Here is a 57,671-nt window from a genome sequence, read left to right on the forward strand (position 1 = left end):
TCTCCCCGTCGGGCATCGGGCATCGTGATTTCAACACTATCACTTCTCCATTGTTTCTCGATCTCACCCGATATCTGTACGGATTCCTGTTTACACCCCAACAAAACGAACAAGAATCCGAAATACACTAATCTCCCCATAACAAATTGATTTGATTTATTCAAAAAGGAGTGTCCATAAGGCCAGTAGCAAACTCTGACCTTACAGACTTTTGACTATCCTCCTAAATATACATATACTAAAACAATTTACGGCACATTCGTGAAGCCGTAACCATCTTGTTGCTTGTAAATGTTAGTTTCCGGGTATAACTTTTTCCACACGGCAGATGATAAAACCCCGGCGGGAATTTCTCCCGTCATCCTGTTATTTATCAATTTCAATCCGCCGTATCCCAAGTTCATCTTCGCCAATTCAACAGGAATCGTTCCGGTGATATTATTGTCATTTAACATCAAATAACTCAATGCGGTACAATCTCCCAACTCGGCGGGTAATGTTCCGGACAGCAAGTTATTGTTTATATACAAATTCCGTAACTTCGTCATAGTAGAAATACCATTCAAAGTTCCTTCCAACTGATTGTTTGCAAGATAAACATCCGTCAAAGCCGGACTGAACTCGCTCAAATTAATCTCTCCGGACAGTTGATTATTCTCCAATCTCAAAGTCTGTAATTCCGGCAAGTTCCTTAACCAAGAAAGATTACCCGAGAATGAATTATAACTTGCTTCCAGTTTCTTCAACTTCGTCAACCCGAAGAAAACATCAGCAGCTACACCTTGGATACCGGACTTTCCGGACGCTCCCGTTAGATTCAACTCCTCTAAACCGGATAAAGTAGATATCACGGCAGGCAATTGCGTCAACCCCGTATAAGGCATAGTCAGCTTTTTCAAACCTGTCATTTGTCCGATTCCGTCCGGCAAAGAAGTTAATGCCTCACAATGGCTCAAATCAATTGATGTCACCCCGGTTAAACTACCGATACTCTCCGGCAAAGCCTCCAAAGAAGTACATTCATAGAAATTCAACGACGTCAATTTAGTCAGATTGCCAAAACTTTCCGGAATCTCTTTCAATAATTTACAACCTCTTAAAGTCAAGCTACTTATCTGCAGATTCCCGAAATCACTTGACAGGCGCTCCAACCACTCGCAATTGGATAAATCCAATGTTGTCAATTTACTCAAATTACCAAAACCTTCGGGCAGCTCTTTCAATACTTTACAACCGGATAAAGTCAAACTTGTCAAATTCACCAACTTACTAAAACTTGTTCCTAAAGAAGCCAAAGATTGACACCCTCTCAAATCCAACGCGGTAAGATTCTCTGCCAATTCTCCGATATCATCCGGCAAGCTATAAATATTCGTTCCGGCAAGGCTCAACGACTTCAAACTTTTCATCTTGGAAATCCCCGTCGGTAAATCCCCGATCAAATACATCGTGGAAAGATTTAATTCTTCCAATGCCGGCAAAGTATAGAACCCGGCAAACGATTCTATCGGTACTTTCAATGCAGCAGGTTTAAACACCTTTAATGAAAGCATGGAAGACATATCATTCGGCAGGAACCATTCCGTTCCATCGGAAAAATTCACGTCCAGCGTTTCCAATTTCCGCAAATTAATCAAACTGTTCGGGCACTTGTACACTTTTCCCATTCCCCCGACTTTCAAAGACCTCAATTCTCGTAAATTTCCAATCTCGTTAGCCAGATCTCCACTCAATTTAAAATCATTCAACGATAAGCCGACAATCCGTTGTTCTCCTTCTATTTCTTCCAATATCACGCCCGTCCATTCGGTCATCGGTTTTTTCGTATTCCAAGGCTTCATCCAGTCCTCACCCTTCAGCGCTTTATACACGGCAAGCATTGCCAAGCTATCGGTTCTCCGGTTATATTTCGACTCGTAGGTAAACTGTTTCACGTACACGGTGTCAACTTTCCCGGTATTTTCTTGACGAACAATCAGTTTACAAAAACGCTCCTCCATCCCCTCGTTCACTCTCAACGTTACGCCAACAACGGCATTTCCCTCATCGCCTGATTTAGGCTCGTAATCCAACAGCCAAGATGTTTCTTTCTCCGGCTCCACACTCCACTTTCCCCCGATAGCACGCAACTCGAATCCTTGAGCATTCCCGAAAGCGTCTATCAGAATCTCGTTATTCAACAATTTCAACCCGGGAGTCATGTCTTCCGGTACAACCGGGTCGGGAATATCCTTGAAGTTATAATCCTCACAAGATGAAAATATCCAAAGCGACATGATGCCCAATAGCATCCAACTGATAATATATCGTTTCATAATCTCCATTATTAATATTTTCTTACTTAATCTTATAAAGTAATGCCACCGGCTCATCAGAGATCCCCTCGTATTTATTTACCAAGGCTCCCGTATCCGCGTCATAGATATACAACGACCCCTTGTACTCGCCTTCCCGATCCGGATTGTAAGTGGCAATATAGAATTGTTTCTGCCGCGAATAATCTTGATATTCTGCATCACTAACGCTTCGGGAACACTGGTAATGATTCATACAACGCACTTCTTCTCCATCAGGCAAGGTGATAAAAGGATTCGCCTCCAAATCATGTTGGGTATAGAACCATTTGTATACCTTATTCCCATTGGAAACAAAAGCACAAGAGTAATAATCATTCGGTAATATCTGTGAATCTTCCGTAACTATACCTTCCCGGATCGGACGTTCAAAAAGTACCCAAAGACCTCCTCCTCCTGCAAAATTGTACATCATAGCTTTAACACCCGTGATGACAGTTTGCCCTCCCGTGCGATTGATCACGTAGACATCATTACCGTCCGTTGATTCATTCTGAAACAATTTGACTACATACCTGCCTTTAAAATAATCAAAACAGTCCTGATAAGAGAAAAAAGGATCGTACCCGTTCGCACCATTCCAACACACGGCATCCCGGTCTTTACCGATAAATACTCTCGTCATGCTATTCTTCCAGCTCGGACGATCATAAGCATCCGTGTACACGGTTTCTTTCGGAAGACCGGGAAAGGGGAATATCGCCTGTTGATCCGTCTGTACCATCGCAACACCCCCATTTTTGGAAACAACTTCAAACTCTCTGCTAAAATTACCGTCATAAGCCATTAATCTCCCCGGCAGAAAATCCAAAGCGTAATATTTAAAATCATATTCATACACTTTCTTGAATGTTTTAGCATCTATCTGGAGCATTTTTTGTGACGTCCCATGCAAAATATACAAAAACTTTCCCACCTTATCCACGTCCACGGGATCCATAAACAATTCCTCCCCCTCGTTCGCGTAAGCATAAGCATTCTGCATAAACGTCGGTTGCATTCCTTGTTCTATTTCTTCAGGTGTAAGAGTTTTCATGAAAGCAATACTCCCTTTCCCGTCCGGGCGACGTCCTAGAATGGTATATCCCTCTTCAAACTGGGAATTCACAAAAACATGGTAATATTTGATCGTGCTTCCATCCTCGCTAGTTACCACTTGCCGCAGGTGATAGTGTCCCAAATCACGTACCACATAACTCAAGTCTTTTTCTTTAGAGATATTCTTGAAAACTGTCATAGACTCGCCCGTTTGCGAATCCATCGAGTAAAGTCCCATATCCCACTGGTAAGTTAACGCGTCGGTTTCACACTCTATATCTCCTTTAATTTCCAATGTATTATTGAAATAGATATTGATCGAATCTTTTGCCGTTTGATTAATTTTCACCTCGATAATCGGTTGATCCGCCAATTTTGAATTATCATCATAACATGCCTGTAAGCCGCACAAGATGACAATCATGCTCCATATATATTTTATCTTGTTCATAATATCCTATTTTTCAATCATTCATACTCTGTTGTTGCCGGATCCGGTAACTTGTAATGATCATCTCCGGATTGGATATAATACTCGTACATGGGAGTATAAACATGTTGTTTAAAGAAACCCAGATAAACATAGGTCGTCAACAGGTACTCGAATCGATCATGCGCCGTGTTATCCAGATACTCGCCCCATTTGGAAACGATATCATCATAAAGCACGGGGAGTGATTCTTTCGTGGCATGGAAATATTTGATAAACAGAATCAATTTATCCTGATTATATGTTCCTAAACGATCAGGACGCCACCATTCCGGCTGCTCTAAACTGATATCCCCAAAAAACACGACACATCTCGTCCTGTTCGTCGGTATATAATCGTCATTCGCTTCCAAATTCAAGTAGAGCTTGTACTGGATGTCTTTCACTAGATTGTCTCTCTTGAAATCCAATTTAATAGCAGCCGTCACCGAATCTTTCATGAAAACTTGAATCTCGTCCATATCATAATGGACACCCAGTTTAGCAGTCGAATTACGGATATCAGCACTTACTTTGAACTCCACGTCTTGGTCAAAATTCGCCAACCCAATCAAACTAATCGGGACTTCGAGATCGACATCTTTATCTTCTCTTGGTCCATACTGGAAAAAGAAGGAATCCCTATCGAAATAAATCTTATTTGTCAACGACGTGTTATATAATTGATAGTCATCATCCGTGCACGAAAATAATGCCCCGAATAACAATATGGCAATAATATATATCTTTTTCATAACATTCAAATTAATCTCTGTATTCATATTCACTATCAGGCACGGGGAACACGTAAATATCCTTTGAAGGTTGGAAAGTCTGGTCAGTAATCGCCTCATATATAGACATATTATAATGTTTCAATATCTGGAACCACTGTCCCTCACAAACCAATTCTTTCCGCCTGTCATTATTGATATTCATACGAGTCACAACGACCATCCCATCCCCCTTGTTAAAACCATTTAAACCACGGGCACGCACGACCTTATCCAAATAGGTGGCAGCTGTTTCCATGTCGGACTGCAATAAATAGTATTCAGCCACGATATAGTACAATTCCGGCAAACGAATCATATTAATACCGCTCAATTTCGTCACGGGACGCGTATTCAGACGCACCTTGAAACGATCGACCACTTTCATACACCGCAATCCCTCGGCACCATGATCGGACAAGGTCTGAAACCATTTATCCAAGCGATAATCGAACCCGTCCTGATCTATTTCATAAATATCACGATAATCCGGTTTGGGATCATAAGAAAGATTTCCTCCGCTAGAGTAAAGAACATCACGGGTAAAATTCGGAAATTCTTCTGAATACAATCCCCAAATTGTTTCCTTATCGGAAATCACTCCATTCATAATATCCTCGACATCAGTCTTCGCCTCCATAGAGAAATAGGGAGCTTCTATTACCTTCATGGCATAATTTTTAGCCGTTTCCAGATCTCCTTTCTCCCAATACACTCGTGCCAAGAGTGCTTGCACCGCATACAGATTCATGTGAATCACCCGGTCTTTCACGAATCCTCCGGCATTCTCATCCGTCCGGTCAAAATATTCGCCATGTTCCGCTAATAATCTCTCCGCCTCCTTAAAGTCCCGGATAATCTTATTGTACGATTCACTGATCGGGTCAAACGGGGTAACCTGATAAGAATATTTCTCCCGGTACGGAATACCCGTCGCGTTCGGGTTCTGGATAATACTCTCCGAGAACAAGCGCAACAATTCGAAATGCATGAAAGCTCTCAATCCCAAGCCTTCAGCCTTATACACGTTATACAAGGCAAATTCGGAAGGATCACGTTCCGCCAAATTCTCCAGCATGTTATTCACGTAAGAAATCCCCCTGTACATTGATATCCATATCGTATCAATTTCGGGACGCACCTCCATGTGTTTATAATTATACAATCGTAACTCGTTTGACCAGTGTTTATCCCATCTGCCTGAAAAATACTGCCCCACGACATCCACCAACCCGTAAGTCATATTCTTCCCGTACAACGGCTCTCTCGCCAGAAAAGAATAAACACCGTAAATAGCTTCCTCGAAACCTTCGGCGGTTTCAAACAGTTTGTTATTCACAATCTCTCCCGTCGGCTTGACATCCAAGAAATCATCACAGGAAAAGCAAGCGATCAACAGGATAAACAATATATATTTCAATCTTTTCATAACCATATTTATTAGAAAGTCGGACTAATTGAAAAAGTAAATCCGCGACTGAACGGATATGATGTTCCCCGCTCGAATTTAACTGTCGACATACGGAAAGGATCTTTCATCCCGGCGCTCAATCTTAAACGCTTAAAACCTATCTTTTTCAACAAGTTTTGATTAAATTCATAAGAAAGTTCTATACTTCTGCATATTACGTTGTTATCATCCTCCACGAACCGACTGGTATGATAACTGGTGCGCGAATCAGCATTTGCAATGTCCAGATAAGGCGGAACATCGTTCACATTTTTCCAACGTTCTTCAAATGCCCGTCGGTCTACATTATGCCGGGGATTCACGTTCTCTACATTATCGGCACGGGTAGTGTTGTAAATCTGCCCCCCGAAATTGTACTCGAAAGAAAGATTAATCTGCCATCCCCGGTAAGACAACATAGGGAAAAAGGCCCCTTTCAACCATGCATTCTCGTCACCCACGACCACCTTATCATTCGGATCATATTCCAATGTCCATGCCCCATTCCGTTTGATAAATACTTCTTCTCCGGTAGCCGGATTAATTCCCGCGGAACGAACGGCATAAATAGCGGTAGTGGATTCACCTTCTTTATACAATACCTTCGGTGATGAAGAACCATCTGCGTTTGCCTCCTCGTTGTACTTGGCCAAACTATTACTGATACCCAAAATCTCGTTCTTGTTATGGTCACCGTTTACTTTTATACTAAAACGCCAATCTTTGGTCGAGAGTAACAAGGCCGTCACGTCAAACTCGAATCCGACATTGCGCATCTGCCCGAGGTTATTCCGCACGGTACTCTCTCCCACGGAAGGCGGTACAGACATATCTATCAGTACATCATCCGTCGTCTTCCTGTAATAATCAAAAGTTAAATTAATACGTCCATCCCAAAAATCGGCAGTCAACCCGATATTGTGCGCTTTCGTCAAATCCCATTTCAAATCCCTATTACCCATCGTTTTGGGTATAGCACCAATACCGTGCAGATAAAAATTATCCCCATTATAAAAATAAGTTGTCACGGCTTGATAAGGTGCAAAACTCACGTTTCCGGTTACACCGTAAGAATAACGTAAACGGAAAGTATTCACCCATCCGAAACGAGTTGCAAATTCCTCGTTATGAATGTTCCAACCTGCCCCCACTGACCAGAAAGGAGCAAATCTATTCTCATCTCCAAACTTCGAAGAACCGGAACGACGGAATGACCCATCCACGAAATAACGGTTTTTGAGAATAAAGTTAGCATTCACGAACGGACCTATTTTAGTACTGACATCTTCGGAACCATCAGGTCTAGTCCCCGTACCGAATCCGGCTGCAAAATTAGGAGCATGCAAGGACGATTTATAAAAACCATAAGCCGTGTACCCGTCTCTTGTAGTTGTTTCTTTCATAATATCAGCCCCCGCATGAAGCGTCAGAAGTAAATCTTCCCCGAAATTTTGGGCGTAATTCGCGATAATCTTCCCCTCGTATTTCAAATACCTTTCATTTACAATTTCCAATGTTCCCTGCTCCGAACGGTTAGAAACACCGTTAAACACGTTTGACTCCGGAGAATAGAACACTTCCGTCCGATCCTTGGAAGTCACGATAGACCCGCTTCCATTGATAAAAAGACCGGGCAAAACATCCCAACGGAAAGATAAAGTATTCGTGAACGAACGACTATTTCCCTCGTCATAATTCCCGCATTCAGCCTCATACAACGGATTCGCCATTTCCCATGAACCTGTTTTATTCAAACGCCCGTATTCATCGTACGGCGCATCATAAGGATTCATTCTCACGTAATCTGAGAATTTCCCGTAAGGACTTTCTTTCCATTTCAAATCGGAGAAACTGGATTGGAAAGATACCGTCAATTTATTGTCCACGTGATAAGAGAGGAACATTGTCAAGCCTATCGTGTTACGGTAGTCTTTCTTCATGACACCCTTCACGTTTCTCACGTTCGCGTTTACCCGGTACGTCATACCATTACCCCGACCGCTCACACCGATAGAATTGTTTATCGTGAAACCGGAACGCAAAGGCTTGGACATCCAATCCGTATCCAATCCCTTGGATATTAATATCTTCTTCCGGTTATATTCTTCAAAATCATTCAACAACTCGAAATTATACAATCCGGCCAAACGCTCGAATTCCAATTTATCCTTGGCATCCAGATAATCGTAAGATTTCAAATCGGGTACCTCCAGCGCCCCGTCCAAATTATAAGACAAACGCAACCGGTCATTCAACACTCTCTTCCTCTCGATCACGATAACTCCATTGGAGGCTTTCTCTCCATAAAGAGCGGTGGCAGAAGCATCCTTCAACACATCGACACGTTCGATATCATTGATATCAAGGTCATACAAATCACGCATCGTGATTTCCACTCCATCCAGAATAATTACCGGCTGATTGGCACTCTGGTCAGCTTCCGTGGATAAAGACGAAGTACCCCGGATAACAATCTCCGGCATCCGGTTCGGGTTCGACCCGAAAGCATTGTTTTCCACCATTCGCATACCCGGGGTCAACATCGAAATCGCACTCACGAGATTCGTGTTCGACACAGCCTTGAGTTCTTCCACCGTCATCGTCTTCACGGAACCCGTGAAACTATCCTTCTTTTTCGTGAAAAATCCGGTCACGACAACATCCTCCAATGCCTTACTGTCGGACTTCATAACAACATTGTATTCCGTTTTCTTCTTCGAGATGTTCAACTCGTAGGTCTGCATCCCCACGTACGAGAATACCAGTTTCGTGGTATCGGATTCGGGAACCTCCAAGGCAAATTTACCATCGACATCGGTAGCCGTACCGATAGTTGTCCACTTGATTACCACGGTAACACCGGGTAGCGTCAATCCCTCCTCGTCCGTCACGGTCCCTTTAATCTTAATCCCCTTCGGCTTCTCGTCCTTAACGGGAATCGCGGCATAATAAATCACCACGTGATCACTCGTGATGTCATAACGCAAGGGCTTACCTGCAAGGGCGATATCTAATATCTCCTCCACAGACTTGTCATGTACTTTTCCATTTACAGTGTACTTCTGGACATCTTCATGATTAAACACGAACTTTAAATTAGTCTTCTTCTGAAGCTGTTCAAAAAACTGAACCATGTTCATGTTCTCGAACACAAAATCAATTCGCTCCTGTTGCGACCAAACTTTCGCATTCAAACTGGAGAAGCCCAAAATCAACACTAGGAATACCAGCTTGATTTTAATCATAATCCAGATTAGGTTTCTACATAAAAATTTCATAACTTTGTTTTTCAAGTTTAACATTAAAATTCCTTTGGCGAGGAGTTTTATATACATGAGGCATACGGCAAATATGCCTCATGTTTTATTTTTAATTTCTACTATTGTCTTTTACGGTAAGCATTCTTCCTTTTAAATTCAAACTTATCTTTTTCGTTTTTTCAAGAATAGCGATGACTTCGCTTATCGAGGAACTCCGCTTAAACCACGCGGAGAAATGGTAATCTTTCACTTGCTGATTCATGTAGAACACATCAACATCATACCAGCGGGCAAGCTCATCCAGAATATTTTCCAAACGGCATTGCGAGAACGAGAAGTTCCCGTCCCTCCACGCTATCTGGCTCTCCACATCCACTTTCCGCACCTCCACTTGCCCGTCTTTTAATATGGCTTGTTGTCCCGGAACCAACTTGTTCACTGTCTTACCTCTTTCAATTTGCACGCAACCTTCCACCAAAGTCGTGGCTGTCCCTTCGTTGGAATAACTCCGGGCGTTAAATTGAGTCCCCGTCACCCGGATATTATACTCCCTCATCCTCACGACAAAAGGCTTCCCGCCATCTTTCGCGACCTCGAAATATGCCTCCCCCCGCAACTCGACCTGACGCGTATCACCGGAAAACCTCACCGGATAACGGATATAGCTATCGGAATTCAACCAGACAATGGTTCCGTCCGACAGAGCTAATTTATACTCTCCGCCCCGGGGAACCGTTACCGCGTTATAAACGACGCCCGCCGGAACAGAATCCTGCACTTGATTATATACCAACGCCTTTTCCTCCGAATGGGAAATAACGGTACCTTTTTCTTTCAGTTGAGGCAACGTGTCCGTCAACACAATTTGTTCTCCCGTGGACAACGTTAAGGTCGCCATTTTCTTCCCGGGAAGTACCACGGAATGAGTGTAAGTTATTTTTTCATCTTGCTTTTCACGTGAAAGAAGCGCCAAAGCCACCCCCAGAACCGACACGAACATTGCCGCGTATCCCGCCACACGATAAACCAAAGTTCTTCTTCTAGCGGGACGCACCTTACGCCATGCTTTCTCCTTGTTTACCTTTTTCGCCACCAATGAAGCTAAAATCCCGGAGCGAATCTTACGCAAGTCTTCAAAATACTCCTGATGTTCCTCATCCTGACACCACGCTTCAAAGCACGCCCCCTCTTCTTGGGACAAACTCTCTCCCGAGAGCTTTTTCATGATTATATCTTCTATTTCTTCCTGCATTGTTATGGTTATTTTCATACTAAAGACAGGTAAGAATTTAAAACGAGTGGTTCAAAAATGAAAAAAAATCACCTATTCCTTATTTTTTTCTTTTTGCCGATATAACGCGATAAAAAGAACAGAGTAGGAAATACTCTTCCGTGCCTCTTCCCTCAGAAAAGAATATGCCTTTTTTATATGATCCTTCACCGTGTTCAACGATATCCCTAACTCCCCCGCTATTTCCGCATAAGACTTGGAATCGAGCACACTCATCTCCAGCACCCTTCGTCTTTTTTCCGGTAACTTCTCCAACAAACGACTCACCTCCTCGATCAGAACTTCCGGACTTTCATCCGTTTCCGACATCTCCGACATCAAACAATGTTGCCTGTATTTATCCACAACCTGCTGGTGTTCCAAATGATTCAGACATCTATTCTTTACACTGAATGACAAATATCCCTGAATATTCTCAATCCCCCTCAGTTCCTCACGCTTCTCCCACAACCGCACGAAAACCTCCTGCACGACATCTTCCGCCACGTCCGGATCATTCGTATAATAAACGGCTTGTTGCACCATTCCCACGTACGAAGAATCGAACAGACATTTGAATATCTTCTCGTCACCATCTATCAAGCGACCCATATCGATCGGAACAGCCTGCATCATAGATCCATTTTTTACACGTTTTAATTCCCCACATCTTTTATATCCCAAGACGACATAAAATACTCTCCGAATGCACAAATATAAAGAATAATCTTTAAAGCCAAACAATCACACAAATTATCGTAATGACAAAAATACACCAAAGGAGGAAGCCAAGCGACCTCCTCCTTTGTCCTAAAAACTATATAAATATTTCATTCTAAGTTGGAAATATCAAAACCATCACATTGCTTCATTGCTTCCTGCAATATCCGGTATTTCTTTTTCATCAAGGGATATTTCTCCAATAACATATCCCGTTCTCCCGGAGTCACACGGAACACGAACTCCAACCACTGCGAAACATCGATACTTTTATTGGGAGCTTGAATCCACCATCCTCCCAAAATCGGATCATCATCATAACTCGTGTTACCCGGATCGTACGAAATAAATCCCATCTCGTGCCAATCCACATCATCCGGAGTATAAACCACATCCCAGTCCCAATCACTCTGCCCGTAAAACTTCTTACTCACCTCGTAAAAATCATCCGGAATAACAAAAACACCTTTAACAGCAGCCAAATAATCACTCCAGAACTTAGCATTCACTTCTCCTCGAATCTCCCGGATATCGTTATCCGTATAATTGTTCATTTCCGTACGAATCCCGGCAATAGCGACAAAATTGGTACTCGCGTAAGCATGATAAGAAGGTATTTGATCTTCCATCCCGAGGAAAAGAACCGAATCAGCCATAATAATAGAATACGGGAAATATTTCTTTTTAAAATTATCCGGATAAATATCAATAAAGACATCTTTCACCATATCCAACCCCTTTTGTAATAAAACAGCTTCTTGAACAGGCGCTACAATCTTGATATTATTACGTTTTTTAAAATTGTATCGATAATCCTCTACTTCCGGATCTTTAATGATAATCGTCCGGTAATCTTGATAAAACTGATAGATATAATGTTGAACGGGATCGGATGGATCGTCTTCCAAGTTATACCAACTGTCTTCCACCTTGGCGTGAATATCATCTTCATTCGAACACGCGTAAAAGCCAAGCAACAACACGCATATAATCATTAATCTTATTCGTTCCATAACTTCTTCTTTTTAAATTTATCTACTTATCCCGTCGCGGGCGATCGATATTCTCTATTGATAAATTCATCTCCCGTTCTTTCTGTGGTATCGGCAAAGTATAAGCAGGATCATCCTTTTGTAAGACATATTCAATATAATTACTCGGATTCTCCGCTGAAGAAAAACGATGTGTAATCTTCGGACGATCCCACCGGCGTAAATCAAACCAACGGAAACCCTCGAAACAGAACTCCATCCGCCGCTCGTTCTTTACCAGTGTAAAGGCATCCTCAGCCGTCGTCGCCGTGACCTCGTAATTCTCGGAAATTCGCTTCTCCCGAAGAGCATTAATCTCCCGAAGCGCCTCGGTGGTCATCCCTTTTGCCGCATACGCCTCTGCCCGGTTCAGATACACCTCTGCCAAACGGAAAGCATGAGGATACATACCATCTGACGTGGAGCCATAATATTTCATCGGCTTCATTCCTCCTGCACTAAAAAATAGAGTAGAAGTCTTCCGTTCGTCATTTTCCGCATACAAATCCGATAAATCCGTTGACGGAATAAAAGCAGCACGCCTCAAAGAAGAGTACTGAAAAGCAGCCAAACCACCAGAAGGAGCTTCACCATAAGAAAATAATATTTCATGATTCCCGACATTCAAAAAACGAGGGATTGCATAGGTCGCCGTCATATCAAATAACACCTTTTCCGTCGAGAGCAGCACAGAATCGGCATAAGCAATCACTTTGTCATAATCCTTCCGGAAAAGTGCTATTCTGGAAGCCAACAAATAAGAAGTCGGCAAATTCGGACGAAAAATTGTTTTCTCGACTGTCGACACCTTAAAAGCTGCAATTGAAGATATTATATCCGCCTCCATTAAGTCATACACCTCTTTTATCGAAGAACGGGACAATGATTTTTCTTCAATACCTGTAGCCCGATTGATTGGTACACAAAAATCTTTAGCTGCCTGTTTTTCATCGACATACGGCTTGCCATATAAATTAGCCAACATAAAATAAGACCAAGCACGCAAAAAATAAGCCTCACCCGCCAAATCCATTTTCTCCACATGTGTTCCCTCCATTTCATCCAAAGCCTCCAATATAATATTAGCAATCAATATTCTATGGTAATATTCACCCCATGCATTGTCTTCCAACAAAGAATTGTCCTGCTGAATCTCTGGATATTCCTGCCAAGTGTAATAAGACCAAAATTTACGAGCATCCACACTCGTTTCATAAGGTCTTTTTATATTAATAATTTCGTCGGCATCATCTGTCATAATATCCAGATATTCACAAAGGACAACCTTATTGTTCAAACCTTCACCATACAAAAATTCCTTGTAATTCTGCACAGTCTTGGGAATCATCAAATCTTGAGAATTTTCCTCCAGAAAATCGCTACATCCACCCAGTAACATTCCCGTTACGATAATATATATAAGTATCTTCATCACAAACCTATTTAGAATGAAACATTTAATCTCAACGAGTATCCCCTCTGTGGCGGGACTGTACCCGAGCCCATGGTTACTTGTTCCGGATCACGTCCTTTCAAATCCTTGCTTTTAATCACGAAAAGATTGCTCACGTCAAAACTTAAGCTGGCAGCCGAGATATAAAACTTTTGTAACCATTCCGGGGCAACATCATAACGAAGACTCAAAGAACGGCAACGGAGAAAATCCCCCGAAACCACCCTTAAATCGCTTTTATTATACATATCCCAACGATTATTGGCTATCGGATATTTTCTCTCGTAAGTAGTAAATGCCATTGCATCATCCGACAATGCCGGGATAACCGTCTTATCCCCCGGTTCACGCCAACGATGCACAAACTCGCTGGACATATTTTGCTGCGGGAACGGCAATGCCTGTCCCGACTCGTAATAAAGATTATTCAACCGAACTTTATTCCCCAAAGCGAAGGAAAAGTTTGCATTCATCGTCAAACGTTTAAATCTCAAGTTCGTTGAAAAACCACCCGACAGAGTCGGCTCACGCCGTCCCGCGTACACGAATGCCGCATCGAAAGCCTCTTCCTGCGTAACAATAACAACCTCCCCGTCCTCATTCTTTTCCGACTCCCCGTAGAACGTGGGTAATCCCTCGTCATTCAACCCCTTGAAACGATAAGCGTAGAAACTGTTTATTGATTTCCCGTTACGAACCAAAGTCCCGTTCACGTAATCACTCCATGTCACGGACAGCTCTTCTCCGGCATTCTTCACCTTATTATAATTTTTTGCCGTGTTGAACGAAAAACTCCAGTTCCAATCCTTTCCCCGGACAGGATTCACGTTAACACTTAACTCCCACCCGCTGTTATTCACATCACCATCATTGATCGCCACGTAATCAGCACCAGTAGACGGAGCCAACGTTTTTTGCACGACTTGATCCTCGCCTATTTTCTTGTACACTTCTACCGTACCGGACAACAAGGAGCGGAAGAAAGAAAAATCGACACCTAAATTATAAGATTTTGTCTTTTCCCACTTCAAATTGTCATTGGGCAACTTATATAACGTGGATTCATACTCTTTAGAAATATTATCCAAAGCCCCCATCTTGACAATCAGATTCGGCGTTTGATCCGGATGCACATTTCCCTGTATCCCGTAAGACAGACGGAATGCCAGTTCGTCCAGCCATTCTACAGAAGTCATAAATACCTCATTATGCAGATTCCACTTGGCTGAAGCTGACCAAACCGGCAAGAAACGTACACTTTTATCTTGTCCGAATTTATTGGAACCGTCTGTACGAATATTAAAATTTGCGATATAACGATCGCCATAGGAATAAGTGAACGTACCGTACCACGACACGATATTCGTCAGGTTATCCGTAATCACATCCGGAGTCTTAGCCACCTTCTCTGCATATCCTTTCCATGTAGCCAAGTCTATATTCACAAACTTCTTTCCCCGTTCCGGCAAATATCCCCATTGCGTGGATTTCAGCGCATCGTACTTCGAGGAAGTAACCTCATTCCCGACCATAGCGGACAACTGATGTTCTCCCCAAGACTCATGATAAGCAAAACTGTTACGTATCGTGTACCTCGTGTTTCTTGTATCCTCCTTCACCAGCTCTCCTCCCATCGGGATCAAACACTTCGCGGCAAAATCACGGCTTACCTCCGCGGGGAGCGGTGTCCCGTAAGGAGTACCCCGTTGCTGAGAAACATAATAAGACTTCTCGCTTGCCCAATAAGTCTGATAATTATTGTTCGTCGTCAACCCGATAATAGAACTAAATTTCAAGCTGGGCATAATATTCCAATCCAAGGAAATATCAAATCTCAAAGCTTGATTCTTCACGGTCGAACCACTTTCCTTCAACTCGTTTAAAACATTAAAAGGAATATTTTCCGAAATCCCGAAAGCATTGTCATAATAAAACAATTCACCTTCCCCGTCATACACGGGAATCGCTCTTGATGTTTGTGCCGCATACTGGTAGACATCAATGGAATTATGAGGTCGTTTCGTGTTTGTCAACGCCCCACTCATATTCATTCCCACTTTAAAATTAGGAGTAAACCGGGTGTTTACCTTAATCAACGCGTTAAAGCGATCCAGATCCTCTTTTTTGTTTACACTCTGGTCATTCGCGTAACCGACAGAGAAATAGTAATCCGTGTTATCCGTTGCCCCGGATACAGCTATCGCGTGTTGATGACTAACGGACGTCCGGAACAACAAATCATACCAATCCGTGTTTAATTCTTTCAAATCTTTCACTTTATAACGGAACTCATCATACGACAGCTTACCGTTCCACAAATCCATCAATGCACCTTCATACCCCATGCTTGTTGGCTGGAACGTGTAAAACTGTAATCCTTTCCGATGCATCTCCTCCGACAACTCCACCCGTTCTTCCGAATCCATCAAGCGCATCACTTTATAAGAAGGCGGCGTCATAACCGAAATTCCCCCGGCATAATTAATTCTGGGTTTTCCCCTTTTTCCTTTTTTCGTGGTAACCACGATCACGCCGTTTGCTGCCTTCACGCCATAGATAGCCGTAGCACTCGCGTCTTTCAAAATATCAACCCGTTCAATATCATTCGGGTTCAGGCTGGAAATAGCGTTCCCTATCAGATTCACCCGATCCATACTGTTCAATTCCTCCGTAGAAAGTTGTACCGGTTCATCCAGAATAATACCATCCACTACCCACACGGGTTCCCGGTTTCCCGTGATAGAAGAAGATCCCCTAATCCGAATTTTCGGGGCGGCTCCCGGCGTCGATGTTTGATTCAAAACGGCGACTCCTGCCAGACGCCCTTGTAACATCTGATCAATGGAAATAGCATTTCCCCCTATCAAATCCTCCCCCTTGATCGAGGCTATGGAACTGGATAATTTCCGTTTGTCAATCTCTTGATACCCCGTCACCACCACTTCATCCATCTGTTCCACCGACTCCTTCAACACAACCTTCATGAACGCTGTATCCGCTTTTACCTCCTTGCTCTCCATCCCGACAAAAGAAAATACCAAAAAGATATCTTCCCCGGCAGGCACATCCAGTTTAAAAGCACCCTCGACATCGGTCACCGTACCCATTCCCGTTCCCTTGATCACGATACTTACTCCCGGTAATCTAATCCCCTTCTCATCAACCACCATACCCCGCACCTCTTTTTTCTTCGCTTTAGACTCCATTACCGTTTTCGGGCGGGTAATGACCAACACGTACCCTTGTGTCACCTCGTACCCGTAAGGCAAATGTTCAAATATTTTTTCCAACGCTGTTTCCAGCGACACTTGATTCAGTTCGACACTAACCCTCTGCCGAACATCCACTTCCCGGCTATTATACATGAAATAAAAACCGGTCTGCGCTTTGATTTCACGAAACACCTCTTTCAACGTCTGATCCGAAAACTTGGCACTTACAACCTGCTGTGCCACACTTCCGGCAGAAAGATGCAAAGCAAAAACAAGCATTAGTAAACTCGTTAATTTCATAATCCTCATGATTTTATTTGCACATTTCCCTCGTGCAAATTCATACCACTTACTTCTTTTTTTCATAACTTTGTTTTTTACATTTAAATCTATTCCTGTTTAGCCGACAGGATATTTCAAAGGAGTGTTAGCCGCACTCCTTTCATTCTTTATAAATCGTAATCACCTCCTTCCCGAGCTCGAAACGCACCCCCGAAAGTTTCTCTATCATCTCCAAGACGACATTCAACGGACGATGACGATCGGCAGCTCCCGTGAACGTAATCTCTCGCAGTGACGAATCGGTATAAACAAATGACACATCATACCAGCGTTCCAATTGTCCCGTGATCTCTCCAAGACTCATCTCTTCAAACTCAAATATTCCCGAGATCCACGCTATAAAAATACCTGCATCCACCTTCCTTACGTCAATACCGTTCGCCCCGGACAACGATTGTTCCCCCGGATTTAATATCAAGGAATCACCGCTCGCGAACACTTGCACCCGTCCGTTAACCAGTGTCGTGACAACATCTTTCTGCCCGTCATATGCCATGATATTAAACTTCGTTCCCAATACCGAGATCCGAGAATCTCCACATGTTACCCGGAAAGGTTGGCTTTCATTTCCAGTGACTTCAAAATAAGCCTCCCCCTTCAATCGTACATCCCTAAAAATCCCTCCCATAGAAACAGGATAAGTCAACTCGGACTCCGAATTAAGCCATACCTTCGTCCCGTCAGCCAAACACAGGTAATACTCTCCCCCCCGGGGTACACGTATCGTGTTCAACACGCTCTCTCCCGCCGTTTCACTCTCTAAATAATGAATACCCCCTTCCTCTCCTTTCCTTATAACCACCCCGTTTACCTCCTTCAAGGACATCATCGAATCTGCCGATAACCGCACACACCTTCCATCCGACAACTGCAACACGGCCTTGGTTGAGCCGGGCTCCACCGTAATTACATCTCTACCTGAAAACATCCCACCCCTCATGTATAAAAATACGCTTACGACCATGAATAACACCAGCGAGGCCACATACGGGTAATAACGCATAATACGCTTTTTCCTTCCCGTACCCGTTATTCTTCGTGTCAATCGATGCCAAGCCTCTCGCTCGTCCAGAGTATCATAAAACACAGTTTGCCTCACCTTCCGGTACTTTCCCAGATAATCCCGAAAAATCTCCCGATGCCTTTGGTCTTCATCTAACCAGATCTCTAATTCAGAACAATCCGAAGCCGTCAATTCATCCTTACAATATAGAATAACCAACTCAATAATTCTCTTATCATCCATTAGCAGTACTTTTTACTACCTAAAGCCTAAAAAGGCAAAAATGGGTGAACGAAAAAGCAAAAAAAAAAGAAATATTTTACCGAATCATCATCAGAACAATGATACTCAATGAAGTACGCAATTGTTTTATCGCCCTTGCAAGATGTGTTTTTATCGTATTCACGGATAGATTCAACTGTTCGGCGGCTTCTTTATACTTCATATCTTTCAAAACAATCGCTTCAAACACCTTCCGGCATTGCTCCGGCAATTTCTCAATCTCCGCGTACAACCTCTCCTTCTCCTCTTCCATCTCACCGGGAGTACACCTATCTTCAAGCAAATCCTCGTAATTCTCGATACCGTCAAAATGATACCTTCTTCTACTTTTTATTAATTTAATACAATTATGCTGCACGGAAGAAAACAAATACGCCCGCAAAGACCCTTGGAACTCCATCTTTCCCCGCCGCTCCCAAAACTTCACGAAAAGCTCCTGAATCAAATCCTCTGCCTCCTCGTAAGAATCAATAAAATTCAAAGCAAAAACGCACAAGGGCTTATAATACAGAGAAAACAAACCTTCCAATCCGGCTTCATCACCTTGATTGAGCTTTATTAATATTTCCTTCTCATCCGGCATCACCATATATAAATACGTTCTAAACAACCACCGAAGAAACAAAAATAAAGAAAATAGTTTTACTTGGCAAGAAGTAACAGCATCTCCCGCTCCTTTTTTGTCAAACTTTGAACAACAATACGATAAGATTCAGCGACCAATTCCCTTATCTTGTCATCCGGTACATCCTGATTAAAATAAACACTGTTCCAATATTTCTTATTCATGTGCCATCCCGGCTTTATCCCCATATATTGAGCCCTCAACTCACCCGCCTCCCCGGGATCACATTTAATACAACAAAAATCAAACACCTCAATATTCACGAAACAGAACCATTTATCCAGCACGTAGAAGCATAAAACATCACGACTATACCGATCAGCTACATTAGGAAACGGCATTTTTTCATGAACGCCCTTAAATGACAGGCAATATTCTCTAAATTCCTCAATATTCATTGCATCCGGATATAAAGAAGAAAGGGCTGCCGATTACAGACAACCCTTCCCAATTAATAACAACAATCTTAAATATTATAAAACGTAGTGAAAGCTTTTATCACGTAAGCATTATCCTTCACGCCGCCCGTCTCTCGAACGGAGTGCATCGCCCACATCGGATTACCAATATCCACACCGCGCATTTCCATTTGGGAAAGCAAAATATTTCCCAACGTGGAACCTCCTGCCATATCCGAGTGATTGACAAACTCTTGACACGGCACTCCGGCCATTTTACAAATCGTCTTGAACACGGCAGCGGAATCACCATCGGTAATATACTTCTGGTTAGCGTTAATCTTTATCACCGGACCGCCATTCAACACCGGATGATTCGTCGGGTCATGTTTCTCCACATAATTCGGGTGAAGAGCATGAGCCATATCGGCAGAAATCATGAAGGAATTATGAATAGCCCGGTACAAATCTTCCGGCTTACCACCCAACCCGAACACGATACGCTCCACGATAGTACGCAGAATCGGGGAACCGGCTCCCTGTTTCGTCCCGCTTCCCACCTCTTCGTTATCGAAAATAGCGAGTACTTTCGTCTTCCGGCATTTCTCCGAATTTACAAATGCCTTCAATCCCGCAAATGCCATCGCCAGATCATCCAACTTCCCGGTAGAAATAAACTCTTCGTTCACACCGAACAGACATCCTTTCTCGAATTCATACAACGTCAGATCAAAATCAAGAATATCCTCCTTGTTCACCCCCATCTCCTCGGCAATCAACTTTACCAGATAATTATCCTTCTCGAACGTTTCATTAATCATGGCAATCACCGGCAACATATCTTTTTGCTTGCTTAACGGGTTACCCTGATCATTCACGGCACGATTGAAATGGATAGCAATATGCGGAATCACCATCAACGGACGGTTGAAATTCACGAATTGCGTCGCGGGCTTCAACGGGTTCAGGCTCTTCAGCATCACGCGCCCCGCCATAGACAACGGACGGTCAAACCACGTGTACATGATAGGTCCCCCGTAAACCTCGGTATTCAACTTCAAGTATTGTCCGGCAACAGGCATCTCCGCATTCGGCTTGATCCGGAAAGTGGGAGAATCACTGTGGGCACAAATAATCTTGAACCCGTCACTGGCAATCTCGCCGCTTCCGATCTCGAAAGCGAAAAGGGACGAGTGATTCTTCGTCACGAAATACTTACCCCCTTTTTCTATTTGCCACGCTTCCCCGGAAAACAGTTGTTTGAAACCATGATCCAGCAACTCTTTTTTGGCATTCGCCACGGCATGAAAATTTGTCGGACTTTCATGTATAAACTCAATCAGTTCTTTTGCTAATTGTTTCTCCATTATATCTTGATTTATTATTTCATTTCTTTGTGCCCCAAGATAATCATTTTTTACCTCAACCTCCGCATCAGGAGTCAAAAAAATACGATTACCCCGTTTAATTTCTTCATGTATCCGCTTGCTGAACATGATAAAAGGCGAACTCAGAATATTTTCTTTATTATACAACACCTCTCCCCCCGTCTCCGCGTTCACGACAAGTCCCCCGGTAGCCGCCACCAACACCTGTCCCGCCGCAACATCCCATTCTGAGCATTTCCCGAATTTCGGGCATATATCCACTTTTCCCACTGCCACCATACACTGTTTGGAAGAAGCCCCCAAGGGCATTAATTCCACGTCATACCCCGCCGCCTTCAACCCATCAATATACTGCATCTCACTCTCCGTCAAATGAAAACGGCTCACCGCCACTCTCAAACGGGACGGAACTTCCATAGAAGCCTCCAACACGCTTTCCTCCCCATCTCGTGTTATCCCGCGCTCTCCATCCGCGAAAGCCCACAATATTTCCTTATCGCAAATATTATTAATCATCCCGAACACCGGACGCCCGTCTTCCACCAGAGCGATATTGATACAAAAACGTCCGTTCCGAAAAATAAACTCCTTCGTGCCGTCCAGCGGGTCAACCACCCACACGTACTTCCATTTTTTCCGTTCATCATAAGAAGGCAACGACGCCTCTTCACTAATCACGGGAATATCCGGATAGAGCTTTTTTAGCGCCCGCACGATAAACTCACTCGACGCCTTATCCGCCTCCGTGACCGGAGTCATGTCACCTTTTGTTTCTACATGAAAATTTCTTTTCTCGTATATATCCGACACCAGACATCCCGCTTCACAAATAATGTCTTGTATATCTGACACTTTAATCCAATCTAACATACTACTTTTCCTAAAAAAATCTATCTGATAAACATACAAATAATATTCGATTTTCACACCATCCAATAAAGACTTATTAATAATTAACAAAGAGTATTTACACGAGAATATATCACATCATTCTACAAACCAATACATTAACCATACAACATTTTCACAACACACCATTACCAAGCCATCCAAGCCCGTTTCATTAACCTACATTAACCTCAACAACAACTTTTATTAACATCAAACATTAGTTGGATTCACAAACTACCCCTATCTTTGCACCGTCTTTAAGAGATTGAAGATTTTTCATAAGTTTGTATGGTTTAGGTTAGTAGTTAGTAATGTAATCTTAAGAGTCGACATCCCCTGTCGGCTCTTTTGTATTTAAAGCCGCAAGATAAGAATAAAACATGAAACACAAAAATTAACAATCATGGAAGGAATCATAGAAATCGAAGGAATGGAATTTTTCGCCTACCACGGGTGCTACGAAACAGAACGAATCGTGGGAAACAAATTCATGGTATACGCCCGCATCCAAACCGATTGCAACAAAGCCGCCCAAAGCGATGACATCAACGACGCCCTCAGTTACCTGACCGCCTATGAAATTATTGCCCGTGAAATGATGATCAAATCCCACCTGCTGGAGCACGTGGCACAAAGAATGATCGATGCCCTCTACCGGACATTCCCTCAAATCACGCACGTAACTATTAAAGTATCAAAGCTCAATCCCCCCTTGGGTGGTAAAATCGCGGCAACAAGTGTTACTTTATCGAAATAAATTGCAGTAAGGTATTGCAGAATCCAAAATTTCACCTTATCTTTGCACTGCAAAATCGCAACAGGGTCGGTTGGCCGAGCGGTTAGGCAGCGGTCTGCAAAACCGCGTACAGCAGTTCAAATCTGCTACCGACCTCAGCAAAGCTCTGAAACCCCAACAAATAAAAGGTTTCGGAGCTTTTGATTTTCAAGAGGGGTGCGAAATAAAAAAGACTCAACGGGAAAATCTTCAAGAAGTACACGCAAGCAGATGTTGTAACAATCTTTTATTCTTAAAAAACACTATTTTTGCGATATGAATCAATCAATAAAAAAGCAAATTACAGGGCACCCGTTCTTAAAATGGGCTGGAGGTAAAGGACAGCTTATCCAGCAGATTAACAACTATCTCCCGGATAATATTTCAGCGATTGACACCTATATAGAACCCTTTATAGGTAGTGGTGCTATCATGTTTTGGCTGCTGTCAGCATACGACAATATAAAACATGTCGTCATAAATGATATTAATTCTGATTTGATAAATATTTATAGAGTTATCAAAAAAGAACCTTTAGATTTAATTTCAGAATTAGAACGCATAGATACAAACTACAAAAATCTAACTTCATACGATAACCAGAAAGAACTTTATTTAGCCCTTAGGGAAGAGTATAACGAGCGAAATTCATCATCGCGGTCTGTAAGAAATGCAGCACTATTCATCTTTCTAAATCGTACATGCTTCAATGGCTTATATCGTGTCAACTCTAAAAACAAATTCAATGTGCCATTTGGCAAATACAAAAACCCTAAAATTTGTGACAGAGAAACGATACTGCGGGATAGCGAATTATTACAAAAAGTTGAAATTCTCTGTGACGATTACACCGCCACCAAAGAGTACGTAAGCGAAAAAACTTTCTTCTACTTTGACCCGCCATATAAGCCAATCAGTGAAACTTCAAATTTTAACTCATATACTAAATTTGATTTTGACGACAACGAACAAAACCGACTGAAACAGTTTTGTGACGAAATATCAGCAACGGGAGCCAAATTCATGCTAAGCAACTCCGATCCGCGTAGCATCAATCCTGACAATAATTTCTTTGATAAATTATATCAGGAATACAACATTACGCGTGTGGATGCCAAAAGAAATATAAATTCTAAATCAGATAAAAGGGGAACTATTAAAGAACTTCTTATAACAAACTATTTAAAATCCTCTGCCACGACAAATAGCATCTAACTCTCTCCATTTCTTCCCGCGGCTAAAATTTGCAGCTTCATCCGGTGACAGCTCATCATAGATGGTCTGATATACTCCAAGCCTTTTAACTCTTTTGCCTAATATCGCGTTCTCTTTGTTTTCTTCGGCAATCATCCCCATATAGATAATGGTAAAATCAATGGCTATATTAAGGGCATCCGCCCCATACTTAGAAGTCATATCCTTTATGTATTGAATGGTAGAATCATCCAAGTCTTTGGTCGTCTTATTATAAATAGACACAAAATCTTGATAAATTGCATCTTTACCATATTTAGAAGCGTAATTAACAAGACGCTGAAAATATTGATAATCTCGCGGTGCATATCTCGCGGTATTCGGACGAGATAAATAAACACACCATTCATCAAAGCTTCCCCGAGCGTACTCCAAGTAACTGCCATCAGAAAAATCTGTAACCCGTGTAGCCATAAAGTTAGTTTCTTTGTTAAATTATTTGACAAACATCAAAGCTCCAAGCGCCGCAATCGATACAAATATAACAAAACAAAATGAATAATTAACATTTATATTTAGCACCAATCAAAAGAATTAATCAAGGAGCAAATAAAAAACTTACGTACTTATCTTGAATTTTTCACAAAAACAGAACCTCCCCCTACCATTTCCCGTTTATGTTCATACAAACAATCTAACAAAAAGAATCATGAAAAGAAGAAAAAACAACGTGTGGACAATCGTAGGAATCATCATTGCCATCGTGTTGCTAATCTATTGGCTATTGGCAGCTACCGTATTGGAAGAAGATGAAAACGTAGTCCCGATACTGAACGGAACAGAACAGGTGATTCCCTAGGAACCACCTGCCTCAATTCATTCTTTATTTAGGTATACTCGTGTCTATCTTTTTCAGAAGAATCGAATCCAAAGAGATCTTTCCCGGTCCGGCGAAGAACAGGAAAATGTAAATTCCCAAGTATATCAAAGGTAACTCTTTCACTTGAAAAGGATCATTACCATGTACGATAAGGATTACCACCAACATGGAAAAAATTAACGGGATCGTCGCCAGACGGGTGAATGCCCCCACGATAAGAAATATGGAACACCCCACTTCGGCGCAGATAATCAAGATCAGCGAAAGCGTACTTCCCAACCCGATCGGATCGAAAAACGTCGAGGACAATTCCGAGAACGAAGTCAATTTAGCAAGTCCATGAGTCAACATGGTTATTCCCACAAGCACACGCAATATAAGCAATCCCAAGCTCAGGAACTTCTGGCTAGGTGATATAACCGACGAAATCACTTTTTTCATAACAACATTTTTAAAAATTAAAACTGTATTAGTAACGAACATTCTTTCATGAATGTTTCAATTTCCAGACCCCCACCCTCGTAAAGATAGTGTTTTTAAAAATAAATCGTAGCTTCGCGATAAAATAATTGTCAAACTATGGGTATTGTTATCGGATTAATGGTCACGGGGATCATTCTGGGATACCTCTTCCGGGAGAGGAATTTGAAGATCGTGTATAAATTGATCAACTACGCTATTTTTTTATTACTTTTTCTACTGGGAATAACGGTCGGCGCCAACGGGGACATCATGAACAACTTGGCTACTATCGGTTACGACGCCCTGTTAATCACCCTCGCCGCCGTGGCGGGAAGTGTCCTTTGTGCGTGGGGCATCTATCGTTTTTTCTTTGTTCCGTCTAAATAAAACCAACTCATGAAAGGCAGCATCACGATTGTTTCATTCTTCATCGCCGGAGTATTGCTAGGACGCTTCATTGATATTCCCGCCATATTAACCGCGGAAGCCCCTACCCTATACGCCTTGTACGCTTTGATGTTCCTTGTCGGCATCAGCATCGGGAGTGACAAAAAAGCCCTGCAAGCCTTAAAACAACAAAACTTAAAAATCATACTTGTCCCCTTGGCAACCATCATCGGCACCCTCATCGGGTCCGCCCTCATCAGCTTTGCCCTAAGCGACAGAAGCATCACGGATTGCCTTGCCGTGGGATCGGGCTTCGGTTATTACTCCCTCTCCTCCATATTCATCACCCAATACAAAGGAGCCGAACTGGGCACCATCGCCCTCGTCTCAAACATCATGCGTGAACTGCTTGCCCTACTTGCAGCCCCTCTCCTAATCCGCTATTTCGGAAAACTAGCCCCCATCTCCGTGGGAGGCGCCACCACTGCCGACACCACACTACCTATTATCACCAAGTTCTGCGGCAAAGAGTTCGTGATCATCTCCATCATCCACGGGATAACCGTCGACCTGAGTGTACCTTTTCTCGTCACTTTCTTCTGCACGATATAAAAACACCATCACGTTAAATTTAAAAGTCAAAAGTTTGTAAGATAATTTTATTCTTTATATTTGTAGAATCTAAACACGTACTATGGGACAGGCGGAAACCATATTATCTCTATTTAAACAAAATGAAGAAAGAGCCTTCAAGCTGCTTTTTGAAACCTATCATGACACATTGCTGCTGTTCGCCAATCAAATGCTCGATGACCCGGAAGCAGCAAAAGATGTCGTTCAGAATTGTTTTGTCGATTTTTGGGTACACCGCCGTTTCGCCAATCTTCCCAACGGACTGGAACAATACATTTTTCAATCCGTCAAACATGCCGCCCTCAATCATCTTCGTGGAGAAAAAAGGAGAAAGAAATATTATATTGCCGCAAAAGAAGATGAGCAAGAAAACTTAAACGCCGACGAAACAGAGTGGAACGACGAAGCGCTATATAAAGCATTAAACGAACTACCGGAAGAACGGAGAAAAATATTCCTCATGATCTGTCTGGAAGGCATGAAATATCAAGAAGTTGCAGAAAAACTACAAATAAGCATCAATACCGTCAAAAAACAAATGGGACGTTCTTTCAAATTCCTGCGGGAAAAATTACAAAAGAATATCTTTATCACACTATTCCTTCTTTGGACAAAGTGTAGAAAAAAAATGTAAAAAAAATAATTTTCCTTGTCACACAAAACCAAAGTTCCGGTGCTATCTCCATAAAAAGCATCAAATATGGAGAATCAAAATAACGAACACACGGATTATTTGGATATACCGGAAACCATCTATGAAATATTAGCAGGTAACCTGTCCGGAGAACCATTGTCCGCCGAAGAAAACCGATTACTCGAAACATGGAAACAAGCCCATCCGGCAAATCAAGCCATATACGAACAATTTCGTTCACTCATGAAAAGAAATTCAGGCATACTGCGGGGTAACGACAGAAAAATCCTTTTTGAACAAATACAACAAAGAATCAAGACACAAGAAGCAAAACGACAGAAACAAAAACATCTTGCCTGGTTATCCGCGGCAGCAAGTATCCTCATCACATTGGGAATGTTCTACTATTTCAGTAGTAATCATCACCCCGAAATAAAAACACCCACACCCGCAGCCCAACAAATAAAACCGGGAGAATCCAAAGCCCTGTTACAACTAGCTACGGGAGAAATTATACCACTAGACGCCCGGCAACAGGAATACATCGTGGTTGACAGCACTTTTGAGATCAAAAACCAAGCCCATACCCTAATTTACGACACAAAGGACTCCACGACCAAGAATATCACATACAACACCCTCTCCGTACCCATGGGAGCCGAATACAAAGTGATACTATCCGACGGGACAAAAGTATATTTGAACTCCGGTTCGGGACTCCATTATCCCACCGGATTCACGGGAAAAAACAGAGAAGTATGCCTTATCGGGGAAGCCTATTTCGAAGTTGCCAAAGACACCCTTCACCCCTTCATCGTGAAAACGGGACAGATGTCCATCCGCGTACTGGGAACCTCATTCAACGTGAAAGCCTACCCGACACAGGAACAAACGGCAGCAACACTGGAAGAAGGGAAAATACAAGTCACCTGCCGGGGTAAAAGCTATGACATCGCCCCCGGCAATCAAATCACCTACAACACGACAAACCGGAAAACCGAAATAAAAGAAGTAGACACGGAACTCTACACGTCATGGAAATCAGGGTACTACAAATTCGAACAAATGTCTTTACAAGAGATCATGTCCACGCTGGCATTATGGTATGATTTGAATATATTCTACCAAAACCCGGAAACAAAAGACATTCTCTTCACCGGTCGACTGAAAAGATACGAGAATGTAGAAAACCTCTTGAAAAAATTTGAACAAACCAACGAAATTGAATTCATTATTAAAGAAAGGAGTGTAACGATAAAGAAAAAATAAAAAATTGGGAATCCATCAATTCCCAATCTCCAAGTTAAATTACACTTATAGCCTTGCAAGTAATAGGTGTAACATGTATAACTATCAACTACAAATTTATGGAAAAAAAACGAATGGGAACGAAAACCATACCTTGGATTTCGTTGCGTAAAATGTTAATCTTTATGAAATTCGCATGGTTCATCTTATGTTGTACATTCATGACAGTACAAGCAAACGTCTTCTCTCAACGAGTGATAATTAACGCGAATATGCAGAATGTATCCTTGACCGCCGTGTTCAAAGAACTCGGGAAACAGGCAAAATGTGATTTCTTGTACAATCACAACCTCATCAAAAACAAAGGAACAGTCAACCTCGTTGCTAAAAACAAAGAACTCAAACAGATTCTGGACGAACTCCTACCCGAATTCGGGCTGGAATACTTGTGGGACGACAACGTGGTAATCATTCGTGAAAAACCCATCGAACCGGAAGGTAAAAAAGAAATCCGTATCGTGGGAAAAGTAACGGATCAACAAAAACACCCACTGGCAGGTGTAACCGTTCGCTTGAAACCCGGTCAGATGGGCACCTCCACCGACATCAACGGGTGGTACCAAATCGTACTCCCGAAACTGGATTCCATCACCTTGGTCTACTCCTTTATCGGCATGGAAACCCAAGAAATCAAGTACAAAGGCAAGGACACCATAAACGTCGTGATGAAAGAATCATCGGCAATGCTGGACGAGGTCATCGTAAACACCGGTTACCAACAAATCGACCTGCGCAAAACGACCAGTGCCATACAATCCATCAAAGCCTCGGACATCGTTGTCGCCGGATTGCAATCCATTGACCAAATGCTGGAAGGCTACATTCCCGGTATGACCTTCATGCAAAACTCAGGTCAAATCGGAGCCGCACCACGCATCCGCATCCGAGGAACATCCACCGTGCTCGGTTCACAGGAACCCGTGTGGGTCATCGACGGTATCGTACAGGAGAACCCCGTGGATGTCGATCCGGAACAAATCAACGATCTGGACTTCGTCAATCTGGTCGGCAACGCCATATCCGGACTTAACCCGGAAGACATCGAACAAATCGACGTACTGAAAGACGCCTCGGCAACCGCACTCTACGGGGCTCGTGCCGCCAACGGGGTTATTGTCATCACGACCAAAAAAGGCAAACCCGGACCACCCACCATCTCTTACTCCTTATCGGGAAGCTTCATGCGCCGCCCGCACTACGGGGACAACAGCGTGAACATGATGGACTCCCGCGAAAGAATCGCCTATTCCCGGGAACTCATCGAAAAAAGAGTACCTTTCGGGGATTTACAAACTTGGATGGGATACGAGAAACCGCTCCGGGACTATTGGGAAAACAAAATAACTTTCGAAGAAATGCAGAAAGAAGTCGGGTACTACGAATCCGTGAACACCGATTGGTTCGACCTGCTCATGCGCAACTCCTTCACCCACAAACACACGCTAAGCATCTCCGGGGGCAGCAGCAGCTTAAGGTATTACGCGTCCATCGGTTTCAGCGATGCCAGCGGAAGCATAAAAGGAGAAAACAACAAAAGCTACACGGCAAACATAAACCTGACAGCAAACTACAACAAATTCACCTTCCGCATGGGAATAACCGCGGACGTGGGTAAACGAAAATACACACCCGGCGACGTCGGCGTCACCACGTATGCCTACAACACCACGCGGGCACTTCCCGTCTACAACGAAAACAAAGAACTATGGTACTACCAGCGTTACACGTCAAATAACCAACCCGTAGACTTCAACATCCTCGAGGACGTAGCCAATACCTCGCAAGACATCCGTTCCACGGGCATGACTATCCGGGCAACCGTAGACTACAAAATCCTCGAACCGTTAAAAGCCGCCATTACCGGTTCTTACTCCACGGCAAACACCACCCAGGAAACCTGGCATGGAGAAAAATCATTCTACGCCAAATCTCTTCAAATCCAGAACAAACTTCCGTTCGGGGGAGAACTCATCTATCAAAACTCCGAAAAATACTCCTACGTGATACGGGCGCAACTGGATTTCAACAAATTCATCGATTCCGAACAAATTCACCTCATCACCGCTTCCGCCGGGGGAGAAATATCTTCCACGCAATACTACGGGCTGAATCAAACCTACCGGGGCTATCTGCGGGAAAGGGGAAAAAAGATGGCAGAAATCACCGATTGGAACCAATACGAGGATTTCATGAAATGGAGAGGCAAGACCTCTGCGGCTATAGGCGAATGGACAGATAAACTGACCAACGTGGCTTCCTTCTATGGCACCATCTCCTACAGTTACAAAAATATGTATTCCCTAAATACCAACATCCGCATAGACGCCTCCAATCGTTTCGGTTCCCGGGCAAACGAGAAACTAGCTCCCATCTGGTCGGTATCCGGACGCTGGAACATCAAAGAAAGCATCCTGCCAAAAGCCAATTGGATCACCACCTTAGACCTAAGAGCTTCATTCGGTTACCAGGGAAATATGCTAGACAACGCCTCGGCAAAACTCGTCATCCGTAAAGAAGGCATACAAGACACGTGGAAAGAATTCTACTCCACCGTGCAAAACTACCCGAACCCGGATTTGAAATGGGAAAAGACAGCTTCCTACAACGCCACGCTCGACTTCTCCTTCTTCAAAAATTTCCTCCGGGGCTCCGTATCCTACTTCTACAAAAGAACGCAAGACGCCTTCCTTACTAAAAACGTATCCAAAATCAACGGGCTGAACAACTGGACGGTAAACCAAGGAGTCATCACCAATCAGGGTATCGAAGTTTCCATGAACTTTACCCCGATAGACACCCGGAGCGTCAACATCAACGGATTCCGCTGGACATTCAACCCCAACATCGGGCAAGTCGTCAACCAACTCGTAAACCGGCGGTCACGCAAGGACAGATCCTTCGAACAAACCGTCACATACGATATGTACCTCAACGGCTCGGCAGACATCGCCGGTCGCCCGCTCAACTCCTTCTTCTCATACCGATACATCGGGCTCGAACCGGAAAACGGGCTACCCATATTCTTCGGTTCCGATCAAACCACTTACATCGACGGCAAAAAAACCGATCTCATGGAAAAATTCAACAAAACGAGCGACCGGCAAGACGTGTGGCAAGAAATCATGGTCTACTCCGGAAGCCGGGTACCCGACATACAGGGAGGAATCCAGAACACGTTCGCATGGCGACGCTTCAGCATGGCAATCAACGTGGCTTACAGCTTCGGAGCTAAAATCCGTCTGTTAAAAATGTATTCCAATGTATCCTCCAGATATGGCACCATCGCACCCCGACCGACGGAAAACGTACGCCGAGAATTTCTGAAACGCTGGCAAGTCCTCGGTGACGAACTACGCACGGACATCCCGGGAGTTGTTTCCGGTCCCGAATTCGTGAACACGCTTCATGACAAAGTATGGTGGAACAACTACAACGCCAAAAATGAAGCGGGAATCTCATACAGCTTCGCATCAGACCTATGGCAAATGTACGACAACTCCGATCTGAGAGTCGTAAACGGTAATTACGTCAAAATCCAATCGCTGTCACTACGCTACAACCTGTCCGACAAACTATGCAACAAACTGAATTTAAAAAACTGTTACGTGGGCTTCTCGGCAACAAACCTGCATACTTTCTGTAGCAAAAAACTCAAAGGGCAAGATCCCGCGACACAGAACGGTTCGGCACCACAAATCAACATGTCCTTGTGTCCGACCTATTCTTTCAACCTGAATATTTCATTTTAAACAAACCACTTATGAAAACAGGAATACTTTACATATCGCTCATCATCGTGCTGGTACTAACCTCCTGTCACGATTTTCTTACCAAATACCCGAAGGATACCGTGTACCCATCCTGCACCGACGATTTCCATGAACTTCTCATCGGCGACGGCTACCTCTCCGGACCTACCAGATGGGACATCGGCAAATGGCTCAATCTCATGGACGATGACGTGGAATACACCCGAACCGTAACCGCCGTTTCGACTTCCACCCAACTATACTTGAAATTCTACAACTGGGAAGCGAACCCGGACACCGAACCCACATGGAGCAACCTATATAAACACATCTTGTGCCTGAACACCATTCTGAGTGAAATCGATGACTTCAAAGACGAGAAAGGCGACGGCTACCGACGAATCAAAGGAGAATCACACTTTCTCCGGGCGGGATACTACTTCTTCCTAACAAACATTTACGCAAAACCCTACTCGAAAACCACGGCAAACCGGGAGCTGGGCATACCCTTGAAACTAACGGCAAAAATCGAAGACCGCAACTTCACCCGCAACACCCTGCAAGAATGTTACGACCAAATGATCTCCGACTTACAAAACGCAACGATGTGCTTGAAAAACATCGACCAACCCACCACCTTCCGGGCATCGGCAGAAGCCGCACACCTTCTACTAAGCCGCCTATACCTCTACATGGGCGAATGGGACAAATGCGTAGAACATTGCGACTCCGTAATGAAAAAAACAAAATATCACCTTCTCGACTACAACACCGTGACCGCGGGCAAAGCGCTATCCGCCACGTCACCGGAAACCATATTCACGAATGGTGGAAACTCCTACGGTGGTTCCAACGAATTATATATGTACATGTACCGTAGTTTTTTCCGGGTACGGGACGAATTCTTAAAACTATATGCGCAGGGAGATTTACGCAACAAACTATTCTTCAAATCGGGTAATTTCGGGGGAGCCCGTTACAACTACCCGAACAAACAAGCCTCCTCTGCCGGGGGTGAATATTCCGATACCTTCGGGCTCCGGCTATCCGAAGCTTACCTAAACAAAGCCGAAGCCTTAGCCATCCTTGGCAAAGAAACGGAAGCCATCGAATTGCTCAAAGCCTTGCGAGCAAAGCGATTCGCGGACAAGAACGGAGGAGAAATCACTCAAAGCGGCGAAGACCTTGTAAACTTCATCCGCACCGAACGCCGTTTGGAATTCACCTTTGAAGGACATCGCTGGTTTGACCTGCGACGTTATGCCGTCAGTCCAAAATACCCTTCCGAAACAAGCATCCGCCACCCCTACTACGAGGATGGCTCCGCCGTCACCTTGAGCGACATGGTACTGGGCAAATACTCGAAAGAACCTTCCGGATGGACTCTCCTGCTCCCGGAAGACGAAATCACCGAAAACCAAGGAGCCCTGCTCCAAAACGAAGGACGCAAAGACCGACAACCGGAAAGTAAAAAATAACACCCTAAAAAACACCATAATATGAAAAACAATATATTACTAAATATCCTTTTGGCAAGCCTACTTTTCTGCGGATGTGCAAGCGATGACGGCAAATTAGCCCCCACGTACGCCGATATCGACTGGTTCGCCATACAGCCCAGTGACGACCCGCTAGACGGATTGCGTTACGATATTTACAAGAACAACAGGATATCCGTCTACTACAACGACACCATCGGTTCTCAATACAGGGGTATGTCCGGATACGGCGATTCAGTCATCCATTACGAGATATTGGACTTATGCTACACGATAGAAGAAAACAACCAGACCGTCGAATACATGTTGTCGACAGACCGGGACAAACTCTACGACGCCGTCAGATTCATCCAGCAAAAAGTAATCCCCGACATCCCGGCAGTAGCCTATCCTAAAAGTTTCCTACTCGTCAAGGAACTGATATTAAACACGACCTCTTCCACCACCATGAGAACAGGGAAAACATGGACGGCAATGATGACCACCGCCGTTGGCAACGTTGAAGACATACAAGGAATGACCACGGAGGAACAGAATGATTTCGCTGCCGAAATCACGGGAGCAACCTGTGGGGCTTACCTGTACAGCAACCCGACGGAACAAGTCGAAAACTTCTACGCCCTCTCCGAGAAACTCGCGGAATGGGCAGACCCGGAAGCCGGGCATACCATATACAACTGCGTCCTTGACAATTACTATAAAGACCCTAGAGATGCCCATCCGGCATTCGACATCTGGTACGGGTTCGGCTTCCTCGCTCCCAACCCGGACGGCAGATACGCCGACGTCGACGAATACACCACCCCGACAAAAGCGCAAGACCTTGCCGCCTACCTCAAAGCCACACTCCTGTACGGGGACGACCTTGACCTATTCCGCGAGAACATGAAAAAAGAGATGAATGAAATCATCCCCGACTTCCTTGAAGAAAACCTTGACAAAAATGATCTGAAAGATCTCACGGAACAAGAATTTCAGGAACTCGTGGACGAATACGCGGAATACTACATGGAAATCCTGCTCGACAAATACCGAAATGCACTACTATTCGCGAATGAACTGAAAACCATGACAAAAAAATAATTCGGAAAACCTTAAAATTCGACGAACATGAAAAAGTTAATATATCTACTCTTGACCCTATGCCTCGGTAGCGTGATTGCCTGCAACGATGACAAAGAAGAAACACTGGACTTATCGGCGACAACCGTCACGCTCGAGGCAAGCGGAGAACCGCAAAAAGTGGAAGTGTTCACGGACAACCCCCAATGGCGAATCGTCGCTTCCAAAAACTCATGGATAACAACAGACCGTGACAGTTGCTACGTGATCGTGGGAGCCGAACCCAACCCCACCAAATCAGAACGGACGGAACGGGTGATCGTCGTTTCACGCAAAACCCCGGGCTTCCTCATGGTCACCCAAAAAGCCAGCATGCGGGCAATCGGCGACCCGTACCCGGATGCCACCCATCCCATCGGCATCGTCTACAAAGTCACCCACGGGGGAGAACACGGTCTGATCATGTCCCTCGATATGTTTGAAGGAGAATGGGGCGTACCGGATGTTCTTGAAAAAGTGCAATCGGAAACCGACGGCAAGAACAACACGCTCACCGTCATCCACAACCACAAAGACACCCCCGACTTTGCCGAAAAATACCCGATTTTCCACTGGATATACAACACCAAAAACAGCAACAACCCCGACGGGGAATGGTACCTGCCCTCCTACCAAGAATTACAGGAACTTTATTTCGCCGCCACCGGGTGCAAACAACTTGCCGGTACACACAACATCACGTGGCGGAACCAATTCGACGCCATGGTAAAAGCCGTCGGCGGAACACCCTTCGTCTATGACAACAATATGCACCTGTGGGCATCTTCCGAAATGACCGCACAAAATGCCTATCAGGTACTCTTTAAAACAAACGAAAAAAGTATGCCCTACACCTCCAAAACGACCAAACGGTGGGTGAGAGCGATCCGAGCCTTTTAAATAACCACTCAATAAAAACAAAATGTTAACTTTAAAAACTGGATGTATGAAAAAATTGTATGTACTCATCCTGGCACTAGCCCTTCTTGTGCCATGTAGCCTAGCGTATGGAGGAGAAAAAAAGAGAAAGGACAAAAAGAAAACCACTCAAACAGACTCCATAAAAAAGAAAGTCAGCAAATACGACAAACTCCTCAAGAAACCGGGTTGCCAAACCGCGAAAGGAAATTTCATCACCTTACACAAACTCGGGGGAAAAGTCTACTTTGAATTCCCGTTAAAATACATGACACGGGAGATGCTGATCGCCTCCACCCCGGCGGAATCCAGTGAACCCACGGTATGCCCCATCGGGTACAAGGGACGGGATCCCATGCACGTGAAATTCGTCCTTGAGGACAGCCTCGTCTACCTGCAACGCGTGACCAGCTCGGTAACGTACGACGAATCCGACCCGAACCTGACTCGGGCAGTCAAAAGCAGCTTCAAAGACGTGTACATCAAAAAATACCCCGTTCTGGCATACAATCCGGACAGCACGGCTGTAGTTTTCGACATGACCTCCTTGTTCATGACCAATGAGCCCGAACTTTCCCCCATCATCACGCAACTGGGTCCCTTGTCCGTCGTTTCCAACATGAAATCAGACCTGTCCTCGTTAGGTAGCATCAAGGCATTCGACGACAACGTGACCATAGAATCCAATTTGTCGTTCAGCTACGTACTGCGCTACCTGTTCTTCTCCGGCGGCGGCGGCGACGTATCCGCCCGGGTAGTACGCACCGTACTGCTATTGCCGGAAGACAAAATGAAAGCCCGCGTATCCGACTCCCGCGTAGGTATCTTCCTCACCATGAAACAACACATCTCCACCGAGGAAGACAAAATCAACTTTTACAGCATAGCCAACCGCTGGCGGCTCGAACCAAAAGACATGAACGCATGGGAACGGGGCGAACTGGTAGAACCGAAGAAACCAATCGTGTACTACATCGACAATGCCTTCCCGCAATTGTGGCAAGCCCCCATAAAAGAGGGTGTACTCCGGTGGAACAAGGCATTCGAGAAAATCGGATTCAAAAACGCCGTGCAAGTCCGGGACTTCCCGAAAGACGACCCCGACTTTGATCCGGACAACCTGAAATATTCCTGTATCCGCTACGTCCCGCTCAGCATCGAGAACGCAATGGGTCCCTCGTGGGTTGATCCCACGACCGGGGAAATCATCAACGCATCGGTCATCGTCTACAACGACATCATCAAACTAATCAACAATTGGCGTTTCGTGCAAACGGCACACATCGATCCCTCCGTCCGTGCCAAAAAGATGCCGGACGACATCGTGAAGGAATCCATCGCCTATGTCATCGCCCACGAGGTAGGACACACCCTCGGGTTAATGCACAATATGTCCGCATCCAACGCCTACCCCGTTGATTCATTACGTTCCGCCTCCTTCACCCAAAAATACGGTACCACACCGTCGATCATGGACTACGCCAGATTCAACTACGTGGCACAACCGGGTGACACAGGTGTAAGGTTAACCCCTCCCGACTTGGGCGTGTACGATGAATTCGCCATCAAATGGTTATATTCCCCCATCTCCGGTAACCTAACCTCCGCCGAAGAAGCCAAAATTCTCGAAAAATGGGTGGACGAAAAAGCCGGAGACCCCCGTTTCCGTTATGGCAAACAACAAATCCTAAGCCGTTACGACCCGACTGCCATCGAGGAAGACCTCGGCGATGATCCGATCAAGGCAGGCGAATACGGGATCAAAAACCTGAAATACATCTTCGCCAACCTGAACGACTGGATTCAAAACGACGAAACCACCCTGCACCGGCAGGAACTGTACGGGGAACTAGCCAGCCAATACTTCCGCTACCTCCGCAATGTGATGTACAACGTGGGCGGCATACGCATGACCGCGGTGAAAGAAGGCACACCGGGCAAACGTTTCGAAGCCCTGCCCAAAACACTGCAAAAACGCTCCATCACTTGGGTATTGAACCAACTCCGGGACTGCGAATGGTTGGACAATCAAGCAAACGCCCCACAAGCAAGCCTTTCCCTGAAAATGTCCTCCCGTGTCGTCTCCGGTATGGCAGAAACCATATTTGAAACACTATCCAACAAGGTACAAGTAGCAGCCCAACTGTCTGACGATCCTTACACGATACAAGACTACTACGATGACTTATACACCGGTATCTGGAAAAACACCATCGACAACAAGAAGCTGACCGCGAATGACCGGATGCTGCAACGCTTCGCCATGCTGGTACTCGTGAAAGGAGCTACCCGAATCATCGAAGGCAAAACTCCGCTTTTCAACGCCTATGCCCCCTCGCTGGACGAAATCATTGACTACCGCCTTGACCCATCCGGTATTACCCAACGGTACTACAAAGAGTTGAAAGAAATCGAAAAAGAGAAAGGACAAGCAGCCATCGCCGAACGATTGGAACAAAACTTCGATTACGGCTACAAGTGGCAAAAGAAACTGGAAATCGAAAGCATTGACGAATCCGAAGGCTGCTACATAACCATGCTCAATAAAGTAAAAACTTTACTGGAAAATCGAATCGCCACTGCCAACAAAGTAGATAAAGCACACTATCAAGCGATCCTGTTTAAAATAAAAGCCTTGAACAAATAATCGGGCAAAACGGATTGTTTCATTCATAAAGGCTGATCGAAAAATAAAATTCGATCAGCCTTTATCCACCGGTTCCCACACGCACACCGAATCCGATGTGTCTTTCCCGTCGGCTCTTCCCGCGAAAACGTAGACGAAAAGCCCGTCCGTTTCCGCCTGATTAGGGAACTCCATGCTCGCGACAAACGTTTCACCCCGCGTTCCCAACTCCTGCAATCGACAACGCCGTTTTGGCACAAAAAGGATTACCCCGTACACCTTATCATCCGCGAAACAATCCACCGACTCCACGGGCATCCCCTCGTGGGTAAAAACGACCTTCCGGTTTTCCGCATCCACCTCGACACCGACCACGGGGGTGACCAACTGCCCCGCCGCCATGCGCAATTTACGGTAATCAATCGTTCCCGTGAATTCCTTCTCTGCCTTTTTACGATTGCTCACCGGTTTTCCCGGGGCAATTTTCTCCACGGTAACCGCACTCGCCACGTTCGCCCCGGTAAAACCGTTAAACCCCTTGGCATAACCGTTTCCCCCGGGGAATCCCACCCGGATTATATTCATTAACCACTGCTTTCTCCCCGCGACCGTCCCAAACGCCATAGACTGCCGTTTCTGAGGTTCGCCACCGGATTTGCGTTTTAACGATGCGCTTCTGCAACAATTTTTCCCGTCGGGTCTCACGTAACCTATCACGTTCCCGTATTTTCCTCGAATCTTTCCTACCGGATTTACAAATTCTGCCATAGATACTTCATTTTATTTTTCCTACCCACAAATATACAAAAATTAATCCACAATTAACCCTATACAAGGGGAATACATAAATTATTTCAATTTTATTTTCGAATCAATACGGTATCACTATCGTAAGAAACGCTGTAGATTCCCTGTAGGTTCGCTGTAGCAACGCTGTACATGTACAGCGTTGCTACAGCGAACCTATTGTATATTTACAATATTTTTTGTACTATTGCACCGGAATTGATAGCTTATTAATACTTAATTCATTTATGTTATGGATAGAACATCACCTATACTTCTTGCAATGCTTGCCAACGGACCGGTCCGGGTGGATGGGGTAACCTTCTTTCTTCAAGGCGGACAAGTGAGAACCTGCAAAACCAAGCGAGGACCCAAGAAAACAAGAACGGAAGGCGAGGAGCAATCCTCGAATCGCTTTACCGAAGTTCGCAAGATGTGGCGAGTGTACCGCCGTGCCATCGGGGGACTTCCGATATGGAGTGTATGGGCAAGACAAACAGGAGCACCCAAGAGCGACACGTTATTCCATACCGTCAACGGGAGTTGCTTCCGCCCGGGCGAGGGCGTGTGGGCGTTTCCCACCTTCCGCTTCTCGATGGGAACACTGGATGCCCCGGTCATCACGTGTGCCGAACGCAACGGCTGGACAGTAACCCTGCGGTGGGAGAACGATGTCGATTGCCCGAAAGCAAATGCAGCAGATCAGGTGTATCTCGGGTATTTCTACGGCACGCTACCCCGTTCCCCGCAATTCATCACTTGCATCAATGCACACCGGGGCGATGGCGAGGTTACCGTCGAAATTCCCCCGGCAAAACAACCGGATGGAACACCTTTACACCTGTATTTATTTTTCGGTAATGAAAACCCGAATCGCTTTTCACCGAGCGAATACGTGGGAGTTTGACACAACTAAAATAAAGCAGGAAATAAATAAAATCGAACAAAATCAAGTAAACATATATAAAGATATTTCGATATAGCTGATTCCAAGCAATTCATTACGATAATAAATAAATACGGTAATCTATCCCTATTACCGTCAGAGGGAAATACCCTTTAATTATCTATTATTAGACCTTCGTTTAATGGTATCAAAAATAATAAAAAAAATATCCTTTCGAATCGAAATCAATATATTTTTTTTAACTGGTAATGAAGAATTTCCATGAAAGCGCTTAATACACAATGATAATATCGTAAAATAGCATTAAACGAACGTTTTGTGCTATGAGTGTTTCAATCACATATGGAGATATTAAGAATGGGGATATCAAGGCATTTGAAGCTCTTTTTCAAGAGTTTTATCCTTCTATGTGTATTGTCGCCATGAAAATTATCACAGATCAAAGTGCCGCGGAAGATATTGTGCAAGAGGCATTCATAAAACTTTGGGAAAAACGTAGCGCATACAATGACATCCCGAGTTTGAAAACGTTTCTTTATGTAGCGGTCAAAAATCTATGTTTCAATTACATTCGAGATAAAAAAATAACCGTGGATTACACCTCTCCCGAAGTCGAAAACCAAGAAGCCGTTTTTAAAGACCTCGTGATCGAGGAAGAAGCCTACCGAATCATAGATGATGCCGTGAATGCCCTCCCCCCGCAAAGTGCACGAATAGTTAAAATGTATTTAGACGGGAAACAAAATAAAGAGATCGCTGAAATATTAGGCATTTCTGTAAACTCCGTCAAGACACTAAAATATAACGCATTAGATTCACTAAAAACTTTATTAAAAGATTATTTCTATGTTCTTTTGCTATTTCTTGCAGAAAAATAATTCTAAAAGAAATGTCAAAATAAAGTGAAAAACGCACCCCCTATTCATCCTTTTCGAATTTAGCTGTGTTCTGCAAATAGAAATATAAATCAGAAACACAATAAAAATTTATGGAAGAAGCAGTAGTAAAAGTCGAACATCTCTCGCACCGTTATAGTGTGCAATGGGCGATAAAAGACATCAATTTCGAAATCAAGCAGAAGGGGACTCTCGGCCTGTTAGGTTCCAACGGGGCGGGGAAATCCACAACGATGAATATCATCTGCGGGGTTCTCAATCAAACAGAGGGCGAAGTATATATTAACGGTATCAGTCTTCGCGAGCATCCGGTAGAAGCTAAAAAACACATCGGCTTTCTTCCACAAAAGCCCCCGCTATACCCGGATCTGACTGTTGACGAATATCTCACGCACTGCGCACTGATGCGCCTCGTGGACAAAAGACAGGTTAAAGCAGCAGTGGATAAAGCAAAAGCTCGTTGTGGAATCACTCATTTCAGCAGACGATTAATTAAAAATCTATCCGGAGGGTACCAACAACGGGTAGGAATAGCCCAAGCCATCGTACACAATCCGAAATTCGTGATTCTCGATGAACCGACAAACGGGCTAGACCCGAACCAAATCATTGAAGTCCGCCATTTGATCAAGGAAATTGCCGAAGATCACTCCGTCATGCTTTCCACTCATATTCTACCCGAGGTGCAAGCTACTTGTGACACGATAGAAATGATCGAAAAGGGACGAGTTGTTTTTTCCGGCACCATTGGGGATTTCAATAATTACATGGAACCCAACACGTTTATCGTTTCCATGACAACACCCCCTTCTATAGAAACTCTATCCGCTATTCCCGGGATCACGCACGTGGAACATATCACGGATACCCGTTTCCGCATGCGCTTTTCTTCAGGTCAAGAGATCACGAAAAAAATGATCGAATTGAGCGTTGCCAATGAATGGCACCTTCACGAGATTATATTGGAAAGGGATTCTTTAGACGCGGTTTTCGCACAATTATCCGGAAAAAATATTTTAATATAAAAGATAATCATCTAACATGAAAACAATATTCAGATTAGCGAAGACGGAACTTCGCATCTTATTCTGTTCGCCTGTATCTTGGCTGATCCTAGTTATTTTTGCCTTTCAGGCTGGATTGAATTTCAGTGAAAATTTCGGGGGACAATTAAAACGCCAAGCCTTGGAATACGGGCTGGGAGAAGTGACATTGAATACTTTTGCCGGATACACAGGGTTGTTGGTTTCCATGCTTAAAAGCCTGTATCTCTATATTCCCTTGATCACCATGGGAATCATGAGTCGGGAATTAAGCAGCGGTTCTATCAAATTTCTATATTCTTCCCCGATAACGACAACACAGATTATTCTAGGAAAATACCTTTCCATGTTAATTTACGGGGCAATGCTCATGGGCATACTTCTGATCTATATCATTTTCGGATTTTTTACCATCGAGAACATGGATATCGCATTCGTTCTTACCGGATTGCTGGGACTCTATTTACTGACTTGCGCCTATGCCGCCATAGGGCTTTTCATGTCAAGCATCACGTCTTATCAAGTCGTGGCAGCGATGGGTACACTTGCAGTCCTTGCCGTTTTGAATTTTATCGGTGACGTGGGACAGGATATTTCTTTCGTGCGGGATATCACGTATTGGCTATCCATCTCGGGACGCGCTTATCAATTTCTTGGAGGAATGATTTGCAGTGAAGACGTGCTATATTTCATTATCGTAATTTCTCTATTTATTATCTTATCTATCATGCGCTTGCAGGCTGCCCGCAAGAAAAGAAGCAAGGCTGTTACATTTGCCCGCTATTTCGCGGTTATCGCGTGCGCATTGATCATAGGGTATGTATCCTCTCTTCCGACAAGTAAATTTTATTATGACGCAACCGCTTTAAAGAAAAATACCCTGACTCCCGGCAGTCAGGAAGTTGTAAAAAATCTGGACGGGGGATTAACCATCACGACTTACATGAATATCCTCGACGCGAATTACGGTAGCGCACTCCCGAGCCAACTAAAAGAAGATTTCTCCCGTTTCGAACAGTATGTCCGTTTTAAACCGGAGATCAAAATGAAGTACGTCTATTATTACGCTCCATCGGTTCAACCTTCTTTCGATGGACGTTTCGAGGAGTTACAAGGGAAAGAGCGTGCCGAGCGTATCTGCAAGATCATGGAACTTGATTTTGACATGTTCCTATCGCAGGAGGAGATTGACAAGGTTATTGATCTCAAGTCGGAAGGTTACCGTTTCCTTCGCGTACTGGAACGGGAAAATGGTCAGAAAACCACTCTTCGTCTTTACAATGACATGATGAAGCACCCGTCGGAAACCGAGATCACTACAGCGTTGAAACGCTTCCTAGTCCCCGCCCCTAAAGTTGCTTTTCTCACGGGACACGGGGAACGTAACGTGAATAGTGCCGGCGACCGTTACTATTACACGTTCGCCCGAAGTATTTATTTCCGTCACTCCCTGATCAACCAAGGATTCGATGCCACGGAATTATCTATTAAAGACTCCGATATTCCAGAAGACATTAACATTCTGGTTATTGCCGATATGCGTAGCCCTCTTTCCGAAGAAGAAATGACAAGATTGGAACATTATATAGAACGGGGCGGTAATCTTTTCATCCTTGGGGAACCCCATCGTCAAGAAGCGATGAATCCCTTGCTCGCCCGATTCGGGATAGAACTCATGCCGGGAACCCTCGTGCAACGTAATCAAGATTACCTGCCATCCGTTGTCACCGCGAAACTAACGGATAATGCCGCCGCACAAAGTCCCCGGTACGCCCAACTCAAACGATGGGGAGCCTCAATCGTTATGCCGGATGCCTCCCCTTTACATTATAGCACGGACAAAGGATACACTGTAAAACCTATTGCCATGACGCTTAAGGAGAATAGTTGGAATGAACTGGAAACAACCGATTTTCTGGACGGGGAGTTATCCATTAACGAGGCTATCGGGGAAAAGGAACAGTCTTATCCTGTCATTCTCTCGCTTACCCGCCAAAGGGGAAACAAGGAACAACGTATCGTGGTCACGGGTGACGCCGATTGTATCAGCAACACGGAACTGATGAACAGCCGGAACGGAATTTTCGCCGTCAATTTCGACTTCATCAGCGAAACGTTCAAATGGCTGTCATACGGGGAATTCCCTATCGATACATCCCGCCCGGAAGCTATCGACAACAGGATTCTTGTCAGCCGGGCAGCAACTCCTTGGATTTCAGCCTTCGCACTGGGCGTCATACCGTTTATATTGGCCTTCATTGGCTTTATGGTATGGTACAAGAGAAAGAAATTTTAATAGCTAAATTTTAAATTATAACACATGGAAGATTCAATAGTAAAGGTCGAGCATTTGTCTCACCGGTATCATATACAATGGGCTATAGAAGATATAAACTTTGAGATCAAAGAAAAAGGGGTGTTAGGATTGCTCGGTTCCAACGGTGCCGGGAAGTCCACCACAATGAATATTATATGCGGCGTGCTGAACCAAACCGAAGGGGAAGTTTACCTTAACGGCTACAACCTACGGACGAACCCGGTGGAAGCCAAAAGACATATCGGGTTCCTTCCCCAAAAACCGCCACTATACCCGGATATTACCGTGGAAGAATATCTGACTTATTGCGCACACCTTCGGCTAATGCCGACACATGAAATCCCGGCTGCCGTGGAACGTGCCATGAAACGATGTGATATCACACATTTCCGCGAACGTATTATCAACAATCTGTCGGGAGGATATCAACAACGCGTGGGCATCGCACAAGCCATTGTCCATAATCCCCGTTTTGTTGTCCTTGATGAACCGACAAATGGTCTTGACCCGAACCAGATTGTAGAAATACGCCACTTGATTAAAGAGATTGCTACTGATCATGCCGTATTGTTATCGACACATATCTTGTCCGAGGTACAAGCTACTTGTAATAACATCAAAATGATTGAACAAGGTAAACTCGTATTTTCCGGCAGCATGGACGATTTTAACAATTACGTTGCCCCTTCCACGTTGTTAGTCAGATTTGACGCGGCTCCATCCGAACAAACTCTAGGAGCGATAGAAGGCGTTGCCCGAGTGGAAAAGCTCGATCCCCGCAGCTATCGCCTGCAATTCGACGCGTCAAAGGATATTAGCGAACATATCGTACAACTCAGTGTTACCAATAACTGGGAATTAGCCGAGATACAACTGGAACGCTTGGCTCTTGACACGATATTCGCTCAATTATCAGGAAAAAAAGTACAACAGTAAACGCAAATTCTATCTATGAAAACAATATTAAAGATAACCAAAAACGAACTGAGCACGCTATTTTATTCCCCGATAGCATGGCTTATTCTTATTATCTTCACTTTCCAGTCGGGAATGGCTTATGCCGAAGCATGGGGTGATGCATTACGTTCCCAAGCTTTAGGGTATACTGTTATCGGGGCAACCAGACGCCTCTTGCTCGGTTGGCAGGGAGCTATTTCCAGTATGCAAGAACATTTGTTCCTATACATTCCATTACTCACGATGGGGCTTATGAGCCAAGAGTATAACCGTGGTTCTATTAAATTATTGTACTCATCCCCGATCACAAACCGGCAAATCATTTTTGGGAAATATCTTTCCATGATCGTGTACGCCTTGATTCTAGTAGCCATATTATTCGTTTACTATGCCTTCACGGCTTTCACGATCAAGGATATTGATTCATCGTTTGCCTTGACTGCTTTACTGGGAATATTCCTCATGATTTGTGCTTACGCGGCAATCGGGTTATTCATGTCTTCGCTCACGTCTTATCAGGTTGTTGCAGCCGTGGGGACTCTTGCCATACTTGCCGTACTCAACTATATCGGGAATGTCGGTCAGGAAATCCCATTCGTGAGGGATATCACATACTGGCTTTCCATCTCGGGGCGTGCAGACACGTTCTTTAAAGGTCTTATTACCAGCGAAGATCTACTTTATTTCCTACTGGTAATTATTCTTTTCATTATATTTTCCATTTTACGTTTACAATCCGAAAGAACCAAACGTACCGCATCACAATCCGCACTTCGCTATGGAGGAATTATTGTCGTGACTCTTTTGATCGGTTATGTTTCATCCCGTCCCGCACTTCGCTGTTATTATGATGCAACCGAAATGAAAGATAACACTTTGACTCAAAACAGTCTGGACGTCATGGAACAACTGGATGGTCCCCTGACTATCACCTCTTATGTCAACATTCTTGACGAAGATTATTTCCGGGTATTGCCCCGTTATCACAATCAAGATATCGAACGGTTCGAGAAATATATACGCTTCAAACCGGAGATCAAGATGAAATACGTTTATTATTACGACAAAGTAGACAACCCGAGTCTTGATCAACGCTATCCCGGTTTAAGCGACGAACAACGTGCTCAAAAAATATGTGAAGCTCTTGATTGGAATATAGATCAAGTATTGAATCCCGAACAAATACGGCAAACAGAAGACCTGTCTGCCGAGTACAACAAATTCGTACGGGTGTTGGAACGAGGCAACGGACAAAAATCATACCTCCGCCTTTATGACGATAATATGCGCTTCCCCACGGAAACCGAGATCACTGCCGCTCTTAAACGCATGGTCGTAAAAGCGCCTTTGGTTGCCTTCGTTACCGGACACGGTGAGAGAAATATAAACGGGGGTGGTGACCGGGATTATTATGCATTCTCTCAGTATAAAGGATTCCGTAATTCACTTATTAATCAAGGTTTTGATATTACTACACTCGCTCTTGATACCCTAGATAGAATACCCGATGAAGTGGATATTCTCGTGATTTCAGATATCCGCACCCCACTTTCTTCCAAAGAACAGGGTATGATTGATGGTTATATCGCCGAAGGGCGTAATCTGATTATCGCCGGAGAACCTCGTCGCCAAGAACAAATGAACCCCACGTTAGCAAATTTGGGATTAAGTTTCATGCCGGGTATTCTCGTGCAGGAGAGCAAGGATTATCCGGCAGATTTGATTTTATCTTCCATCACTAAAGCCGCTGAAGATTTAAGCAAAAGATTCAGCGATGCGGCATATTTCGGTTACAAGATCACGATGCCTTCCACTGTCGGAATCAAGCAAATAGAAGAGAAAGGTTTCACGATAATTCCATTGATGACAACCGACTCCACAGGTTCATGGAGTGAACTGGAAACGACGAACTTCGTTGAAGATACGGCACGCATCAATTCTGCTATCGGAGAAATCGAACAGGCAAATGTAACCATGATGTATTTAACCCGCCAGATAAACGGCAAAAAACAAGGCATCATAGTTCTCGGGGACGCGGATTGCATCGGAAACGGTGAACTTACACGCCAACGAAACGGGATCGAATCCTCTAATTTCACGGTTGTCACGGAATCATTCCGTCTTCTCACGAACGGAGAATACCCGATAGATACCAACCGAAAACGTTCCTCCGACAATAAGGTTTACTTGAATGAAAAGTCCGGTGTCTGGTTAAAAATTCTCTTCATGGGTGTTTTTCCCGGCATCTTGACTTTCTTAAGCCTTGCATTGTGGTGGAGGCGCAGGAAAAAATAAATCTCTTTATTTCCCCGATTCTTCCTTGTACGGGAGAATCGGGGAAATATAAAAAAAATTCCATTTTCTATCAAAAAAAATAATTTTCCATTCATCCTTTTGACCTTATCCCGTGTTCTGTAAATAGATAATAGTTTTGTAACGTCTATATTTATGTTAGAATACACAAAAGAATACCGTATCGCACAACTCATTGCCAAAGAAATGGCAGGAGAGCTTTCACCGGAGGAAGAAGCCGAATTGCAACAATGGCAAGCAGAACACTCTTCCGGAGCCAAGTTGCATGAGCGAATATTAAATCCCGACAATAAACGTTCTCGGGATCAACAATTCCATCGCGTTAACCCTCATGCCTCATGGCAAAAGGTCGAGAAACAAATTGCGCCCGCGCACAAAACAAAATCCCGTACACTTTTATGGTGGTCTAGTGCTGCCGCTGTCGCGATAGTGGCCATCACGATCGGCTTGTTTGTCCCGAGGTATGACAAAACACAACAAGAGGTTCTTCCCGTAGCTGAAATTCATGCAGGAAGTTCAAAAGCGATATTAATCACACCGGAAGGAAGGCAAATCAGTTTATCACAACAATCCACGCAACAAACACTTGATTTAGGTAACGGAATTATTGCCATCAACAACGGAAATGCATTAGAATACAAACGACAAGCAGATTCTTTAAACATCAAACATAAACGACATACAATACAAGTTCCAAAAGGCGGAGAATATGAACTTATCCTACCGGACGGGACGCATGTCTGGATAAACTCGGATTCGGAATTGTCATTTCCTGCTCAATTTGATGAAACAAAACGAGAAGTTGTGCTTTCCGGAGAAGCTTATTTTTCTGTCACAAAAAACGCGGCAAAACCTTTTATCGTGAAAACGAACGGGAATATTGAAGTGAAAGTACTCGGAACGGAATTTAATATTTTGGCATACCCGGATGCCGATGTTATCGAAACTACGCTATGCGAGGGTTCTGTTAACGTGTCGGATAAAAAGCAAAATGTAACATTAACTCCATCCCATCAGGCTGTTTACGAAAAACATTCCTGTAATCTGACTACCCGCAAAGTAGATGTACGTTTATACACGACATGGAAGGAAGGATTGTTCGTGTTTGAAAACAAACCGCTCGAAGAGATCATGACAACACTTTCCCGTTGGTATAATATCAACGTGTTCTATGTCAACCCGGCAGTGAAAAAATACCATTTCACGGGAGATCTGGAGAGATACGGGGATTTCAGAAAGACCCTCGGGATGATAGAAAAAGCGACATCCATACGGTTCAAAGTGAATGGAAATAATATTATAGTGGAAGAAGTTATCAATCAATAAAAAACAGGAGGATCTGATCCATCCTCCCATTTGTAACCAACTCATAAACAAGTCTATTTAGAAATCGATTATTTAAACTATTAAGTACTCAAAGTTATGGAAAAAAAACGGAAGTACACCTTTGATTTTCATCAAAGGTGGGAGAAAATTCTTCGGATTTTACGAGCAAGCCTCTTGATAGCGCTTATCACAACGATGTATTTCGACGTGAACGCTACCGCACAAGTCATCAAAGTGAGCGTTAAAATGGAAAACGCAACCATCGACGAAATGATTAAAACCGTCAGAACGGAAACGAACTATCGTTTCCTGTACCGGGTAGAAGAGGTTAATAAATACGGGAAACGTAATATCGACCTTCAAAATGTATCCATTGACGATTTCCTCAAGACCTTACTTGCAGGCACCAAGCTATCTTACGAGATTGAAGATGATGTCATCATCATCCGTCCTGCCGATGACAATAAAAAGGAAACTGAAAAACCTCGGACCATAAAAGGGAAAGTACTGGATGACAAAGGATTTACCTTGCCGGGAGCTACCGTCACAATCAAAGGCACAACACTAGGTGTTGTAACCGATGTGGATGGCAAGTTCAAGTTGGAAATACCTAAAATGGATAGTATTATCTTAGTTATTTCTTTCATCGGGTTTGAAACACAAAGTTATAAAGTAAGCAATGATCCTAAAAACGATGAAAACGAGATCGTTATTAAATTGCAGGAAGATGTAAAACAGATGGATGAGGTTGTCGTGACGGGATACGCCAACATCAAAAAGGAAAGTTTTACAGGAAGTTCTGTATCCGTAAAAAGAGATGAATTATTGAAGGTATCGAAAACGAATGTTATCAAGGCTTTACAAGTTTTTGATCCCTCTTTTCGTATACAAGAGAACAATCAATGGGGATCAGACCCGAATACCCTCCCGGAAATGTATATCCGCGGTCGCTCGGGGACAGGAGTAAAAGAACTTGACCCCAACTACACGACAAAAGCCAATTTGGAGAATAACCCGAACCTTCCTCTTTTTATCATGGACGGTTTCCAAGTCAGTATCCAGAAAGTGTATGACTTTGACCCGAACCGGATTGAAAGCATGACCATATTGAAAGATGCGGCTGCCACTGCCATGTACGGTTCCCGTGCAGCGAACGGCGTGGTGGTTATTACCACGGTAGCACCCAAACCGGGTAAAATAAATGTCAGTTATTCCATGACCGGTACGCTTTCCATCCCGGATTTAAGTGATTACAATCTGATGAATGCTAAAGAAAAACTCGCGACAGAGGTTGCCGCCCATATGTTTGAAGCAGATCCCATGTCCTCGTCCTACGAGAATAATCAAGCAACACTAGATAGAGAGTACCAGAGCAAACTAAACAATATTATCGAAGGGGTTGACACTTATTGGTTATCCAAACCGTTAAGAACCGTTTTCAATCACAAACACAGTATATTCCTTGAAGGCGGACACGAAGATTTACGTTTTGGCTTAAATCTAATTTATTCGAACAACGATGGTGTTATGAAAGAATCCAGTCGAAATAATACCGGAGTTGAATTTAGCATAGACTATAGGCTGGGAAATTTCCAAATCAAAGATAAAATTGTTTACCAACAAACCAAAAGTAAAGAATCACCCTATGGTAGTTTTTCCGAATACACGAAAAAGTTACCTTATGACAAATACAAAGATGAAAACGGTAACTATCTAGCACAAACGACAAGATGGAATAACGAATTTGCTGGCAATGGAAAAGATGCGATCAACCCGCTATGGGAAGCCACGTTATCTAGCTTCGACCGGACAAAAGATGAGCTCATCGAAAACGAATTAGGAATAAACTGGTTCATTACATCCTACTTGTTAGCTAAAGGAACATTCAAACTTTCAAAAACAATTAGCGACGGGAAGATATTCGTGGATCCGAAATCCAAAAAAAACACGAATCCATTGTCTGCAACCAATTTAACTTCAGGATCACTAACACAGCGTGATGGCAAAAGTGCATCATGGGAGTTTACTGCTAATTTATCCTACAACAGGAGCGTCGAGAATCACAATATAAACTTCAATCTCGGTATGAATGGTTCCAGTTCAGATTCTCAAAGTACAACAACGATTTATGAAGGATTTCCTTCCGGTATTTTCTCTTCCCCCAATTATGCTGAAAAAGTTAGTGAAAAACCATCGAATTCGAAAGATGTCAGCCACTTGATCGGTTTTATCGGTTTATTAAACTATTCGTATAATGATGTCTATTTATTAGATGCCTCTATACGTACCGATGGTTCATCAAAATTCGGACATAATAAAAAGTGGGCTTTATATTGGTCAGGGGGAGTTGGTATCAACTTACACAATTATGATTTCGCCAAAAATATTGGTTGGCTCAATCTTTTAAAACTACGCACAAGTTACGGATTAACAGGAAACGTGAGTTTCTCCCCGTATGAAGCACAAACCATGTACAAAACCATAGATGATGAATGGTACAAAACAGGATACGGAGCTACACTTATCGCATTGGGAAATGAAGATTTGGGATGGGAGAAAAAATACAAAACGAACTTCGGTATTGATTTTGATATATTCAACGGGATATTGAATCTTTCAGCGGATTATTATATTGAAAAAACCGTTGATATGGTGAATGATGTCACGATTCCTAGTTCTACTGGCTTCACGACTTATAAAGATAATATCGGAGAAGTAAAAGGTAAAGGTTACGAAATTATTTTAAAGAGCAATATCGTCAATAAAACAGACTGGAATTTTAACGTCTATTTCAATCTGGCACATGACAAACGTAAATTCGTGAAAATCGCAGAAAGCCTAAGGGCATACAACAAACAAGTTGAAGAGTATTTTAGCAATAGGGAGAATCAATACTACAATTCAAATTTGGACAGGACTAACGTATCCGAACCGTTCAAACAATTCGTGGAAGGAGGTTCACTAACCCCGATCTATGCCGTTCGTTCCTTGGGTATAGACCCGACAAACGGGCAAGAGATTTTCGTGAAGAAGAACGGTGAAATTACATACACTTGGAATACATCCGACCAAGTAGCATTAGGGGACACGGAACCGGACATCCAAGGTTCCTTCGGTTTTAATCTCCGGTATAAAAACTGGACTTTATTCACCTCTTTCATGTATAAATATGGCGGACAATACTACAATAAGACTTTAATAGAAAAAGTTGAAGACGCAAATATATATGTATATAATGTTGATAAAAGAGTACTAAAGGACAGATGGCAAAAACCCGGAGACCGCGCAAAATACAAATCTTTAGCCGACGGACTTAGTGGTAAAAAAACTCAGCCGACAGAACGTTTCATCCAAAACGAGAACGTGGTAAGTTTAAGTTCTCTTTCTTTAAGTTATGATTTCGAGCCCACGTTATTGAAACGAATCGGTGTCAGCATGCTGCGCCTAGAACTCGGAGCCAACGATCTATTCCGCCTTTCCACTGTAAAAGCAGAAAGAGGTCTAAGTTACCCGTTCGCCCGAAGTATGAATATAACATTAAATGCAACTTTCTAAAACAGATATCATGAAATTCAATAAACTATTTTTATATATCATTTTACCATTTATATTAGGAGGCTGTAATGACTGGCTATCGGTTTCTCCCGAATCCAATATAAATGAAGAAGAGCTTTTTGCTAAAGAAGACGGCTACCAAGTAGCATTGAACGGCATTTACAAAAGCATGGCAGGAGCTAGTATGTACGGACAGGAAATGTCTTACGGGGCTTTGGAAATTCTCGCCCATACTTATAGCAACGGTTATTTTAGTGGAGCATACAGTGACATATATAGCAGTAGATTCACGACCGTAAACTCTAAAAATCTTTTTGAAAAGATGTGGAGTACAACCTATAACGCTATTGCCAATTGTAACAATCTTATCGAAAATGTAAAAAATGAACCGACTACTCAATTCGAGGAAGGAGAGATCGGTAAAAATCTTATCTTGGGAGAGGCTTATGCCTTAAGAGGATTCCTGCATTTCGATATGCTGAGGTTGTTTGCTCCTTCCAAAAAGGTGGATGACGGCAAAACTTATATTCCTTATTACGATCGCTATAAATCAACATTTGAGCCTCATTTAACCGTGGATCAAACTCTTGAAAAGATCAAAAACGACCTGCTCACCGCAAAAGACCTTGTAGCCACTTTTGATACACTTCCTGAACATAAAAAATGGTTTTCCGTATCCCATCGTATTGAAGGAAGCCTAACTCCTCCCGACAATTTATTCTATGCCTACAGAGGATATCGCATGAATTATTATGCAATCGTGGCGACACTCGCACGTGTATACTCTTGGGCCGGTGATTTGAAAGAAGCACACGATGCCGCTTTGGAAGTTATTAATGCAAAAGGAGGTGGAGCATATTTTTTCACTCTTCAAAACGGTTCCGTTTTTCCAGAAAATCACAAACTCAATAATGAATTAATCTTTGTATTATCCAACCAGAAATTAATTGAAAATTATAAAGTTTATCTACCCGGGTCGACGGCGGACAGAACAAGTACTTTTTATATTTATCTGAATCAAATGGAATGGTACTCATGGAATCCTCCTACCGAAGATACCAGATACTTAACCTTCCTCGGTACTTATTCATCTAATAAATATCCTTTAAAATATACCTCTCAAACCGGGAAATCATATGGCGAAGACGCTATACCCATGATCCGGGTTAGTGAAATGTACTACATCGCTTCCGAATACCTATATAAAAATAATCAATCAGAAGAAGCCTTTAAGATGATTGATCAAGTTCGTAATGTTCGAGGTATTTTAAGTGATCCGATTAAAAACTATATCACTAATGAAGCATCTTTTGAAAAAGAATTGATTAAGGAGATTCATAAAGATTTAATGGTAGAGGGACAAGCTTTCTATTGGTATAAAAAATTCAACCAAACACTAAGCAGGGGTACTATATTCGTTATCCCCACACCTGATAATGAAAATATTAACTAACAAACCCTTCAAATATGAAAACATTTATTTTTCTGATATTCAGTTTTATTATACTTTGGGCTTGCTCGGAGGACAAGACTTACGAGTACAAGTCCGTGAAATACCTGCATTTCTCGAAACCGGAAGTACCTGACAGTGCTACAGTTCTGTCATTTACCCACTACCCGGGAGTAACAGAAAAAGAGATCGCTGTTGAAGTACTATTAGCCGGGGATCTCGTATCGAGGCCAACTCCATACCAATTAAAAGTCGATGCCGATTCTACCACTGCAAACGCAGAACAATACTCTTTTGACCTTATACAAGAATTCCCTGCCAATCAAATAAAAGATACAGTCTATATCAAATTATTCAATAAGGAGCTTGAAGGAAAAGAGGTAACTCTTTATATTCGGATAGTCGAGAATGAAAACTTTACCCCCGGTCTTAAAGCGAATCAAGCAGCTAGAATAATTTTCAACAACATCTCCAGCAAACCTGATTGGTGGGATGAAGAGGTTGAAACATTGTTTTTGGGAGAATGGAGTGCTAAAAAGTACTCTGAGTTTGTCAGTTTCACCAAGATTACAGATTTATCTGAATATGAATTTACCGTTAGACGAAAAATATGTCTTGAATTCAAGAAATACCTCAAAGATGAAGGTATTACAGAAGAAGACGGAGTTACTCCTATGGAAATTCCAGTAAATTAATCGAACGCTAAATTATTATGAATATGAAATTAATATATACATACTTAATTATTTTCCTCGCATTCATGAGTTGTTATGATGACAAGGGAAATTACGATTACACGTCATTAAATAGTGTAACAATAGGTTCATTTTCAATTTATCCTATTAGTTACGGGGATACTCTTCAATATTCTCCGGAATTAACATTTAGCGGAGATACAGCCTCTAGCAATTTTGATTTCGAATGGACATTATTCGGAACGAAAAAATTTAAATCACGTGATCTTTTCTATATCGTGGACACAATAGGCTCGGGTATCATCATCCTGCATATCACAGATAAAAAAACCGGAGCGATATATAGTCAACACACAACCCTCACCACCAAATCACCTTATGAAACTGACGGATTTGTGATCTTATCCAGAGGAGCAGGTAACGAGTCCATTCTATCCTACCTCCGGCAATCTTACAATTCAAATTATAATGCCACGGAAACCAATTACTATACTTATAAAGATTTTTATAATGTCTACGAGGAGATCAACAAAGAATCCTTAGGACAAGAGCCAGTAAGAATCATGCAACATTTCCACGAAGACGATATTAACCATAATAGTGAAACCGGAAGCTTTTGGATTTTACAAGGTGGTAATAATTCGCTCGATGTATCCGGAATCAGTTTCGAAAAGGATGTGTTGTTAAAAGATCAATTCCTTGATGGTGTCCCTGCCGGATTTGAACCATTCGATATTGTTGATATGACTTGGAGTACCTTCGTGATTGGAAAAGACGGAAAAATGTATAGCCGCAAGAAGAGTAGTCAATTCCTATTTAACACAGGTTATTTTCTAAACGATCCGGTCACTTTTGAAGAAAACGGAGTCACCCATGAAGTAAACGGTCTTGGAGTTATTCACCATCGCTATACAGCAGGAAGTTACACGTTACTATATGAAAAAAATTTGCATAGATTTTTACTAATCATGGATAGCGACCAACAAGTTGCCGGTAAAGTCACGGCACCATTCGTTCCACACGATGCATACGAATCAAGTGACGTCGCACGAATTGATAACCTCGGGGACATGAAAATGATTCATTGTGGCGCATACAAATGGAATAATTATCCGGACGCTATCAGATTCCATGCAATTTTACAAGACCCTGAAGGAATCTTTTATTCCTATGATTTTGGTTTAAATAGCACCAAATATGGAGACGAACCTGCTATATCAACCATAAAACAACAAGTATTACCGGAAGCAACACAACAAGTATTAAGTAATATTATCGGCAACGGTAAAAACATATTCAACACCGGTTACACAGACGCTAGTGCATGGGGAATAAAACAACTTCTAGGATATGTATTAATTACCCATAACAATGAATTATGGTTACTAAACCGCACTACAGGAACTATCATCCTATATGACACGTTTGAGGCTGATATCACATCTATTGACACTGAAATATATAATGCTTGGATCGCAGGAATCGGATTAGCAAACGGGAAATTTTACGTGGAAGAAGTTTCTGCACCAGCATACACCAATGAAGTACCTCATAGGATGTTCTCTTTTGAAAAGAAATTTGGAGAAGAAATTATTAGCGTGAGATTCAAGAATGGAAGTACGTGGATGTAATGTAATTCATTCAAGCAAGGACTAAAAAATTCATTCCAAGTACAATCGTAATATAAAACATCAAGCAAGAGCCCGCCTAACAAAGAAAAGTTAGGCGGGCTTCTTACATTTTATAGTGCAAATACTACTCTCGCAACACAGTATCCACGATAACCCGTTCTTTAATAATCTTCGTGTTCAAATAAAGGAAAACAAGGCGGGGATTGGATTCACGCGCCACGAGACTCAATGTGTCTGTATTCAAGAGATCGATCTTCTCTTTAGTCTCGTAAACCTCTTTGCTTCCATCCTCCTCGATGCTAAAGCCTTTTATCAGCAGATAGCCTTCTTGAACACTCCATGTTTTCAGTTCCAACGAGGGGATATTGATCGCTTCACACACACCTCCTTTTTTGAAATGGAAGCCTTTCAACTCTCCGGTTGATTCATAGGTATAAGGATTGCACCATTCTCCGATAATTTTCTTTTCCATCTCTTTTCGTGGATCACTGGCACAAGCCAAACACAATAAGGTTAAACCAATAGTCAACAAATTTTTCATACTATTATTACAGATTAAAATTATTATTTCAGAAATTTACTTCACCAAATCATACTTTTGATCGAACCCACGCTCATTAGCGTGAATTCCTTCTCTCATCCAACGAGGTTCCGGACTCCCTTTCAGGTAATGGTCAAAAAACTGCTTCATCCGAATAGTCCAGTCCGCCTCTGCCGCTTTATTGTACAAGAAATGGCGTTCACCCTTGTAATTTAGCAACCAAGCGGGTTTCTGCAAACGTCGCATGGCAAGAAACAAATTCAGTCCCTCTGAATAGGGGACAGCCTCATCCTTGTCACAATGAAATATCAACAAGGGTGTCTGTATTTTATCGGCATCCAGAATGGGAGAATGGCGAAGATACATCTCCTTATCTTCCCACAAAGATTTACCCAGACGACTCTGTGTTTCCTCGTACATGAACATCCGGGGCATTCCGCTACCCGTACGGATTCCGGTATACGCTGAGACCATACTGGATACGGCAGCCCCCGGACTGGCACAAGCAAACATATTCGTCCGGGTGACCAAATAAGCAACCTGATAACCTGACCAACTATGTCCTTGTATACCGATACGATTCTTGTCGGCAATTCCCTGGTCGATTAGCATTCGCGTACCACTAACCACAGCATCATAGCAGCTTTCACCGGGTGCCCCTACTGTAAAATGTATATCCGGCATAAACACGACATACCCGTTGCTGACATAAGAAACGACATTCAGCATTCCACTACTCCAAGTGGGTACGACATACCAGTGTAAACCCTCGGTATGAGTCTCGTAAAAGTTCACGATGACGGGATAGCGTTTATTCGGATCATAATTCTCCGGCAAATAAAGTAACCCGGCATTTTCTTTGCCCCCGTAATTCATCCACTTGACTAATTTTACGGTTCCCCAAGCATAATCCTTTTGTTGCGGGTTTACATCCGTTATCCGCACGGGACGGGTAAAGTTCAAATCGCTCCACCACAGGTCACGGGATTCGGTGTAACTCTGCCGGGAAAAAATACAATATTTCCCGTTAGCGGAGCGTTGGTTTATTGAAATGGAATAAGCCCCTTCCACCAATTTCTTCATTTTCCTGCCAGGAGAAAAACGATAAATCCCTTCATCCCGGTTATCC

43 protein-coding genes and 1 tRNA gene (2 of these 44 running past the window's edge) are annotated in these 57,671 nt (G+C 43.3%); 24 read left to right on the top strand and 20 right to left on the bottom strand.

What is annotated here, in order from left to right; translation table 11 throughout:
• From CS948_RS05260 to CS948_RS21965, 15 genes are all read right to left on the bottom strand, one after another.
• Positions 1-140: the beginning of a peroxiredoxin gene (locus CS948_RS05260; protein ID WP_099290666.1), read on the bottom strand. 949 nt of this gene lie to the left of the window's left edge; 140 of the gene's 1,089 nt are visible here — the first part of the coding sequence; its start codon is at positions 138-140; its stop codon lies off the left edge, out of view.
• Positions 141-248: 108 nt separating this feature from the next.
• Positions 249-2,315: a hypothetical protein gene (locus CS948_RS05265; RefSeq protein ID WP_176554930.1), complete on the bottom strand. Its 2,067-nt coding sequence runs from the start codon at positions 2,313-2,315 to the stop codon at positions 249-251.
• A 22-nt stretch (positions 2,316-2,337) separates the two neighbouring features.
• Positions 2,338-3,843, bottom strand: coding sequence for a hypothetical protein (locus tag CS948_RS05270; RefSeq protein WP_099290668.1), 1,506 nt, complete (start codon positions 3,841-3,843; stop codon positions 2,338-2,340).
• Between the two features lie 17 nt (positions 3,844-3,860).
• Positions 3,861-4,616, bottom strand: a complete 756-nt coding sequence (locus CS948_RS05275; RefSeq protein WP_176554931.1) for a DUF4843 domain-containing protein — start codon at positions 4,614-4,616, stop codon at positions 3,861-3,863.
• Positions 4,617-4,626: 10 nt separating this feature from the next.
• On the bottom strand, positions 4,627-6,063 hold the full coding sequence (locus CS948_RS05280) for a RagB/SusD family nutrient uptake outer membrane protein (protein ID WP_176554932.1): 1,437 nt from the start codon (positions 6,061-6,063) through the stop codon (positions 4,627-4,629).
• Positions 6,064-6,074: 11 nt separating this feature from the next.
• Complete coding sequence (locus CS948_RS05285; protein ID WP_176554933.1) at positions 6,075-9,362, bottom strand: SusC/RagA family TonB-linked outer membrane protein; 3,288 nt, start codon at positions 9,360-9,362, stop codon at positions 6,075-6,077.
• Between the two features lie 91 nt (positions 9,363-9,453).
• Positions 9,454-10,614, bottom strand: coding sequence for a FecR family protein (locus CS948_RS05290; protein WP_099290672.1), 1,161 nt, complete (start codon positions 10,612-10,614; stop codon positions 9,454-9,456).
• 54 nt (positions 10,615-10,668) lie between these two features.
• A complete protein-coding gene (locus CS948_RS05295) occupies positions 10,669-11,250 on the bottom strand; it encodes an RNA polymerase sigma-70 factor (RefSeq protein WP_099290673.1) in 582 nt (193 codons plus the stop codon).
• A gap of 194 nt (positions 11,251-11,444) precedes the next feature.
• The gene (locus CS948_RS05300) at positions 11,445-12,347 is read right to left on the bottom strand and encodes a hypothetical protein (RefSeq protein ID WP_141560887.1); all 903 of its coding nucleotides are present in this window, start codon (positions 12,345-12,347) and stop codon (positions 11,445-11,447) included.
• Positions 12,348-12,369: 22 nt separating this feature from the next.
• The gene (locus tag CS948_RS05305) at positions 12,370-13,797 is read right to left on the bottom strand and encodes a RagB/SusD family nutrient uptake outer membrane protein (protein ID WP_099290675.1); all 1,428 of its coding nucleotides are present in this window, start codon (positions 13,795-13,797) and stop codon (positions 12,370-12,372) included.
• A gap of 11 nt (positions 13,798-13,808) precedes the next feature.
• Entirely contained in the window at positions 13,809-17,396 is a 3,588-nt protein-coding gene (locus CS948_RS05310) for a TonB-dependent receptor (RefSeq protein ID WP_099290676.1), read from the bottom strand.
• 76 nt (positions 17,397-17,472) lie between these two features.
• Complete coding sequence (locus tag CS948_RS05315) at positions 17,473-18,618, bottom strand: FecR family protein (RefSeq protein WP_099290677.1); 1,146 nt, start codon at positions 18,616-18,618, stop codon at positions 17,473-17,475.
• Between the two features lie 76 nt (positions 18,619-18,694).
• Positions 18,695-19,246 (bottom strand): RNA polymerase sigma factor, encoded by a 552-nt coding sequence (locus CS948_RS05320; RefSeq protein ID WP_099290814.1) that lies wholly within the window; start codon positions 19,244-19,246, stop codon positions 18,695-18,697.
• A gap of 53 nt (positions 19,247-19,299) precedes the next feature.
• Complete coding sequence (locus tag CS948_RS05325; protein WP_099290678.1) at positions 19,300-19,680, bottom strand: MmcQ/YjbR family DNA-binding protein; 381 nt, start codon at positions 19,678-19,680, stop codon at positions 19,300-19,302.
• A gap of 68 nt (positions 19,681-19,748) precedes the next feature.
• Positions 19,749-21,938 carry a M18 family aminopeptidase gene (locus CS948_RS21965; RefSeq protein WP_099290679.1) on the bottom strand — a complete coding sequence of 730 codons (2,190 nt, stop codon included), beginning with the start codon at positions 21,936-21,938 and terminating at the stop codon, positions 19,749-19,751.
• Between the two features lie 424 nt (positions 21,939-22,362).
• On the opposite strand from CS948_RS21965, the gene folB reads away from it, so the two are divergent.
• The 3 genes from folB (at position 22,363) to CS948_RS05345 (ending at position 23,949) form a co-directional block, all read left to right on the top strand.
• Positions 22,363-22,716 (top strand): dihydroneopterin aldolase, encoded by a 354-nt coding sequence (gene folB, locus CS948_RS05335; RefSeq protein WP_099290680.1) that lies wholly within the window; start codon positions 22,363-22,365, stop codon positions 22,714-22,716.
• Positions 22,717-22,780: 64 nt separating this feature from the next.
• Positions 22,781-22,851: transfer RNA gene (locus tag CS948_RS05340), tRNA-Cys, on the top strand.
• 159 nt (positions 22,852-23,010) lie between these two features.
• Positions 23,011-23,949: a DNA adenine methylase gene (locus CS948_RS05345; RefSeq protein ID WP_099290681.1), complete on the top strand. Its 939-nt coding sequence runs from the start codon at positions 23,011-23,013 to the stop codon at positions 23,947-23,949.
• Here the strand turns inward: CS948_RS05345 and CS948_RS05350 are convergent.
• Positions 23,917-24,402, bottom strand: coding sequence for a hypothetical protein (locus tag CS948_RS05350; protein ID WP_099290682.1), 486 nt, complete (start codon positions 24,400-24,402; stop codon positions 23,917-23,919). The two genes, CS948_RS05345 and CS948_RS05350, sit on opposite strands and share 33 nt — an antisense overlap.
• A gap of 235 nt (positions 24,403-24,637) precedes the next feature.
• Between CS948_RS05350 and CS948_RS21605 the strand changes: the two genes are divergently transcribed.
• On the top strand, positions 24,638-24,787 hold the full coding sequence (locus tag CS948_RS21605) for a hypothetical protein (RefSeq protein WP_176554934.1): 150 nt from the start codon (positions 24,638-24,640) through the stop codon (positions 24,785-24,787).
• 24 nt (positions 24,788-24,811) lie between these two features.
• Here the strand turns inward: CS948_RS21605 and CS948_RS05355 are convergent, their stop codons facing one another.
• A complete protein-coding gene (locus tag CS948_RS05355) occupies positions 24,812-25,249 on the bottom strand; it encodes a DoxX family protein (protein WP_099290683.1) in 438 nt (145 codons plus the stop codon).
• 138 nt (positions 25,250-25,387) lie between these two features.
• Between CS948_RS05355 and CS948_RS05360 the strand changes: the two genes are divergently transcribed.
• The 9 genes from CS948_RS05360 to CS948_RS05400 all read left to right on the top strand — a co-directional run bounded on the left by CS948_RS05360 (position 25,388) and on the right by CS948_RS05400 (position 38,146).
• Positions 25,388-25,657 carry a LysO family transporter gene (locus CS948_RS05360; protein ID WP_099290684.1) on the top strand — a complete coding sequence of 90 codons (270 nt, stop codon included), beginning with the start codon at positions 25,388-25,390 and terminating at the stop codon, positions 25,655-25,657.
• A 9-nt stretch (positions 25,658-25,666) separates the two neighbouring features.
• Positions 25,667-26,269: a lysine exporter LysO family protein gene (locus tag CS948_RS05365; RefSeq protein WP_099290685.1), complete on the top strand. Its 603-nt coding sequence runs from the start codon at positions 25,667-25,669 to the stop codon at positions 26,267-26,269.
• Positions 26,270-26,351: 82 nt separating this feature from the next.
• Entirely contained in the window at positions 26,352-26,924 is a 573-nt protein-coding gene (locus tag CS948_RS05370) for an RNA polymerase sigma-70 factor (protein ID WP_099290686.1), read from the top strand.
• A gap of 66 nt (positions 26,925-26,990) precedes the next feature.
• Positions 26,991-28,193 carry a FecR family protein gene (locus tag CS948_RS05375; RefSeq protein ID WP_099290687.1) on the top strand — a complete coding sequence of 401 codons (1,203 nt, stop codon included), beginning with the start codon at positions 26,991-26,993 and terminating at the stop codon, positions 28,191-28,193.
• Positions 28,194-28,357: 164 nt separating this feature from the next.
• Positions 28,358-31,981, top strand: a complete 3,624-nt coding sequence (locus CS948_RS05380; protein WP_255301865.1) for a SusC/RagA family TonB-linked outer membrane protein — start codon at positions 28,358-28,360, stop codon at positions 31,979-31,981.
• Positions 31,982-31,992: 11 nt separating this feature from the next.
• Positions 31,993-33,459: a RagB/SusD family nutrient uptake outer membrane protein gene (locus tag CS948_RS05385; RefSeq protein WP_099290688.1), complete on the top strand. Its 1,467-nt coding sequence runs from the start codon at positions 31,993-31,995 to the stop codon at positions 33,457-33,459.
• A gap of 21 nt (positions 33,460-33,480) precedes the next feature.
• The gene (locus CS948_RS05390) at positions 33,481-34,563 is read left to right on the top strand and encodes a hypothetical protein (RefSeq protein ID WP_099290689.1); all 1,083 of its coding nucleotides are present in this window, start codon (positions 33,481-33,483) and stop codon (positions 34,561-34,563) included.
• A gap of 27 nt (positions 34,564-34,590) precedes the next feature.
• The gene (locus CS948_RS05395; RefSeq protein WP_099290690.1) at positions 34,591-35,481 is read left to right on the top strand and encodes a BACON domain-containing protein; all 891 of its coding nucleotides are present in this window, start codon (positions 34,591-34,593) and stop codon (positions 35,479-35,481) included.
• A 46-nt stretch (positions 35,482-35,527) separates the two neighbouring features.
• On the top strand, positions 35,528-38,146 hold the full coding sequence (locus CS948_RS05400) for a zinc-dependent metalloprotease (protein ID WP_099290691.1): 2,619 nt from the start codon (positions 35,528-35,530) through the stop codon (positions 38,144-38,146).
• 54 nt (positions 38,147-38,200) lie between these two features.
• Here CS948_RS05400 and CS948_RS05405 read toward each other — a convergent pair whose 3' ends face one another.
• A complete protein-coding gene (locus CS948_RS05405) occupies positions 38,201-38,893 on the bottom strand; it encodes a hypothetical protein (protein ID WP_099290692.1) in 693 nt (230 codons plus the stop codon).
• A gap of 271 nt (positions 38,894-39,164) precedes the next feature.
• On the opposite strand from CS948_RS05405, the gene CS948_RS05410 reads away from it, so the two are divergent.
• The 11 genes from CS948_RS05410 to CS948_RS05460 all read left to right on the top strand — a co-directional run bounded on the left by CS948_RS05410 (position 39,165) and on the right by CS948_RS05460 (position 56,001).
• Positions 39,165-39,818: a hypothetical protein gene (locus tag CS948_RS05410; RefSeq protein WP_227217495.1), complete on the top strand. Its 654-nt coding sequence runs from the start codon at positions 39,165-39,167 to the stop codon at positions 39,816-39,818.
• A gap of 323 nt (positions 39,819-40,141) precedes the next feature.
• The gene (locus CS948_RS05415; protein WP_099290693.1) at positions 40,142-40,696 is read left to right on the top strand and encodes an RNA polymerase sigma factor; all 555 of its coding nucleotides are present in this window, start codon (positions 40,142-40,144) and stop codon (positions 40,694-40,696) included.
• A 110-nt stretch (positions 40,697-40,806) separates the two neighbouring features.
• Positions 40,807-41,739: an ABC transporter ATP-binding protein gene (locus CS948_RS05420; protein WP_099290694.1), complete on the top strand. Its 933-nt coding sequence runs from the start codon at positions 40,807-40,809 to the stop codon at positions 41,737-41,739.
• A gap of 16 nt (positions 41,740-41,755) precedes the next feature.
• The gene (locus tag CS948_RS05425; protein WP_099290695.1) at positions 41,756-44,053 is read left to right on the top strand and encodes a Gldg family protein; all 2,298 of its coding nucleotides are present in this window, start codon (positions 41,756-41,758) and stop codon (positions 44,051-44,053) included.
• 24 nt (positions 44,054-44,077) lie between these two features.
• Positions 44,078-45,010: an ABC transporter ATP-binding protein gene (locus CS948_RS05430; RefSeq protein WP_099290696.1), complete on the top strand. Its 933-nt coding sequence runs from the start codon at positions 44,078-44,080 to the stop codon at positions 45,008-45,010.
• Between the two features lie 15 nt (positions 45,011-45,025).
• A complete protein-coding gene (locus CS948_RS05435; protein WP_099290697.1) occupies positions 45,026-47,326 on the top strand; it encodes a Gldg family protein in 2,301 nt (766 codons plus the stop codon).
• A gap of 153 nt (positions 47,327-47,479) precedes the next feature.
• Positions 47,480-48,670: a FecR family protein gene (locus tag CS948_RS05440; RefSeq protein ID WP_099290698.1), complete on the top strand. Its 1,191-nt coding sequence runs from the start codon at positions 47,480-47,482 to the stop codon at positions 48,668-48,670.
• Positions 48,671-48,766: 96 nt separating this feature from the next.
• Positions 48,767-52,225 carry a SusC/RagA family TonB-linked outer membrane protein gene (locus tag CS948_RS05445; RefSeq protein WP_099290699.1) on the top strand — a complete coding sequence of 1,153 codons (3,459 nt, stop codon included), beginning with the start codon at positions 48,767-48,769 and terminating at the stop codon, positions 52,223-52,225.
• 10 nt (positions 52,226-52,235) lie between these two features.
• Complete coding sequence (locus CS948_RS05450) at positions 52,236-53,678, top strand: RagB/SusD family nutrient uptake outer membrane protein (protein WP_176554935.1); 1,443 nt, start codon at positions 52,236-52,238, stop codon at positions 53,676-53,678.
• 14 nt (positions 53,679-53,692) lie between these two features.
• Entirely contained in the window at positions 53,693-54,370 is a 678-nt protein-coding gene (locus CS948_RS05455) for a DUF4843 domain-containing protein (RefSeq protein WP_099290701.1), read from the top strand.
• Between the two features lie 23 nt (positions 54,371-54,393).
• The gene (locus tag CS948_RS05460; protein WP_176554936.1) at positions 54,394-56,001 is read left to right on the top strand and encodes a PKD-like family lipoprotein; all 1,608 of its coding nucleotides are present in this window, start codon (positions 54,394-54,396) and stop codon (positions 55,999-56,001) included.
• Between the two features lie 124 nt (positions 56,002-56,125).
• On the opposite strand, the gene CS948_RS05465 is transcribed toward CS948_RS05460, so the two are convergent.
• Both CS948_RS05465 and CS948_RS05470 read right to left on the bottom strand, forming a co-directional pair.
• Entirely contained in the window at positions 56,126-56,542 is a 417-nt protein-coding gene (locus CS948_RS05465) for a lipocalin family protein (protein ID WP_099290703.1), read from the bottom strand.
• Between the two features lie 36 nt (positions 56,543-56,578).
• Positions 56,579-57,671 carry the end of a prolyl oligopeptidase family serine peptidase gene (locus tag CS948_RS05470; RefSeq protein ID WP_255301866.1) on the bottom strand. It continues 1,607 nt past the right edge of the window, so only the last 1,093 of its 2,700 coding nucleotides appear in the window; its start codon lies off the right edge, out of view; its stop codon occupies positions 56,579-56,581.

The sequence above is a fragment of the Butyricimonas sp. Marseille-P3923 genome, assembly GCF_900184685.1.
In the GTDB taxonomy this organism is placed as follows: Bacteria; Bacteroidota; Bacteroidia; order Bacteroidales; family Marinifilaceae; genus Butyricimonas; species Butyricimonas muris.

Excerpts from the sequence above, each read along its gene's own strand:
- CS948_RS05265 (WP_176554930.1), bottom strand. The coding sequence starts at position 2,315 with ATGAAACGATATATTATCAGTTGGATGCTATTGGGCATCATGTCGCTT.
- CS948_RS05270 (WP_099290668.1), bottom strand. The coding sequence starts at position 3,843 with ATGAACAAGATAAAATATATATGGAGCATGATTGTCATCTTGTGCGGC.
- CS948_RS05275 (WP_176554931.1), bottom strand. The coding sequence starts at position 4,616 with ATGAAAAAGATATATATTATTGCCATATTGTTATTCGGGGCATTATTT.
- CS948_RS05280 (WP_176554932.1), bottom strand. The coding sequence starts at position 6,063 with ATGAAAAGATTGAAATATATATTGTTTATCCTGTTGATCGCTTGCTTT.
- CS948_RS05285 (WP_176554933.1), bottom strand. The coding sequence starts at position 9,362 with ATGAAATTTTTATGTAGAAACCTAATCTGGATTATGATTAAAATCAAG.
- CS948_RS05290 (WP_099290672.1), bottom strand. The coding sequence starts at position 10,614 with ATGAAAATAACCATAACAATGCAGGAAGAAATAGAAGATATAATCATG.
- CS948_RS05295 (WP_099290673.1), bottom strand. The coding sequence starts at position 11,250 with ATGATGCAGGCTGTTCCGATCGATATGGGTCGCTTGATAGATGGTGAC.
- CS948_RS05300 (WP_141560887.1), bottom strand. The coding sequence starts at position 12,347 with ATGGAACGAATAAGATTAATGATTATATGCGTGTTGTTGCTTGGCTTT.
- CS948_RS05305 (WP_099290675.1), bottom strand. The coding sequence starts at position 13,797 with ATGAAGATACTTATATATATTATCGTAACGGGAATGTTACTGGGTGGA.
- CS948_RS05310 (WP_099290676.1), bottom strand. The coding sequence starts at position 17,396 with ATGAAAAAAAGAAGTAAGTGGTATGAATTTGCACGAGGGAAATGTGCA.
- CS948_RS05315 (WP_099290677.1), bottom strand. The coding sequence starts at position 18,618 with ATGGATGATAAGAGAATTATTGAGTTGGTTATTCTATATTGTAAGGAT.
- CS948_RS05320 (WP_099290814.1), bottom strand. The coding sequence starts at position 19,246 with ATGGTGATGCCGGATGAGAAGGAAATATTAATAAAGCTCAATCAAGGT.
- CS948_RS05325 (WP_099290678.1), bottom strand. The coding sequence starts at position 19,680 with ATGAATATTGAGGAATTTAGAGAATATTGCCTGTCATTTAAGGGCGTT.
- CS948_RS21965 (WP_099290679.1), bottom strand. The coding sequence starts at position 21,938 with ATGTTAGATTGGATTAAAGTGTCAGATATACAAGACATTATTTGTGAA.
- folB (WP_099290680.1), top strand. The coding sequence starts at position 22,363 with ATGGAAGGAATCATAGAAATCGAAGGAATGGAATTTTTCGCCTACCAC.
- CS948_RS05345 (WP_099290681.1), top strand. The coding sequence starts at position 23,011 with ATGAATCAATCAATAAAAAAGCAAATTACAGGGCACCCGTTCTTAAAA.
- CS948_RS05350 (WP_099290682.1), bottom strand. The coding sequence starts at position 24,402 with ATGGCTACACGGGTTACAGATTTTTCTGATGGCAGTTACTTGGAGTAC.
- CS948_RS21605 (WP_176554934.1), top strand. The coding sequence starts at position 24,638 with ATGAAAAGAAGAAAAAACAACGTGTGGACAATCGTAGGAATCATCATT.
- CS948_RS05355 (WP_099290683.1), bottom strand. The coding sequence starts at position 25,249 with ATGAAAAAAGTGATTTCGTCGGTTATATCACCTAGCCAGAAGTTCCTG.
- CS948_RS05360 (WP_099290684.1), top strand. The coding sequence starts at position 25,388 with ATGGGTATTGTTATCGGATTAATGGTCACGGGGATCATTCTGGGATAC.
- CS948_RS05365 (WP_099290685.1), top strand. The coding sequence starts at position 25,667 with ATGAAAGGCAGCATCACGATTGTTTCATTCTTCATCGCCGGAGTATTG.
- CS948_RS05370 (WP_099290686.1), top strand. The coding sequence starts at position 26,352 with ATGGGACAGGCGGAAACCATATTATCTCTATTTAAACAAAATGAAGAA.
- CS948_RS05375 (WP_099290687.1), top strand. The coding sequence starts at position 26,991 with ATGGAGAATCAAAATAACGAACACACGGATTATTTGGATATACCGGAA.
- CS948_RS05380 (WP_255301865.1), top strand. The coding sequence starts at position 28,358 with ATGAAATTCGCATGGTTCATCTTATGTTGTACATTCATGACAGTACAA.
- CS948_RS05385 (WP_099290688.1), top strand. The coding sequence starts at position 31,993 with ATGAAAACAGGAATACTTTACATATCGCTCATCATCGTGCTGGTACTA.
- CS948_RS05390 (WP_099290689.1), top strand. The coding sequence starts at position 33,481 with ATGAAAAACAATATATTACTAAATATCCTTTTGGCAAGCCTACTTTTC.
- CS948_RS05395 (WP_099290690.1), top strand. The coding sequence starts at position 34,591 with ATGAAAAAGTTAATATATCTACTCTTGACCCTATGCCTCGGTAGCGTG.
- CS948_RS05400 (WP_099290691.1), top strand. The coding sequence starts at position 35,528 with ATGAAAAAATTGTATGTACTCATCCTGGCACTAGCCCTTCTTGTGCCA.
- CS948_RS05405 (WP_099290692.1), bottom strand. The coding sequence starts at position 38,893 with ATGGCAGAATTTGTAAATCCGGTAGGAAAGATTCGAGGAAAATACGGG.
- CS948_RS05410 (WP_227217495.1), top strand. The coding sequence starts at position 39,165 with ATGGATAGAACATCACCTATACTTCTTGCAATGCTTGCCAACGGACCG.
- CS948_RS05415 (WP_099290693.1), top strand. The coding sequence starts at position 40,142 with ATGAGTGTTTCAATCACATATGGAGATATTAAGAATGGGGATATCAAG.
- CS948_RS05420 (WP_099290694.1), top strand. The coding sequence starts at position 40,807 with ATGGAAGAAGCAGTAGTAAAAGTCGAACATCTCTCGCACCGTTATAGT.
- CS948_RS05425 (WP_099290695.1), top strand. The coding sequence starts at position 41,756 with ATGAAAACAATATTCAGATTAGCGAAGACGGAACTTCGCATCTTATTC.
- CS948_RS05430 (WP_099290696.1), top strand. The coding sequence starts at position 44,078 with ATGGAAGATTCAATAGTAAAGGTCGAGCATTTGTCTCACCGGTATCAT.
- CS948_RS05435 (WP_099290697.1), top strand. The coding sequence starts at position 45,026 with ATGAAAACAATATTAAAGATAACCAAAAACGAACTGAGCACGCTATTT.
- CS948_RS05440 (WP_099290698.1), top strand. The coding sequence starts at position 47,480 with ATGTTAGAATACACAAAAGAATACCGTATCGCACAACTCATTGCCAAA.
- CS948_RS05445 (WP_099290699.1), top strand. The coding sequence starts at position 48,767 with ATGGAAAAAAAACGGAAGTACACCTTTGATTTTCATCAAAGGTGGGAG.
- CS948_RS05450 (WP_176554935.1), top strand. The coding sequence starts at position 52,236 with ATGAAATTCAATAAACTATTTTTATATATCATTTTACCATTTATATTA.
- CS948_RS05455 (WP_099290701.1), top strand. The coding sequence starts at position 53,693 with ATGAAAACATTTATTTTTCTGATATTCAGTTTTATTATACTTTGGGCT.
- CS948_RS05460 (WP_176554936.1), top strand. The coding sequence starts at position 54,394 with ATGAAATTAATATATACATACTTAATTATTTTCCTCGCATTCATGAGT.
- CS948_RS05465 (WP_099290703.1), bottom strand. The coding sequence starts at position 56,542 with ATGAAAAATTTGTTGACTATTGGTTTAACCTTATTGTGTTTGGCTTGT.